The 56180-nt window shown below is 66.3% G+C and carries 60 protein-coding genes, 4 tRNA genes and 1 riboswitch (1 of these 65 running past the window's edge); of the genes, 34 read left to right on the top strand and 30 right to left on the bottom strand.

Annotated features, from left to right (window positions below):
* From EDL96_RS05100 to EDL96_RS05060, 9 genes are all read left to right on the top strand, one after another.
* Positions 1–98, top strand: the 3' portion of a protein-coding gene (locus tag EDL96_RS05100) for an FKBP-type peptidyl-prolyl cis-trans isomerase (RefSeq protein WP_123824728.1). The gene continues 1600 nt to the left of window position 1, outside the view; the window shows 98 of its 1698 coding nt (coding positions 1601–1698); its start codon lies off the left edge, out of view; the stop codon is at positions 96–98.
* A 93-nt stretch (positions 99–191) separates the two neighbouring features.
* The gene (locus EDL96_RS05095) at positions 192–587 is read left to right on the top strand and encodes an FKBP-type peptidyl-prolyl cis-trans isomerase (RefSeq protein WP_123824727.1); all 396 of its coding nucleotides are present in this window, start codon (positions 192–194) and stop codon (positions 585–587) included.
* Between the two features lie 30 nt (positions 588–617).
* Complete coding sequence (locus tag EDL96_RS05090) at positions 618–2876, top strand: WYL domain-containing transcriptional regulator (RefSeq protein WP_233568699.1); 2259 nt, start codon at positions 618–620, stop codon at positions 2874–2876.
* Between the two features lie 5 nt (positions 2877–2881).
* Positions 2882–3223, top strand: coding sequence for a hypothetical protein (locus EDL96_RS05085; RefSeq protein ID WP_123824726.1), 342 nt, complete (start codon positions 2882–2884; stop codon positions 3221–3223).
* Between the two features lie 16 nt (positions 3224–3239).
* Positions 3240–3542, top strand: coding sequence for a Sec-independent protein translocase subunit TatA (tatA, locus tag EDL96_RS05080; RefSeq protein ID WP_123824725.1), 303 nt, complete (start codon positions 3240–3242; stop codon positions 3540–3542).
* An 81-nt stretch (positions 3543–3623) separates the two neighbouring features.
* Positions 3624–4541 (top strand): twin-arginine translocase subunit TatC, encoded by a 918-nt coding sequence (gene tatC, locus EDL96_RS05075; protein ID WP_325049532.1) that lies wholly within the window; start codon positions 3624–3626, stop codon positions 4539–4541.
* A 43-nt stretch (positions 4542–4584) separates the two neighbouring features.
* Positions 4585–7548 carry a DEAD/DEAH box helicase gene (locus EDL96_RS05070; protein WP_123824724.1) on the top strand — a complete coding sequence of 988 codons (2964 nt, stop codon included), beginning with the start codon at positions 4585–4587 and terminating at the stop codon, positions 7546–7548.
* A gap of 113 nt (positions 7549–7661) precedes the next feature.
* Positions 7662–8813, top strand: coding sequence for an amidohydrolase family protein (locus EDL96_RS05065; RefSeq protein ID WP_123824723.1), 1152 nt, complete (start codon positions 7662–7664; stop codon positions 8811–8813).
* A 243-nt stretch (positions 8814–9056) separates the two neighbouring features.
* Complete coding sequence (locus EDL96_RS05060; protein WP_123824722.1) at positions 9057–9803, top strand: polyprenol monophosphomannose synthase; 747 nt, start codon at positions 9057–9059, stop codon at positions 9801–9803.
* Positions 9804–9891: 88 nt separating this feature from the next.
* Here the strand turns inward: EDL96_RS05060 and EDL96_RS05055 are convergent, their stop codons facing one another.
* The 3 genes from EDL96_RS05055 to EDL96_RS05045 form a co-directional block, all read right to left on the bottom strand.
* Complete coding sequence (locus EDL96_RS05055; RefSeq protein ID WP_123824721.1) at positions 9892–10227, bottom strand: RNA polymerase-binding protein RbpA; 336 nt, start codon at positions 10225–10227, stop codon at positions 9892–9894.
* 169 nt (positions 10228–10396) lie between these two features.
* Positions 10397–11596 (bottom strand): SPFH domain-containing protein, encoded by a 1200-nt coding sequence (locus EDL96_RS05050; protein WP_123824720.1) that lies wholly within the window; start codon positions 11594–11596, stop codon positions 10397–10399.
* A gap of 94 nt (positions 11597–11690) precedes the next feature.
* The gene (locus EDL96_RS05045; protein ID WP_123824719.1) at positions 11691–12173 is read right to left on the bottom strand and encodes an NfeD family protein; all 483 of its coding nucleotides are present in this window, start codon (positions 12171–12173) and stop codon (positions 11691–11693) included.
* Between the two features lie 236 nt (positions 12174–12409).
* Here EDL96_RS05045 and EDL96_RS05040 point away from each other — a divergent pair, with 236 nt between their 5' ends.
* Positions 12410–12835 carry a hypothetical protein gene (locus EDL96_RS05040; protein WP_123824718.1) on the top strand — a complete coding sequence of 142 codons (426 nt, stop codon included), beginning with the start codon at positions 12410–12412 and terminating at the stop codon, positions 12833–12835.
* Here EDL96_RS05040 and EDL96_RS05035 read toward each other — a convergent pair.
* Positions 12801–13025 carry a hypothetical protein gene (locus EDL96_RS05035; protein ID WP_123824717.1) on the bottom strand — a complete coding sequence of 75 codons (225 nt, stop codon included), beginning with the start codon at positions 13023–13025 and terminating at the stop codon, positions 12801–12803. The two genes, EDL96_RS05040 and EDL96_RS05035, sit on opposite strands and share 35 nt — an antisense overlap.
* 156 nt (positions 13026–13181) lie before the next feature.
* On the opposite strand from EDL96_RS05035, the gene EDL96_RS05030 reads away from it, so the two are divergent.
* The gene (locus EDL96_RS05030; protein WP_325049531.1) at positions 13182–14351 is read left to right on the top strand and encodes a tartrate dehydrogenase; all 1170 of its coding nucleotides are present in this window, start codon (positions 13182–13184) and stop codon (positions 14349–14351) included.
* Here EDL96_RS05030 and EDL96_RS05025 read toward each other — a convergent pair.
* On the bottom strand, positions 14332–14841 hold the full coding sequence (locus tag EDL96_RS05025; RefSeq protein WP_123824716.1) for a GNAT family N-acetyltransferase: 510 nt from the start codon (positions 14839–14841) through the stop codon (positions 14332–14334). The genes EDL96_RS05030 and EDL96_RS05025 overlap by 20 nt on opposite strands.
* Before the next feature lie 310 nt (positions 14842–15151).
* On the opposite strand from EDL96_RS05025, the gene EDL96_RS05015 reads away from it, so the two are divergent.
* A complete protein-coding gene (locus tag EDL96_RS05015) occupies positions 15152–15646 on the top strand; it encodes a DUF1440 domain-containing protein (RefSeq protein WP_123824715.1) in 495 nt (164 codons plus the stop codon).
* Positions 15647–15695: 49 nt separating this feature from the next.
* Here the strand turns inward: EDL96_RS05015 and EDL96_RS05010 are convergent, their stop codons facing one another.
* From EDL96_RS05010 to EDL96_RS04990, 5 genes are all read right to left on the bottom strand, one after another.
* Positions 15696–16541, bottom strand: a complete 846-nt coding sequence (locus tag EDL96_RS05010; RefSeq protein WP_123824714.1) for a sigma-70 family RNA polymerase sigma factor — start codon at positions 16539–16541, stop codon at positions 15696–15698.
* Entirely contained in the window at positions 16538–16966 is a 429-nt protein-coding gene (locus EDL96_RS05005; protein WP_123824713.1) for a carboxymuconolactone decarboxylase family protein, read from the bottom strand. The genes EDL96_RS05010 and EDL96_RS05005 overlap by 4 nt, the downstream gene beginning before the upstream one ends.
* A gap of 103 nt (positions 16967–17069) precedes the next feature.
* A complete protein-coding gene (locus EDL96_RS05000; protein ID WP_123824712.1) occupies positions 17070–17594 on the bottom strand; it encodes an O-acetyl-ADP-ribose deacetylase in 525 nt (174 codons plus the stop codon).
* Positions 17595–17637: 43 nt separating this feature from the next.
* Complete coding sequence (locus tag EDL96_RS04995) at positions 17638–18444, bottom strand: alpha/beta fold hydrolase (protein WP_123824711.1); 807 nt, start codon at positions 18442–18444, stop codon at positions 17638–17640.
* A gap of 16 nt (positions 18445–18460) precedes the next feature.
* Positions 18461–19810: a DUF3500 domain-containing protein gene (locus tag EDL96_RS04990; protein WP_233568698.1), complete on the bottom strand. Its 1350-nt coding sequence runs from the start codon at positions 19808–19810 to the stop codon at positions 18461–18463.
* Between the two features lie 91 nt (positions 19811–19901).
* Between EDL96_RS04990 and EDL96_RS04985 the strand changes: the two genes are divergently transcribed.
* The 3 genes from EDL96_RS04985 (at position 19902) to EDL96_RS04975 (ending at position 23075) form a co-directional block, all read left to right on the top strand.
* The gene (locus EDL96_RS04985) at positions 19902–20276 is read left to right on the top strand and encodes an MmcQ/YjbR family DNA-binding protein (protein ID WP_123824710.1); all 375 of its coding nucleotides are present in this window, start codon (positions 19902–19904) and stop codon (positions 20274–20276) included.
* Positions 20277–20635: 359 nt separating this feature from the next.
* Positions 20636–21472, top strand: coding sequence for a M57 family metalloprotease (locus EDL96_RS04980; RefSeq protein WP_233568697.1), 837 nt, complete (start codon positions 20636–20638; stop codon positions 21470–21472).
* A gap of 148 nt (positions 21473–21620) precedes the next feature.
* Positions 21621–23075, top strand: coding sequence for an MFS transporter (locus tag EDL96_RS04975; protein WP_233568696.1), 1455 nt, complete (start codon positions 21621–21623; stop codon positions 23073–23075).
* On the opposite strand, the gene aroD is transcribed toward EDL96_RS04975, so the two are convergent.
* Both aroD and tpx read right to left on the bottom strand, forming a co-directional pair.
* The gene (gene aroD, locus EDL96_RS04970; protein WP_199732537.1) at positions 23050–23838 is read right to left on the bottom strand and encodes a type I 3-dehydroquinate dehydratase; all 789 of its coding nucleotides are present in this window, start codon (positions 23836–23838) and stop codon (positions 23050–23052) included. The genes EDL96_RS04975 and aroD overlap by 26 nt on opposite strands.
* Positions 23839–23933: 95 nt before the next feature.
* Positions 23934–24428: a thiol peroxidase gene (gene tpx, locus EDL96_RS04965; RefSeq protein ID WP_123824708.1), complete on the bottom strand. Its 495-nt coding sequence runs from the start codon at positions 24426–24428 to the stop codon at positions 23934–23936.
* An 83-nt stretch (positions 24429–24511) separates the two neighbouring features.
* Here tpx and EDL96_RS04960 point away from each other — a divergent pair, with 83 nt between their 5' ends.
* Both EDL96_RS04960 and EDL96_RS04955 read left to right on the top strand, forming a co-directional pair.
* A complete protein-coding gene (locus EDL96_RS04960; protein WP_233568695.1) occupies positions 24512–25027 on the top strand; it encodes a DUF3054 domain-containing protein in 516 nt (171 codons plus the stop codon).
* Positions 25028–25163: 136 nt separating this feature from the next.
* Complete coding sequence (locus EDL96_RS04955) at positions 25164–25442, top strand: Lrp/AsnC family transcriptional regulator (protein WP_123824707.1); 279 nt, start codon at positions 25164–25166, stop codon at positions 25440–25442.
* 35 nt (positions 25443–25477) lie between these two features.
* On the opposite strand, the gene trpD is transcribed toward EDL96_RS04955, so the two are convergent.
* On the bottom strand, positions 25478–26497 hold the full coding sequence (gene trpD, locus EDL96_RS04950; RefSeq protein ID WP_123824834.1) for an anthranilate phosphoribosyltransferase: 1020 nt from the start codon (positions 26495–26497) through the stop codon (positions 25478–25480).
* 274 nt (positions 26498–26771) lie between these two features.
* Between trpD and ctaE the strand changes: the two genes are divergently transcribed.
* The 5 genes from ctaE to EDL96_RS04925 all read left to right on the top strand — a co-directional run bounded on the left by ctaE (position 26772) and on the right by EDL96_RS04925 (position 31904).
* On the top strand, positions 26772–27413 hold the full coding sequence (gene ctaE, locus EDL96_RS04945; RefSeq protein ID WP_123824706.1) for an aa3-type cytochrome oxidase subunit III: 642 nt from the start codon (positions 26772–26774) through the stop codon (positions 27411–27413).
* A 50-nt stretch (positions 27414–27463) separates the two neighbouring features.
* Entirely contained in the window at positions 27464–28252 is a 789-nt protein-coding gene (gene qcrC / locus EDL96_RS04940; protein ID WP_123824705.1) for a cytochrome bc1 complex diheme cytochrome c subunit, read from the top strand.
* An 84-nt stretch (positions 28253–28336) separates the two neighbouring features.
* Positions 28337–29437 (top strand): cytochrome bc1 complex Rieske iron-sulfur subunit, encoded by a 1101-nt coding sequence (gene qcrA / locus EDL96_RS04935; protein ID WP_123824704.1) that lies wholly within the window; start codon positions 28337–28339, stop codon positions 29435–29437.
* Positions 29437–31119 carry a cytochrome bc1 complex cytochrome b subunit gene (qcrB, locus tag EDL96_RS04930; protein ID WP_123824703.1) on the top strand — a complete coding sequence of 561 codons (1683 nt, stop codon included), beginning with the start codon at positions 29437–29439 and terminating at the stop codon, positions 31117–31119. Before qcrA ends, qcrB begins: the two co-directional genes overlap by 1 nt.
* A 242-nt stretch (positions 31120–31361) precedes the next feature.
* A complete protein-coding gene (locus EDL96_RS04925) occupies positions 31362–31904 on the top strand; it encodes a GNAT family N-acetyltransferase (protein WP_123824702.1) in 543 nt (180 codons plus the stop codon).
* Positions 31905–31966: 62 nt separating this feature from the next.
* On the opposite strand, the gene ribH is transcribed toward EDL96_RS04925, so the two are convergent.
* From ribH to EDL96_RS04870, 11 genes are all read right to left on the bottom strand, one after another.
* Positions 31967–32446, bottom strand: coding sequence for a 6,7-dimethyl-8-ribityllumazine synthase (gene ribH / locus EDL96_RS04920; RefSeq protein ID WP_123824701.1), 480 nt, complete (start codon positions 32444–32446; stop codon positions 31967–31969).
* Entirely contained in the window at positions 32443–33831 is a 1389-nt protein-coding gene (ribB, locus tag EDL96_RS04915; RefSeq protein WP_123824700.1) for a 3,4-dihydroxy-2-butanone-4-phosphate synthase, read from the bottom strand. Before ribB ends, ribH begins: the two co-directional genes overlap by 4 nt.
* Complete coding sequence (locus EDL96_RS04910) at positions 33828–34487, bottom strand: riboflavin synthase (protein WP_123824699.1); 660 nt, start codon at positions 34485–34487, stop codon at positions 33828–33830. Before EDL96_RS04910 ends, ribB begins: the two co-directional genes overlap by 4 nt.
* A 98-nt stretch (positions 34488–34585) precedes the next feature.
* Positions 34586–35677 carry a bifunctional diaminohydroxyphosphoribosylaminopyrimidine deaminase/5-amino-6-(5-phosphoribosylamino)uracil reductase RibD gene (ribD, locus tag EDL96_RS04905; protein WP_123824698.1) on the bottom strand — a complete coding sequence of 364 codons (1092 nt, stop codon included), beginning with the start codon at positions 35675–35677 and terminating at the stop codon, positions 34586–34588.
* Positions 35674–36468, bottom strand: coding sequence for a nicotinamide riboside transporter PnuC (gene pnuC, locus EDL96_RS04900; protein WP_123824697.1), 795 nt, complete (start codon positions 36466–36468; stop codon positions 35674–35676). The genes ribD and pnuC overlap by 4 nt, the downstream gene beginning before the upstream one ends.
* A gap of 132 nt (positions 36469–36600) precedes the next feature.
* Positions 36601–36756, bottom strand: a riboswitch (FMN riboswitch).
* A 15-nt stretch (positions 36757–36771) separates the two neighbouring features.
* A complete protein-coding gene (gene rpe, locus EDL96_RS04895) occupies positions 36772–37434 on the bottom strand; it encodes a ribulose-phosphate 3-epimerase (RefSeq protein WP_123824696.1) in 663 nt (220 codons plus the stop codon).
* 68 nt (positions 37435–37502) lie between these two features.
* Positions 37503–39128, bottom strand: coding sequence for an RsmB/NOP family class I SAM-dependent RNA methyltransferase (locus tag EDL96_RS04890; RefSeq protein ID WP_123824695.1), 1626 nt, complete (start codon positions 39126–39128; stop codon positions 37503–37505).
* Positions 39125–40057: a methionyl-tRNA formyltransferase gene (fmt, locus tag EDL96_RS04885; protein WP_123824694.1), complete on the bottom strand. Its 933-nt coding sequence runs from the start codon at positions 40055–40057 to the stop codon at positions 39125–39127. The genes EDL96_RS04890 and fmt overlap by 4 nt, the downstream gene beginning before the upstream one ends.
* Complete coding sequence (gene def / locus EDL96_RS04880; protein WP_123824693.1) at positions 40054–40665, bottom strand: peptide deformylase; 612 nt, start codon at positions 40663–40665, stop codon at positions 40054–40056. Before def ends, fmt begins: the two co-directional genes overlap by 4 nt.
* Before the next feature lie 112 nt (positions 40666–40777).
* Positions 40778–41644, bottom strand: a complete 867-nt coding sequence (locus EDL96_RS04875; protein WP_123824692.1) for a cytochrome — start codon at positions 41642–41644, stop codon at positions 40778–40780.
* 135 nt (positions 41645–41779) lie between these two features.
* Positions 41780–41851: transfer RNA gene (locus EDL96_RS04870), tRNA-Val, on the bottom strand.
* 269 nt (positions 41852–42120) lie between these two features.
* Between EDL96_RS04870 and EDL96_RS04865 the strand changes: the two genes are divergently transcribed.
* The 4 genes from EDL96_RS04865 (at position 42121) to EDL96_RS04850 (ending at position 42871) form a co-directional block, all read left to right on the top strand.
* Positions 42121–42193, top strand: a tRNA-Gly gene (locus EDL96_RS04865).
* Between the two features lie 60 nt (positions 42194–42253).
* A tRNA-Cys gene (locus tag EDL96_RS04860) sits at positions 42254–42324 on the top strand.
* Positions 42325–42369: 45 nt separating this feature from the next.
* A tRNA-Val gene (locus EDL96_RS04855) sits at positions 42370–42444 on the top strand.
* Between the two features lie 259 nt (positions 42445–42703).
* Positions 42704–42871, top strand: a complete 168-nt coding sequence (locus EDL96_RS04850; protein WP_123824691.1) for an Rv0909 family putative TA system antitoxin — start codon at positions 42704–42706, stop codon at positions 42869–42871.
* A gap of 128 nt (positions 42872–42999) precedes the next feature.
* Here the strand turns inward: EDL96_RS04850 and zapE are convergent, their stop codons facing one another.
* Positions 43000–44061, bottom strand: coding sequence for a cell division protein ZapE (gene zapE / locus EDL96_RS04845; RefSeq protein WP_123824690.1), 1062 nt, complete (start codon positions 44059–44061; stop codon positions 43000–43002).
* Positions 44062–44305: 244 nt separating this feature from the next.
* Between zapE and EDL96_RS04840 the strand changes: the two genes are divergently transcribed.
* From EDL96_RS04840 to ybaK, 3 genes are read left to right on the top strand one after another with little or no spacing between them, the layout of a single operon-like run.
* Positions 44306–45217, top strand: a complete 912-nt coding sequence (locus EDL96_RS04840; protein WP_123824689.1) for a sulfurtransferase — start codon at positions 44306–44308, stop codon at positions 45215–45217.
* Positions 45214–45693: a SufE family protein gene (locus tag EDL96_RS04835; RefSeq protein ID WP_123824688.1), complete on the top strand. Its 480-nt coding sequence runs from the start codon at positions 45214–45216 to the stop codon at positions 45691–45693. Before EDL96_RS04840 ends, EDL96_RS04835 begins: the two co-directional genes overlap by 4 nt.
* Before the next feature lie 48 nt (positions 45694–45741).
* Positions 45742–46257 (top strand): Cys-tRNA(Pro) deacylase, encoded by a 516-nt coding sequence (gene ybaK, locus EDL96_RS04830; RefSeq protein WP_123824687.1) that lies wholly within the window; start codon positions 45742–45744, stop codon positions 46255–46257.
* Positions 46258–46281: 24 nt separating this feature from the next.
* Here ybaK and EDL96_RS04825 read toward each other — a convergent pair whose 3' ends face one another.
* The gene (locus tag EDL96_RS04825) at positions 46282–47682 is read right to left on the bottom strand and encodes an alpha/beta hydrolase family protein (RefSeq protein ID WP_123824686.1); all 1401 of its coding nucleotides are present in this window, start codon (positions 47680–47682) and stop codon (positions 46282–46284) included.
* Positions 47683–47819: 137 nt separating this feature from the next.
* On the opposite strand from EDL96_RS04825, the gene msrB reads away from it, so the two are divergent.
* The 3 genes from msrB to EDL96_RS04810 all read left to right on the top strand — a co-directional run bounded on the left by msrB (position 47820) and on the right by EDL96_RS04810 (position 50459).
* Positions 47820–48248: a peptide-methionine (R)-S-oxide reductase MsrB gene (msrB, locus tag EDL96_RS04820; protein WP_123824685.1), complete on the top strand. Its 429-nt coding sequence runs from the start codon at positions 47820–47822 to the stop codon at positions 48246–48248.
* A 116-nt stretch (positions 48249–48364) separates the two neighbouring features.
* On the top strand, positions 48365–48955 hold the full coding sequence (locus EDL96_RS04815; protein ID WP_123824684.1) for a DUF3000 domain-containing protein: 591 nt from the start codon (positions 48365–48367) through the stop codon (positions 48953–48955).
* Between the two features lie 223 nt (positions 48956–49178).
* Positions 49179–50459 carry an HRDC domain-containing protein gene (locus EDL96_RS04810; protein ID WP_407656905.1) on the top strand — a complete coding sequence of 427 codons (1281 nt, stop codon included), beginning with the start codon at positions 49179–49181 and terminating at the stop codon, positions 50457–50459.
* Positions 50460–50601: 142 nt separating this feature from the next.
* Here EDL96_RS04810 and EDL96_RS04805 read toward each other — a convergent pair whose 3' ends face one another.
* Both EDL96_RS04805 and dxs read right to left on the bottom strand, forming a co-directional pair.
* Positions 50602–50940 (bottom strand): hypothetical protein, encoded by a 339-nt coding sequence (locus EDL96_RS04805; protein ID WP_123824683.1) that lies wholly within the window; start codon positions 50938–50940, stop codon positions 50602–50604.
* An 88-nt stretch (positions 50941–51028) separates the two neighbouring features.
* Complete coding sequence (gene dxs, locus EDL96_RS04800) at positions 51029–53074, bottom strand: 1-deoxy-D-xylulose-5-phosphate synthase (RefSeq protein WP_123824682.1); 2046 nt, start codon at positions 53072–53074, stop codon at positions 51029–51031.
* 322 nt (positions 53075–53396) lie between these two features.
* On the opposite strand from dxs, the gene EDL96_RS04795 reads away from it, so the two are divergent.
* Complete coding sequence (locus tag EDL96_RS04795) at positions 53397–53924, top strand: helix-turn-helix domain-containing protein (protein ID WP_123824681.1); 528 nt, start codon at positions 53397–53399, stop codon at positions 53922–53924.
* A 14-nt stretch (positions 53925–53938) separates the two neighbouring features.
* On the top strand, positions 53939–54538 hold the full coding sequence (locus EDL96_RS04790; protein WP_123824680.1) for a PIN domain-containing protein: 600 nt from the start codon (positions 53939–53941) through the stop codon (positions 54536–54538).
* An 84-nt stretch (positions 54539–54622) separates the two neighbouring features.
* Here the strand turns inward: EDL96_RS04790 and EDL96_RS04785 are convergent, their stop codons facing one another.
* Together EDL96_RS04785 and EDL96_RS04780 are read right to left on the bottom strand one after the other, a co-directional pair.
* Entirely contained in the window at positions 54623–56032 is a 1410-nt protein-coding gene (locus EDL96_RS04785; protein ID WP_325049530.1) for a type I restriction endonuclease subunit R, EcoR124 family, read from the bottom strand.
* A 16-nt stretch (positions 56033–56048) separates the two neighbouring features.
* A partial coding sequence (locus tag EDL96_RS04780; RefSeq protein WP_148079886.1) for an integrase core domain-containing protein occupies positions 56049–56180 on the bottom strand: 132 nt, incomplete at its 5' end.

Below are 56180 nucleotides of genomic sequence, written 5' to 3'. Positions count from 1 at the left end.
CACCAGAAGGCGATTTGGTCTTCGTGGTCGACATTCTGGGCGCCTCGGACACACCGGCCGCCGCCGATGCGTCCCCCAGTGCCTCGGCCACGGAATGAGCACGGCGTGGGTACCACGCCACCACCCAGCGGTGCATGAGCGCCGCAACGACGTCCCATCCGCACCACGCAGCACCACATCAGGAGGAACCCGTGTCCTTTGGACAGCGCAACCTTGACCGCACCAAGCCCGAGGTCGACTTCCCGGAAGGCGATGCCCCGACCGAACTGAAGATCGTGGACCTGATCGAAGGCAAGGGCGCCGTGGCCGAACCCGGCAAGCAGGTCTCCTGCCACTACGTGGGCGTGACCTTCTCCGGCGGTGAAGAGTTCGATTCCTCCTGGAACCGCAACCAGCCGCTGGACTTCACGGTCGGCGTGGGACAGGTCATCCAGGGCTGGGACCAGGGCCTGCTCGGCATGCGCGTCGGCGGTCGACGTCGCCTGGAGATCCCGTCGGAGATGGCCTACGGCGCACGCGGTGCGGGTGGGGTGATCGGGCCCAACGAGTCCCTGATCTTCGTCGTCGACCTGGTCGACGTGCGCTGACCCGCCTCATCGAGACCGCAGGCCCCCTAGGTGCCCGTTGACCAGCAACGACGCGCATCCGAGCGCCGTCTGAACCTGATTTTCGCCCTGCTCTACCGGGAGCGGGGTTACACCCGTGCCGAATTGCGTGCGGCCGTGCCCGACTACACCGCCATGCCGTCGGACGCCGCCTTCGAACGCGCTTTCGAACGTGACAAGCAGGAGCTGCGCGCGCTCGGTTTCCCCATCGAGGAAGTCCCGGAGGACGCGTTCTTCGAGGAGGATTCCGGATTCCGTTACCGGATCGCCAGGGGTTCCTTCGCGCTGCCCGCGTTGCGCTTCACCGCGGAGGAAACCGCGGTCCTGGCGCTGGCGGCCAATGCCTGGACGGAAACTTCCCTGGGCACCACCGCCCGGCGGGCGTTGCGGAAGCTCGAGCCCGTGTTGGAACCCGCGGCCGGGGACGACGAGGATGCTCCTCTGGTCCAGCCCACCATCAGCGTCCAGGAGCCGGCCTTCGCCCCGTTGATGGACGCCGTGCTCAAACACCGTCAGGTGCGTTTCGACTACCTGGCGGCCTCCACGGACGAACTGTCCACGCGGCGTCTGGAACCTTGGGGCGTCGGCTCCCGGTTCGGCTCTTGGTACGTGATCGGCTGGGACCTCGATCGCCAGGCCGAACGCACGTTCCGGCTCTCCCGCATCGTCTCCGACGTCCGATCCACCACCCACACGTTCGTGCCCCCCGAGAAGTTCTCCATGAACGAGCGGTTGGACGCCATGGAAGCCGCCCCGGAACTCGGTTCCATGACCGTGGACGTGGCCCCGGGCCGGGCCCAGATGCTGCGCCGCATGGCCTCCGGCGTCCTACCCGGGCGCCGCACCGCCCCGGACGGGAAGCCGTGGGATCGACTCGTCATTCCCGTGACCGAGCCGGAACGGGTGGCCGCGGAGATCGCCGCCGTCGGACCCGACGCCGTGGTCCCCGAGGACGACGACGCGCGTCCCGAGGCCCCGGTGTCGCTGCAGGCCCGGGTCCGCGGCAGTGTCCTGCGACGCCTGGAAGCGGCCGCAGCCTTCCAGCAACGGGTGGCCGGCGTGGAGGTGGACTGGACAAGGGTCTCCCGCAGGCCCCGCCGGGCCTCCAACTCGAGTGCCGAACGACTCGCCCGCATGCTCGAGATCGTCCGGTACGTCTACGCGCACCAGGGCGTGGAACTCTCGGAGGTCGCCACCCACGTGGAGGCGAGCACGGATCAGGTGGTCGAGGACCTCACCACGTTGTTCGTGTGCGGGCGCCCCGGCCACACTCCCGACCAACTCATCGAGGCCTCCTGGGACGAAGGCTCCGTGACCGTGTCCAACGCCGAGGAGATCTCCTCTCCCGTGCGGCTGACCCAGCCGGAAGCCGCGGCGCTCCTGGTGGGGTTACAGACCCTGCGTTCCTTGCCGGGCGAGCACACCCCCGCTATTGAATCCGCACTGCGGAAGGTGGCTGAAGCAGCGGGGGAGCCCGCCGCACTGGCCGATGCCGTGGGGGCCCGCCCGGATGACTCGTTCCTGGCGCTCGCCGAGGCAACGGCCCGGGCTCGTCACACCGGCGATCGCCCCGAAACGCCGGTGCAAGGCGACGCCACCGCCGAGGAGGCAACCGAGCACACGGACGCCGCCGCCGTCTCGGCAACCGTTCGCGATGCAATCGACGCCGAACAACGGCTGCGGATCAACTACATCGTCGCCTCCCGCGACGAGGTCACCGACCGTGAGATCGACCCCGTGCGGTTGGTTTCCGCCAACAACCACTGGTACGTCATGGCCTGGTGCGAACGCGCCAAGGACTTCCGGGACTTCCGCCTGGACCGGATCCGCTCCGCGGCCGTCGTCGGCCCCGCCGAGCCGCACCAGGATGTCGCAGCAGTACGCACCGACGTGGCGACCGTGACGTCGGCGGAGACAGACATCGTCTTGGTCACGGACCGCCGGGCCAGGTGGATCGCCGACCAGTACCGCGCGAGCCGCACCGCTCAGGTCCAGCTGCCCCGCGTCAACGCACTGTCCGCGGACACGGGTGCAACCGAAGAGCCGGGCCGCCGTGCCCGCCCCTCGGGGGCGGGGACACCGGTGGAGTTCGAGGCGGCCGAGATCTCCTTCACCACGGAGGAGCTTGCGTTCTCCCTGCTCACCCGCTTCGGCGGTCAGGTGGGCATCGTCCAGCCGGGCTTCCACGTGGCTCGCGGGCAACTCTGGGTGAACACTGCTCTGGCCGGATACCGGATCGGCGATGGCGCGGACACGGCGCCGCTAGACTGATGGCCATGTCCTGGTGGATGTGGGTGCTGTTGTGGACCGTCGTAGTCCTTCTCAGCGCCGCATTTCTGTCGCTGCTCGCCCTGCGCCTGTGGCGGCAGGTCTCCAGGGCACTTCACGACCTGGGCGACTTCGGTGACTCGATCAACGAACAGCTCGAAGCCGCCACGGACGGGGGAGGCGACTTGCCACCCCGGCCACGCCGTTCGGACGTGTACACGCCCTGGCCCGAAGCCCGGAGGCAGTACCGTAGTGGCAAACAAGAACGACGCACGGCCCGATCCCAACGCCGTTCGGCACGACGCCGATCGCTGGGCCAGCCGCAGAGGGTCTCTGACTTCTCTCGGTGACACCGAAAGGAACATCATGTTCGGTCGACTTTTCGACAACCCCATGGTTGTCATCATGATCCTGCTGGTCATCGTCCTGCTCTTCGGTGCGCCGAAGCTGCCGGGGATGGCGCGCAGCCTGGGTCAGTCCATGCGCATCTTCAAGTCCGAGGTCCGCGAGATGAAGGACGACGACAAGGACTCCACCGTGGTCAACGGCGAGACCGTGAACTCTGACTCCACGGGGTCCACGTCCACGAGCGCGAACTCGGCGGGCACCACCAACGCTCAGGGGACGAACTCCACGGGGGCCCCTGACACGGACGGCACGGCACGCTGACCCTTTATGCCACACTCTCGAACTCACCCGGACCGGTCCACACACCGTCCGGGTGAGTTCGCCTGACAGGACCATTCCTTGATGACTGAAAAGACCCGCACGACTCCGCCCGGCGACAACGGCGGAACGAGCGCCCAGAAGGCAGCCCGCAAGAAGCGCGGACGGCGGAACAACCCGCAGGCTCAGATGGCACTGACCGAGCATCTGCGGGAGTTCCGTAACCGACTCATCATCTCCGCCGTGGCCACGGTGATCGGGATGGTCGGGGGCTTCTTCCTGTACTTCCCGTTCATGGAGTGGCTCTCGGCACCCATCAAGGCGCTCAACGAACAGGACACCCGCGAAGCCGTCCTGAACTTCGGGGGAGTCGGCGGCCCGTTCAGCGTGATGGTGGAGGTCTCCGTCATCCTGGGACTCATCCTGGCCAGCCCGGTGTGGCTCTACCAGTTGTGGGCCTTCATCACCCCTGCACTGCACAAGAACGAGAAGCGGTACGCGTACGCCTTCGTGATTGCCGCTGTGCCGTTGTTCCTGGGCGGCTGCGCCCTGGGTATTGCCACCCTGCCGAGCGCCGTCTTCGCCCTGACCGCCTTCAACCCGGACAACACGGCCAACGTGATCGATGCCGTGCAGTACGTCCGGTTCGTCCTGCAACTTGTGCTGGCCATCGGCTTGGCCTGTGTCCTTCCGGTCCTGCTGGTGGGACTGAACATGATCGGCGTCCTGCCCGGCAAAACCCTGCTGAGGTCCTGGCGCTGGGTCGTGATCTTCGTCCTGCTCCTCGCGGCGGTCGTGGCCCCGGGCCCGGACATGATGGTGATGTTCTACATCTCTGCACCATTGATGGTCTTGTTCTTCCTTGCCGTGGGTGTCTGCCTGCTCAACGATCGTCGTCGTGCCAAGAAGCGCGCCAAGCAGGAAGCCACCTACGACCGCTCGGCCGTCAAGGCCACCAGCGAGCAGGAATTGCGCGGCATCCAGGTGGATGCCGGGGAGTGACGCCCTGGCTCGGTCTGCGGGCACCAGCGCGTAGGGTTGAGGCATGTCGTCACCCTCTGAGCGCTACTTGGCAGCCAAGCAACGCAACGCGGAGGCCAGGACGGAACGTGCCAGGTTCGCGGCCACTCTCGACTTCCAGATGGACGACTTCCAAGACCAAGGATGCCGAGCCTTGGAGTCAGGACACGGGGTTCTGGTGGCTGCACCGACCGGTGCGGGCAAGACCATCGTGGGCGAGTTCGCCGTACACCTGGCGTTGGCGCGAGGCCAGAAGGCCTTCTACACCACGCCCATCAAGGCCCTGAGCAACCAGAAGTACCACGACTTCTCCCGGCGTTTCGGCTCCGACAAGGTCGGACTCCTCACGGGCGACACCGCCGTGAATTCCGAGGCCGACGTGGTGGTGATGACCACCGAGGTGCTGCGCAACATGCTCTACGCGGGGTCCTCCACTCTGGAGAACCTCGGATTCGTGGTCATGGACGAGGTGCACTACCTGGCCGACCGGTTCCGCGGCGCGGTGTGGGAAGAAGTCATCATCCACCTCCCCGCCCACGTGCAGATGGCCTGCCTGTCGGCCACCGTGTCCAACGCCGAGGAGTTCGGTGACTGGTTGGACACCGTGCGCGGGAGCACGGAGGTGATCGTCTCCGAGCATCGTCCCGTGCCACTGTGGCAGCACGTGCAGGTGGGCACCGAACTCATGGACCTGTTCGTGGACGACTCCACGGTGGAGCACGCTGTGGACCGGCGTCGTCGTTCCCGGGACAACGGCAACGACGACGGCCCGGCGGTCAATCCGGAACTGCTCCACCTGGCGCGCAGCCAGCCCCCGGGCAGTGGCTCGCGTGGGGGGCGGTCCCGCGAGCGCTTCGCCAACGGTGGCCGGGGCCGACGCGGCGGCGGCAGGAACCGCGGTGGTCATCGCTACGAATCCCACGGGTACGAGTCCCGTGGCGGCGGTCGGTGGGGGAGCCAGGGGTCCGGGGTCGCCGGGCGGTTGGGGAACAATCATCGGATCTCGCGGCCGCAGATGATCCGCCGCCTGCAGTCCGAGGGGCTCCTACCAGCCATCACCTTCATCTTCTCCCGCGCCGGGTGCGACGACGCGGTGAAGCAGTGCCTGGCTGCGGACTTGTGGCTCACCACCGATCAGGAACGCCAAACCATCCGTGCGGTCGTGGCCGAGGCGGCCTCGGCCCTGGACGCCTCCGATCTGGACGTGCTCGGGTTCTACGAGTGGCGCAACGGGCTGGAGCACGGCATCGCCGCCCACCACGCCGGCCTGTTGCCGCTGTTCAAGGAAGTGGTCGAGCAACTGTTCGTGCAGGGCCTGGTCAAGGCCGTCTTCGCCACGGAGACCCTCGCCCTGGGTATCAACATGCCTGCCCGATCGGTGGTCCTCGAGCGGCTGGACAAGTTCAACGGTGAATCCAGGGTGGACATCACACCGGGGGAGTACACCCAGTTGACGGGACGGGCCGGTCGTCGCGGGATCGACGTGGAAGGTCACGCCGTCGTCCTGTGGCGTCCTGGGCTGGACCCTCGCATGGTGGCGGGGTTGGCCTCCAAACGGACCTACCCACTGATCTCGAGTTTCCGGCCGACCTACAACATGTCGGTCAACCTCATCGCGCGGTTCGGAGCGGATCGTTCACGGTCCATCCTGGAATCCTCCTTCGCCCAGTTCCAGGCTGACCGCTCGGTCGTGGGCCTGGCACGCAGGGTCCGCTCCAACGAGGAGGCCCTGGCCGGCTACGAACGGTCCATGACCTGCCACCTCGGCGACTTCACCGAGTACGCCCAGCTGCGCCGGGACCTGAAAGACGCGGAGAAGGCCGCGGAGAAGTCGCGTTCCGTGGCTCGCCGCAGCCAGGCGGGCCAGTCCCTGTCCGATCTGCGACCCGGGGACGTGGTGGACATCCCCCACGGACGCAACCGCGGCTACGCCGTCGTGGTGGCCACGGACCCGCGGGCCGAGGAACCCCGCCCCGTGGTGGTCACCTATGACGCCAATCTGCGTCGTCTGGGCGCCCAGGACCTCGACGGCCCGCTGACGCCCGTGTCCTTCGTCAAACTGCCGAACCGTCTGCGCACGGACGGCACGAAGGACCGCAAGTCCATCGCCGGCTGGATGCGCACGGCGCTGCAGGAAGGACGGCCGGCACGCGGCACTTCCTCCGGTGAGGGAGGGGAATCCCGTCGGCGGTCCTCCACCATCCATTTCGCCCGCGGGGATTCCGGTGCCGAGGCCCGCATCACCGACCTCCGACGGCGCCTGCGGGAGCACCCCTGCCACGGCTGCAGCGACCGGGAACACCACGCGCGATGGGCCGAGCGGTGGTCCCGGCTCCGCAAGGACACGGACGGGCTCCTCCGCCAGTTGCAGAACCGTACGAACGCGGTGGCCGTGACCTTCGACCGGATCTGCGGTGTGTTGTACGCACTCGGTTACCTGGACCGCCACGACGACGGGAGGCTGGTCCCCACGCCCGCGGGGGAGCAGCTTCGCCACATCTACGGTGACCGCGATCTGCTGCTCGCGTTGACCCTGCGTGACGGCGTCCTGGACGAACTGGACCCGGCGGCGGTCGCCGCGGCCGCAACCGTCATGGTCTACCAGGCGAAACGCGAGGACGCCGGGATCCGCCCCAAATTGCCCACTGCCGAGATCGAACGTGCCGCGAGTTCCGTGGTCGCATTGTGGTCCGAACTCACGGACCTGGAGGAGCAGCACAAGGTCAAGACCACGGCGGAGCCGGAACTGGGACTCGTGGGCCCCATGTACCGGTGGGCTCGGGGAGCTTCCCTGCACCTGACGATCGAGGATACGGAGTTGGCCGCCGGGGACTTCGTCCGCTGGGCCAAGCAGGTGATCGACCTCCTGGACCAGATCGCCTCCATCTCCTCGCTGGATCGCAATCTCCGCACGGCGTGTCAACGCGCCGTCGAACTCATCCACCGGGGCGTGGTGGTCCAGTCCGTGTTGGACGAACCCTCCGAATGACCCTGCGCATGACTCGATCGCAGGCCTGACCGTCACGGGCTTCACCACGCCGTGTGTCATGCCCCGAACTCCTGACCATCTGTCCACCCGTCCACCCGCAACGAAAGACCTTCATGAACAGCGCTGATTCCGCCGCCCGCCCTGTCCTTCTCCGCAACGGCTCCGTCTATTCGACGGCGGACCCGTTCGCTTCGGCCATGATCGTCGAAGGATCGCAGGTGGTCTGGGTGGGATCCGAACAGGCAGCGGACTCCCTGGCGGATAACCGCATGGAGGTCATCGACCTGGACGGTGACCTGGTCACCCCCGCCTTCGTGGATTCCGCGGTGACGCTCGAGGCCTCCGAGCAGGCGAGCGGTTTGGCCGGCTGGGGGATCGCGGTCGCCGTCGACGTCGCATGCGTCTCCCGCTCCGCTGCCGACCCGGCCCAGTCGAACAGCACCGATGCGAGCCCCGTCGGTACCCGCGCCGTCGACACCGGAGACCGGGAACTGACCATCCTGCGGTGGCCCACGGCCGGGCTCACCGACATCGGTGCCGGAACCGCCTCGACCGATGCCGTTCCTTCCACTGGTTCAGTGGGGTGGCGCGCCGTGACAGGGGATGCTTCCGAAGCCGACCTCGAAGGGTTCCTGACCGCCTGCATCACCGACTCACTCCGTCCAGCACTCGTGGTGGACCGTCCGGGCACGGGACCGGTCCTCCGGACGGCCTTGGAAGCGGCTCGGGAGAAGCTCGGCGTGCACGCCGTCAACGCCTCGGGGTTGCGTCTGGAGTTCGCAAAGGAACTCACGGCCGCCGAGATCCAGGCGGTGCTCGATGCTTTGGACGGGTTCGGTTTCTCGGTGTGCATGGACCCCGCGACCACGCCGCTTGCCGCCGAGTACTACCGCCGAGGGATTCCCGTGGCATTGGGCGGCGGTCACACTCCACTGGACCCGTGGGATGCCGTGAAGTCTCTGGTGAATCACCCGGAGCCCGAACAGAGGATCTCCGCCAGGGCGGCCTTCACGGCAGCCACCCGTGGAGCATGGCGCGCGCTGGGGCAGGGTGGCCCCCTGGCCGGCCAATTGGTTCCCGGGGCACCGGCGACCTACTCGCGGTGGCAGGTCGAGGCGCTCATGGTGCAGGCCGCCAGTGGCACCGGTGCCTCGTGGAGCACCGACCCAAGGGCTCGCACACCACTGCTGCCCGCCCTGGAGGACGAGTCCCTGCCCGTGTGCATGAGCACCGTGGCCGAAGGTCGCGAACTGTACGCCCGCTGAACACCCGGCCTGTCGTCACCGGAGGCCGTGCCAACTCGTGGCAAAGTGACCTCTAGTTATTTGTCTGCCTCGGGCCCGTCGATAAACTGGCAGCCTGCTGCCGGCCGGGCCGGGCGCCCCTGGAAAACTGTCCAGAGCCGTTTCGTGCGGATCTGGGCCGGGCCGAAGGCACCCGGTTCGTCCAGTGGTATCGGAAGCCTGCCCTGATCCTCCCGAGTCTGTCGGTGAAAGGAAGCAAACCGCGTGCGGTCCCTCATCATCATTCCCACCTACAACGAGCGTGAGTCCCTGCCGACTGTCATGGACCGCCTCCGTCGTTCCGTACCCCAGGGCGACGTCCTGGTGGTCGACGACAACAGCCCCGACGGTACGGGGGACCTGGCCGATGCCATGGCCGCAGCCGATCCGCAGATCCACGTCCTGCACCGCAAGGAGAAGAACGGCCTGGGCCAGGCGTACATCGCCGGATTCAAGTGGGGCATGGACAACGACTACGAGATCCTGGTCGAGATGGATGCTGACTGCTCGCACCAGCCCGAGGAACTGCCCAAGCTGCTGCAGGCCGTGGAAGACGGTGCGGACCTGGCCATCGGTTCCCGCTACGTCCCCGGCGGCTCCACCGTGAACTGGCCGTGGTACCGGCAGTTCATCTCACGCGGCGGCGGCATCTACGCACGCTTCTTCCTGGGTTCCAACATCCAGGACATCACCGCGGGCTACCGTGCGTTCCGCGCGTCGACCCTCAAGGCCATCGACCTGGATTCCGTGACCTCCCGCGGCTACTGCTTCCAGATCGACCTGGGCTGGCGGACCGAGCTGGCCGGGCTCAAGGTCGTGGAGGTTCCCATCACGTTCGTCGAACGCGCTGAAGGCGTGTCCAAGATGAGCGGCGACATCACCAAGGAAGCCGTGATCAACGTGGCCAAGTGGGGGACCACCGCCCGCGCCCGCGTGCTCCGGGACAAGTTCAACGCTCTCGTGGGTCGCTGAGACACAGCACCCACAACCGGCCACGACGACGGGGCCCGGACCACCAAGTGGTGGTCCGGGCCCCGTCGTAGTAGCCGATCTCGCACGCTCAGATGGCGTGCTGCTCCCGGTAGAACTGCAGGCGCTGTTCCAGGATCTCTTCCAGTTCCTCCGTGCTGCGCCGTTCCATCAACATGTCCCAGTGGGTGCGCTGGTGCTTCTCGTTCGGGTTCTCGGGCTTCTCGCCGTTGACGATCACCGCTTCCTTGCCCGACTTGGAGACCCAGACCGAAGGGATCTCGGCCTCGGAAGCGAAAGTCACGAAGACCTGCTCGCCGTCCTGGGTGCGGTATTCGACGCGCTGCCGCGGAGCCGGCTCGACACCGGCCTCGGACTCCATGGACTGTGAGCCCAGACGCATACCTCGCAGGCTGCGGTCACTCATCAGGTGCAACTCCTGTCAGTGGAAGACACATACGAAACTTCTTCGGCGGGCCATCCTACCGGGTGCCTGAACGCACCCACCCCACCGTCCTGGCTCAACGGATCGGTGTTCCCGTTTGTTCCCGGCCCGGTCCCGCCCATGGCTGGACGGGACCGCTGGGAACGGTCGGTCACCGCTGGCCTGCCGACCCGTCGTTGTGCTGGCCAGGGACAATGCCGTAGGACTGTTGGTGCTCGTCCGTGAACGGCGATTGCCGCTGCGCACCCGAATCGGTGCCCGGCAGAGGCGCGTCCAGATCGACCGGGGCGTTCGGGTCGATCGTCTCCGGTTCGGGAACCGTGAAGGCGTCCGGGTCCCTGAGTGCGGTGGAGGGCTTGAGGTCCTCGTCGGTGACCTTCACGGTCTCCGACCTCACGATGCCGCCCTCGGCCTTGGCGGCCGCGCGAGCTTCGTCCTCGGCCTGGTCCTCTTCCGCCATGACGTCGCCCCAGTCGCGCCCCTGGTCCGGCTTGCCCAGGAACTCTCCGACGCCGCGCAAGGCATCGCCCAGTTCCGCGGGAATCATCCAGACCTTGTTGGCCGAGCCCTCGGCCACCTTCGGCAGCGTCTGGATGTACTGGTACGCCAGCAGCTTCTGGGTGGGCTTGGCCCGGTGGATCGAATCGAAGACCTTCTGAATGGCCTGTGCTTCACCGTCGGCGCGGAGGATCGCGGCCTTCGCGTCACCTTCTGCGGAGAGCACAGCGGCCTGCCGCTCACCCTCGGCCGTGAGGATCTGGGACTGCTTCTGGCCTTCAGCGGTGAGAATGGCGGCGCGGCGATCGCGCTCGGCACGCATCTGCTTCTCCATCGAATCCTGGATCGACGGCGGGGGAGTGATCTCCTTGATGTCCACACGGGAGACCCGCAGGCCCCATCGGCCCGTGGTGTTGTCCAGGACGCCGCGCAGTTCGGCGTTGATCTTGTCGCGGGAGGTCAGCGTCTCTTCAAGGTTCAGACCACCGACGACGTTACGCAGGGTGGCCGATGTCAGTTCGTCCACCGCGTGGATGTAGTTGGTGATCTCGTAGGTCGCCGCACGCGGGTCGGTCACCTGGAAGTAGACGACCGTGTCGATCCCGACCACCAGGTTGTCCTCCGTGATGACCGACTGGGACGGGAAGGAGACCACCTGTTCGCGAAGGTCGATCAACGGCAAGAGCCGGTCGATGAACGGCACCAGGACGTGTAGCCCGGGGTTCAAGGTGGCTTGGTACTTGCCCAATCGTTCGACGATCCCGGCACGCGCCTGGGGGATGATGCGCACCGCTTTGAGCAGTGTCACCACCGCCAGGATCACCAGTACCAGGAGCAAGATCGTGATGACCATGGTCCGTCCTCATTTCGTCGGGTAGTTCACTTCGGTTCGGTCGGTCGTACGGGTCTCACCCGGCGCCCGGGTCTCGCCCCACAGGACTCGTCGGTCAGTTCTGGACACCACCGGTGGGGCGCGGATTGTTGTGGGTGACCACGACGGTCGCACCCTCGACGCGCTGCACGAACACCGCCTGGTCCACCGGATAGACGGTGCCTGACACGGAGCGCGCCGTCCAAACGTCTCCGTCCAGGCGGACCAGGCCGGTCTGCTCGCTGACCTGCTCGAGCACCACGCAAGGCTGGCCGGGAAGACGGTCGGTGTTGGAGAGCGCATCTGCACCCGGTCCACGGTGGAGTCGGCGCAGCAGGCGGGGTCGGAGGGCGAACAACAGGAGTACGGCGACCACGACAAAGGTGATCACTTCCAGGACCACGTTTCCGCCTGTGACTCCGGACTGTGCAGCTGCCGCCAGCGCTCCGCCCGAGAGCATCAGGAACGTGAGGTCCAGGGTCAGCACCTCGATCACGCCCAGCAACAGCGCGATGATCAGCCACGCAGCCCATCCATTGGTCAGAACCCAGTCCAGCACGGTGTTCCCAGCCCTCCCACCTGTCCGTCACCTTGCGATGCATACGTTTGCCATTGTAATCATTCGACTGTTCGTGTCGTCACACCGGCGCGCGCATGAGATGCCAAGTTGTGACGTGGGGATGAGATCAAACCCATCGGACACCCCCTGTTCATGGCGCGTTCACTTTCCTAGAATGATGCGACGCGCCCACAACGGGGGCGCAGGCCATGACGTGACGACCCGGAGGTGATGCCGTGCGAATCCTGACAACGATCCTGGCATCCACCCTCGGAGCGGGCGCCACGGGCCTGGCCGGCGGAGTGCTGGCCCTGTCCTCGGCCCAGGCGAAACTGCCCGCCATCATGGCGTGGCACATGAAACCCGAACCGCACCTGGACGGAAAACTGGTCCTGGTGTGCACGGGGGAGTTGCCCAGCCGGGAAAACCTGAACACCGGCACACCGGATCCCACTCAGATCATGCGCGCTGCGCTGGAAGCCGAGCACGGCGTCGCCGTCGTACTCATCGACCTACGCCTGCCGGCCAACGCCTCGGAGAAGGCCCGACGACGCGCAACTCATCTGGCTGAGCACACTCCGGCAGATTTCAGTCGGCACTTCACCGAGGCAAGCTACGAGCCCCAGGTCACTCGAGACGCTCACCAGGGGAGTCGCCCGTGATCTCGCCCAAGATGTCGACGCGTGGCGGTCGCAGAATGCTGCGCGCCACGTTCCGGTAGTCATAGCGGTCCAACAGCCGAGCCGCAGTCGCCTCGTCGATGTCGTAGGCGTGAGCCAGCATTCGGACGTTCTCGGTGTAGAAGGCATGGAGTTTGTCCACGCCCTTGATGAACTCGAGCTCCTTGCTCATGACCGCGACCTTCCTGCGCCGTTCGACCTCGGAACGGCATTCCCGTGAGTGGACGGCGGTGTCGTCGCTTCGCGCGCCGACTGTCGGTTCAACCGTAGCGCTTGATGCGGGTCGAGAGAACAGCCGGTGACCCCGTAGGATCTGGGCAGACCACCGGTGCGTGAGGCAGCGCACGTCTTTCACGCACCGGATGCCCACCGGCGAAGCACATCCCCTCATCGCGCATCGCCCGCCGAGCGAGAATCGAGACAAGGCATGACCAAGACGTACGACATCGCGGTGATTCCTGGAGACGGCATCGGCAAAGAAGTCATGCCAGAGGGAGTACGAGCCCTTGAAGCGGCATCACAACTTTTCGACTTCAACCTGAACTTGGAATATTTCGATTTCGCGTGCGCCGAGTATTACCAGCAACACGGGAAAATGCTCCCGGACGACTGGTTCGAACAGCTCGAGGGATTCGACGCCCTGTTCTTCGGCGCCGTCGGACTGCCGGATGTGGTGCCCGATCATGTGTCATTGTGGGGGAGTCTGCTCCAGTTCCGGAGGCATTTCGACCAGTACGTCAACCTCCGACCCGTGAAACTCATGCCCGGGGTCGCCAGCCCGTTGGCGGGGCGTGAACCCGGCGATGTTGATTTCCTGGTGGTGCGCGAGAACACCGAAGGGGAGTACTCGTCCATCGGTGGAAAAATGTTCGAAGGCACGGAACGTGAGACGGTCATCCAGGAAACGGTCATGACCCGCACCGGCGTGGATCGGATTCTCAAGTACGCATTCAACCTGGCGCAGGACCGACCCGAGAAACACCTGACGTCGGCAACCAAGAGCAATGGCATCTCGATCACAATGCCGTATTGGGACGAACGCGTGAAAGCCATGCAATCGTCGTACCCTGAGGTTGATGTTGACAGTTATCACATCGACATTCTCACGGCGAACTTTGTGATGCACCCGGACTGGTTCGACATCGTCGTAGCCAGCAACCTGTTCGGCGACATCCTCTCGGACCTCGGCCCGGCGTGCACGGGAACCATCGGTATTGCACCGAGCGCCAACATCAACCCGGAAGGGACGTTCCCGAGCCTGTTCGAACCCGTTCACGGCTCCGCGCCGGACATTGCCGGACAGGGGATCGCCAATCCGATCGGTCAGATCTGGAGCGCAAGCCTCATGCTCGATCACCTCGGCGAACGCGATGCAGCGGCAGCCGTTCTCGAAGCGATCGAATCCACGCTTGCAACGGGGGAGTTGACCCCTGACATGGGCGGATCCGCGACGACCGACTCGCTCGGATCCGCCGTGGTCAGAGCGCTTTCTGCATGAGTGTGACGATGAACAGCCCGTCCACGTCCTGGTCTCGAACTTCCTGGAACCCGAGGTGCCGGTAGTACGATCGCAGGCGCTTGTTCTCGGCCGCGCAGTCCAGTCGTAACCACTGGGCGCCGGCTTCCCGAGCTTCATGAGACGCGAACTCCACGAGGTGCGTGCCGAGTCCGCAGCCTGCCCATGATCGATCCACCATCAGGGCATGCAGGAATACGGAATCCGCGGGATTCTCGGGCCAGAACGAAGGGTCTTGGTCCTGAATCCGGAAGGCACCGATGATCTCGCCGTCGTCGGTTTTCGCGACGCGCCACAGGTCGCTGGCGACCTGATTCCGTATGGAGTTCTCGGACAGCTGGCCGGCGGACCATTGGTTGACGCCGCGGCTCGAGAGCCAATCTTCGAGCTGGCGGCGTAGTTGATGGATGCCGCGTACGTCCCGAGCCGACGCCGCGGTCGGCGCGGGTAGATCAACACTGGAAGCGGCCATGCGGACCAGACTAGGGCCTGAACGCCTCACTCAGAAGGTCAGTGAACACTTCGCCGATAATGTACATTATGTAAAGTGGCGCAGAGAGTGCGCCCCTTCTGGTGCCCGGTGGCCGGGAATCACGCAATCCGTTCGCCGCTCTCCGACCCAGTCCCCGGTGCCACAGTCGTCGTGGGCAAACCGGCCGCGAGCCACGCGTCGACGCCACCGATCACATCAGTGGCGCGGGACAACCCCATCTGCCGAAGGTTCCAAGCAGCCAACGACGACGAATACCCGTGTCGACAACGCAACGGACCAGGAGAAGCCCATGCATCGAAGTCCCCGTCGCTCTCGTTCCTGGGCCACAACCGTATTCGTCGGGGCTGCATCCGGGGTGGCCGGTGGCTTCGCGAGGTTGGGCTGGGAGGTCCCCTTCCCGCCGCGCACGCCGGAGCGGGAAGCCACCGATCCGCCGCAGACCTTGTTGGAACAGGTCGGCTTCTCCCCCGAGTTCACTCACCACGCTGTCACGGTGGCCGGTCACGACGTTCCGGTGGTTAGTCTGGGCGCTCATTTTGCGTTCTCCGTGGGCACTGCCGTCACGTACGACCTGGTGGCCCAACGCTGGCCCAAGATCACCTTCGGCCGCGGAACGGGCTACGGGATCTTTGTGTGGGGTGCGACCCACGTCGTCTTGATGTCATTGACGCATACCGTCCCCGCCCCGTGGAAGCGTCCGATGAGCGAACACCTCTCGGAGTTCTTCGGCCACGCCTTCTGGATGTGGACCACCGACGCGGTGCGACGTCAGCTTCGGCCTTGAGGTGGCTGCGCATCAGGGTTGATCGTCGCCCCCGACTCGTCCCCGTCGGCTACAGGGCGAATTCCAGTTTGTGCGGGTTCGAATGGATCTGCATGCCCGAAATATTCTCCCCGTCATGTTCGAGCACCACGATGCGCGTACCACCCGGCCACTTCAGGCGGAAGGCCGGAGCTCCGTTGACATTTACGGGATCGGCCGAGCTCCCTGGTACTGCGGCGGAGACGCCGATCAGGAAGCGCGCCACTTTGTCCGCGCCGATCACCGGGCGACGCGCAGCCTTGGTGGCTCCGCCGGAATCGGTCCACAGCACGCACCCTTCACTCAGAAGCTCCACCGCTGCCGCCATGTCTCCCGCCGCGAGTGCAGTGACGAGTGCGGCCATGAGTCGTTCATCGCGTTCAGGAGCATGAGTCACACGCGGGAGCCGCTGTTTTGCTCGAGAGACAACCTGTCGGCAGGCCTGAAGCGACTTCCCCACACAGTCGGCAATTTCTGCGTAAGGCACATCGAAAGCCTCCCTCAGTACAACGACGGCACGGTCCTCGGGCGAAAGCTCCTCCATCAGGCGCAACAAACCAAGGTGAAGGCTCTCGCGCTGAACGGCCGACTCCTCCGGCAGGAGTTCGGTAGCGACGGGCTCAGGAAGCCACGGCCCGATGTACTCCTCCCGGAGTGCTTTGAGCCGACGCCCCTGGTCGATGGCAAGACGGGTGGTGACCGTGGTCAGCCAAGCTGGCGCATTGGCCACGTCTGTGCGGTCAGCACTTCGCAACCACACCTGTGAGACGACATCCTCGGCGTCGTGCCAGCTCCCCAGGATTCGGTACGCCAGGGACAGCAGGCGCGGGCGCTCTGCCAACCACACGTCCTCTGACATCCTCGAACGGGAGCTCATGCTTCAAGCCTGGTTGCAATCCCGATCCGGTTCCACACGTTGATCGTCGCAATCGCCAGCACCAGGTCCCCAAGCTGCGTCGAGGAGAAGAACTCCCCCGCTCTATCCCAGACGTCATCTGACACGCCGCCTTCACCCAGGCGAGTCACCGCATCGGTCAGTGCCAGTGCAGCGCGCTCACGGGGGTCGAACAGCTCCCCGGGATCATCCTGCTCCAATGCCGCCAGGCGCTCCTGCGTCTCCCCTGCCCGCCTCAGATCCTCGGAGTGCATGGCGATACAGAACTGACAACCGTTAAGCAATGACGTCCGCAACTTGATCAGTTCATTGAGTTCACTCGGCAGGCGTGTTCGGGTGTATCCCTCCAGCCCAAGCACTGCAGCCATACCGAGTTTGTGGGTCTTCCGCATGTTCAGTCGAGGCATCTTCCGAGCTCCTTCCAGCGGCGCTCCGTGCACCGTCATCCACTTGACGCAGGCCAAAGCCCAGATGTGACAGGCAAGAGGACACCGTTGCGGGATGGTGCCGTCAGCACCCCGCCAGATGTCGCCGATACGCATCCTCTGCCGCTTCGCTGAACGCCACGAACAGGACTTCACGGACCTGCTCCCCCACCTCGTCGGTCATGTCCTGCACGGTGTCGACGGCGATCCGCGTGGCGTCTTCCAGGGGCCACCCGTAGATTCCGGCCGAGATGGTCGGGAAAGCAACGGTTTGCGCGCCGAGCTCGGCGGCCACACGCAACGATTCCCGATAGCAGGACGCCAAGAGTTCGGAACGGTCATCCGTGGTTGAGTACACAGGCCCCACGGTGTGAATGACCCAGCGCGCAGACAGATCCCCCGCCGTGGTGGCCACCGCACGGCCGGTCGGCAGTCCATGGGGCCAGGCCTCCGCCCTCAACTGCTTGCACTCGGCCAGGATCGTGTCACCACCAGCCCGATGGATGGCTCCGTCCACTCCTCCTCCACCCATGAGGGTGGAGTTGGCAGCGTTGACGACGGCGTCGACGGCCACGGTCGTGATGTCACCGAGCTGTATCCGCATGTCCATGACGTCACCCTAGGCCGCGCGCCGGAGGTGACGGAACACGCTCTCAGCTGAGGAAGTGCCGCAACAGCTCCGTGAACTCCTCCGGCTTCTGGGAGTGCACCCAGTGCCCGGCGCCCTTGACTGTGATCTTGCGGACCTGCGGAAACAGCTTCTGCATGACCGGCCGGTACTCGTCCTTGACGTACTGCGATTCACCACCGGCCACCCACATGACCGGGCGGTCGTACGTCGTCGTGAATTCGGGAAAACCCCCGATGGTGTCCAGGCTGTCGTAGAGCAGTTCCAGGTTCGGTTGCCACCCGAAGCCACCGCCCGAGTACCGGAGGTTCTGCATCAGGAATCCCCTGACGGTGGGGTGAGGGATCGGGTCCTTGAGTTTCTGCTCGACCTCCGCCCGGTTCGCCACCTGGTTGAGGTCCACGGACAGGAGACTGCCCAGCAGGTGCGGGAACTCTCCCCCGCTGTTCCAGCTCTTGACCGGTGAGATGTCCACGACCATGAGCTTGAGGATCAGCTCGGGCTGCGTGAGGGCCATGGTCATGGCCACCTTGCCCCCCATGGAGTGACCCACGAGGTAGTAGGGCTGGTTGCCCAGTTCTTCGTTGATCGCCTTGGAAACGGCCGCGGCCAGGTTCGGATAATCGACCGATTCCGTCCAGGCCGAGGCACCGTGGTTGGGAAGGTCGACCAGCAGGACGGTGCATTCCTCGGAGAGTTCCTTGGCGAAGCGCGCGAAGTTCTTCCCCCGCCCCATCAAGCCGTGGAGGAAGACGAGGTTCTTCTCGCCCTCCCCCACGCGCTGGATGTGGATGCCGCTGTCGGGGGGTGTAGAACCGGTGGTCGATGCCATGACCCCCAGGCTAGCGTCAGGACTGGGAAGTGTCCGTCTCCTCCTCGGCAGTGAGCCCCGCGTAGTCGGTCTCGGAATCGCGCCACACCGAGTGGATGTGCGGGGTCGAGGTGGCCACCCCGTTCTGCATCGCCAGCTCGATCCACACGCTGGGCCCGTCGATCCGCACGTAGTCCCCCACGCTGGCGAAGTCGCTGTTGCCCGAGAAGGAGATGTAGGTGTCGTCCAACTCCGCCTCGTACCGCTGCATGTACTCGGCCGCCTGCTCCTCCGGCAGATCGTCCACGTAGGTGGCAATGGCGTCCAGGACCAGCTGCTTCTGCTCATCCGTGAGCTCCGAGACCTTGATGCCCTCGGCCTCCTCCGGGAACTGCCAGTCCGACCCCGGGCCCAGCAGGAGGTTCGACTGGTCGATCTCCGCCTCCGCCCGTTGTTCGTCGGTCAGGGAGTCCAGCAACGCCGTGAACGCGTGCGTCTCCTGGGTCAGCGGATCGTAGGTTTCGCCGTCGTAGGTGAACTCGCCGGTGGGTTCGGTACCGCGGAACGACGGCGTCGCACTGACCAGTTCCCCGTCGGTGTAGGTGTTGGAGACCGCGAGGTGGTGTCCACCGAACTGCAACTCCCAGGTGCCGGAGTCCGTGGGCTCGCCCAGGAAGGCGATGTAGTAGTTGTCCGATCCGTACTCCGTGCTGGACGCGTTCTGCTCGGCCAGGTAGTCGTCGGCAGCAAGGATCGACATGACCTCGTCATAGCCCTCGTTGTCCTCCGAGCCCATCGCGGCCTTCATCAGCTCCTCGAGGGCAGAGCGTTGCTCCTCGTTCAGCGAACCGAGGTCCAGTCCCACACGACCACTTGAGGAACTGGACGAGGAGGTGGAGGAGGACTCCGACGACGACCCGGCGCTCGCGTCCTGTTCCCCCGGCGCGCCCATGCCGCCCATCCCGTTCTGCAGGAGTTGCTGGGGGAAGTTCGACCAGTTGGACGCATTGTCGAAGCTGTAGTCCTGGTAGAGCTGTGCTCGCTGCTCGTCATCCAGCGTGTCCGCGAACGCTTCGGCCAGGGCCTGGACCTCGGCGGCGCTCCCGGTGCCACTCTGGTCACTGCTTGTGGTCGTCTCGGTTGCTGTGCTCGAAGAGGCACTTGAGCCGGTGGAGGAGGTCTCAGAAGTGGCCTCCACGGAATTCGCGGTGCTGCACGCGGTGGTGGCCAGCATGGCGGCAAGCACCAAACCGGCTGCCCCGGTCCGTAGCCGGTTCCGAAGCGTGGGCTTCGCGGTCCCGCCCGTACGATTCGAGAGTGTGGAACCTGTGTTCTGGTCCGTGGCGGAGAAGGTGATCGGGCTGGTGTTCTGCTCGTGATTCGTCATGGTTCGAGATTCGCGGGCTTTTCCATGTCGACGACATGCGGAAGCTGTGTCCTGGATGTGAACCACAGAATCGAGTCACTACCCTGGCGGCATGGACGGTCACGCCATTCAAGATCGCGCTCGACGCACTGCGCTCGAACTACCGGGCGCGGACAAGTCGTACCCTTTTGGCCCGGAGCACGAGGTCTTCAAGGTCCGGGGGAAGGTCTTCCTGATGTGTACGGATGTCACGGGCGAGCCCATCATCACCTTTAAGTGCGAACCGGAGGATTCCTTCGCACTGCGCCAGCAGTACCCGTCGATCAGCCCCGGCTACCACATGAACAAGAAGCATTGGGTCTCCGCGGCCGGCCACGAATCCGTGACCGCCCGACTGGTGGAAGAGATGGTCGAGGACGCCTACCGGTTGGTGGTGGAGAAGCTCCCGAAGGCGCTGCGCCCCCTCATCACCGACCGCTTGCGATAAAAAACCACCGTTTTGTCCCATCTGCATCCATTGTTGTTGCATGTGCATTTTACTTCGCATCTTTACGCAACTCATGACTCAACAGAGAGATCCGCGCCCTGCCGCGGACTAAGCGGAAAACTTCCCACGAACACCGCCCCCATTTCGGATCCATTGACCCGTCACCCCTTGTGACGGGTTTATTTCATCGTTGCCAAACCGTTACGGTGAAGCTGTTTCGACTAGTCAGAACGCCCTTTATCCCAACATGGCGATACCACCCCGGGACGAATCCGAACCCCTGGATCTCCCGAAGTATTGGGCCCGCCGTGCCGAAGAATATTCGGATGAATCATTCATCCGGGCGAAAGGACTCTCCCATGAAAACCCTCCACCGATTTGGCGCCGCGGTTGCAGCCGGAGCAATGGTGTTCAGCATCGCACCGGCGGCCGTCGCACAGGAAGACGACTCCGCATCCACCGGACAGAAGCCGACCTGGGAACAGTTCCAGGCTGACACCTACCGCTCCGCCGACGGTCAGTACATCGTCGACGGTGACATCCCGGTGTCCGACACCGCCTCTCTGTTCTCCTTCTACGAATCCCTCCCGTCGGGGCCCGTGGCTGAGGAATCCTCGGGAGGCACAGGTGATCTGATCGCCAACACGGACGTGTACGGCAACCAGACCCTGTGGTCGGCATCTGAGGCACAGGACCTGACCTATTGCGTCTCGGACGACTTCGGAAGCCAGAAGTCGACCGTCGTCAACGCCATGGAAGGTGGCGCCGCCATGTGGGAGGACGCCTCGTCGGGCATCGACTTCACGTACGTGTCCTCCGAGGACGGCGACTGCAACACGTCCAACAACAACGTCGTGTTCTCGGTCGAGCCCACCTCCGAGACCGGGTACATCGCCCGTGCCTTCTTCCCGGACTCCCCCAAGTCCCAGCGCAACGTGCTCGTCGCCGACCAGTTCTACTCCTCCGGGTGGCAGCAGGACGCGATCCTGGCTCACGAACTCGGACACGTGCTGGGCTTCCGCCACGAGCACACCCGTCCGGAGGCCGGAACCTGCTTCGAGGACAACAACTGGAGCCCGTTGACCCCGTACGACTCGGTGTCGATCATGCACTACCCCCAGTGCAACGGTGGATCCCAGAGCCTGAGCTTCTCTGACCTCGACCGTCAAGGCGTGCAGAGGGCCTATGGCGCCTGACGAAGGCGTCGTCGTTCGCCCCGCTGGCCCCCGGACACCAAAGCGTCCGGGGGCCAGCGGCTTTTGCGTCTACTCACCCGACCGCAATGCCCTCCAGTTTTTGAACGTCGGTCTGTGAGCACTGACCCGTGGGCGTAGCATCGCGTGGGTGACTTCAGCCCCGGAACAGCGACCAGACCCCACCCCGGATCCACGCCGCGGTCGAATTCTGACCCTGCTGCTGGGCTCGCTGTTCATGGCGTTGATGGCTGTCAGCATTGTCAATGTCACGCTGCCCTCGATCCAGCGCGGCCTCGGCGCCTCGGACACGGGCCTGCAGTGGGTCCTCTCCGGATACGCACTGTCCTTCGGCATCGTCCTGGTGGCCGCAGGCAGGAGCGGGGATCTCCTGGGGCGGGAGCGGATCTTCGTGGGTGGCATCGCGTTGTTCACGGTGTCGTCCCTGGCCGCAGCCCTGGCTCCGGACATCTTCTGGCTGAACATCGCCCGGTTGGTCATGGGCGTGGCCTCTGGGATGGTCAATCCGCAGGTCGCCGGTTTGATCCAGCAGCACTACCAGGGGCGCGAGCGAGCCCAGGCCTTCGCCGCCTTCGGCGGCGTGGTCGGAGTGGCCGTGGCCGTGGGACCGGTCATCGGCGGCTTCCTCCTGGGAATGTTCCCGGCCGCGATCGGGTGGCGTACAACCCTGGCGATCAACGTCCCGGTCGGCGCGGCCATCACGGTCCTGGCGTTGCGCTGGATGGATCTGCGCCCGGCACCTCGGTCGACGCGGAAGCTGGACCTCGATCCCGTGGGTGCCGTCATCCTGGGCCTGGCAGTCCTCCTGATCATGTTGCCGTTCATGCTGGCCTCGGACGAGCCCTGGGCATGGTTGCTCCTGCCCCTGGGAGGGGCTTCGGTCTGGCTGTGGGTCCGGTGGGAGCGCCGCTACCAACAAGCGGGTCGGCAACCGATGGTCGACCTGCGGTTGTTCCGGATCCGCAGCTTCACGCTGGGCTCCCTGATGATCGGTATCTACTTCATGGCCTCGACCTCCATCTGGGTCATCCAGGCGCAGCTGGTTCAGCAGGGTTTCCGACAATCGGCACTCACGGCAAGCCTGCTCACCGTCCCGGCAGCCGTCTGCACGGCCATCGCGGCTCAAGTAGGGGGACGTCTGGTGGTCACCATCGGTCGTTGGACCGTCGTGATCGGACTGGTCATCATGCTCGTCGGCCTGGGTGCCACGGTGCTGATGACTCCGCTGGTGGCCGACCAAACGGCCCCGCTGTGGCTGTTGGGCGCGGTCATGACGCCGATCGGCATCGGCGGTGGCATGGTCACCAGCCCCAATCAGACCCTCACGCTTCGAGAGGTTCCGGTCTCCGACGGCGGCACGGCGGCAGCCATCACCCAGACCGGGCAGCGGATCGGAACCGCCGTCGGAACGGCGGCGATGACGGGCGTGTACTTCCACGTACTTCCGCAGGGCGCCCACAAGGCGGCTGACACCACCTACGTGTTGATCGGCGTGGTGATCATCCTGGCGCTGATCGTGTCCCTGGTGGACGCTCTCAAGCCCGGCGGTGCCCCGTCGGTCAGCTCTGACGCGAAGCGGCAGTGACCCGCTCCATGAGTTCCGTGAGGTCCGCAACCGGAATCTGGCCCGGAGCAGACGCCTGGCCCACGGTCCCGAAGCTCCCGCAGGAACCGAACAAATGACCGGCCATGCGTGAGATTGCACCGGTTCCGGCCATCGACATGGTGATGAGGGGTACGGCGGCGGACTCGGCCCGGCGGGCGGTGGCCAGGAGCAGCGTGGCGACGTCGGCCTGGTTCCGGGGCATCACCGCGACCTTGGCGATCGCTGCCCCCATGGCTTCCTGGGCCGCCAGGATCCCCTCGATTTCCTCCGCGGACGGGGTACCCGAGAAGTCGTGATAGCTGGCCACGACCGGCACTCCGTGTCGGCCCGCCAATTCGAACAGGTCGGCCGCCCCATCCCTGCGGTACTCGACGTCGACAAGATCCGCCGCGCCCGCCCTGATCACGGCTTCCAGGAGCCTGACGTACCGCTGGTCACTGGGGCCATGGCCGCCCTCTGCCGTTGTTCGCACAGTAAAGAGCAACGGCACCTCACCCAGCACCGACCGCAGTTCGTCTGCCGTGTCGACCAGCAGGTCCAGGTCCGGTTCGGCCGGCCCCCCAGTCGTTGCATCAAGGTCCTGCAAGGCGTCGACCCGCCATTCGACCACCTGGGCGCCCACGGCCACCGCCGCGGCACACTCACCGGCGACGTCGGAACGATGCTGCGGCATCACAGGGACGATGATCGCCGGATTCCGGGCACTGAGCGTCAGGTCACGGACCGCCAATGCTGCATCCACGTCATTTCCTCCACGAACAGGTCCGACCGGTGTCCGGGTGGACACCGGTCGGGCAATGGAACATACGAATTCGGGATTCATCCTGACCCAGCGGGTCACTTCAGGGCGGCCACGGCGGCGTCGTAGTCGGGCTCTTCCGTGATTTCCGGGACGAGCTGCGTGTGGACGACGTTCCCGTCGGCGTCCAGGACGACGACGGAACGCGCCAGAAGCCCTTCGAGCGGCCCGTCCGTCATCCGAACCCCCCAGTCCTGACCGAAGCTCGAGCGGAAGCTCGAAGCACTCACGACGTTCTCGATGCCCTCCGCCCCGCAGAACCGGGCGTGCGCGAACGGCAGATCTGCGGACACGCACAGTACGGTTGTGTTCTCCAGCCCGGCTGCCAGTTCGTTGAACCTGCGCACGGATGCGGCGCAGACACCGGTGTCCACGCTCGGGAAGATGTTGAGGACCAGGCGACGCCCGGCAAGGTCCTGGGAGGCGACCGGAGAGAGGTCGGAACCCACCAGGTCGAAAGACGGTGCGGAGGACCCTACGCTGGGCAGTTCGCCGACGGTGTGCACGGGATTGGCCTGAAATGCAGTCTCCATGCGTTACACCCTATCCACGAATCAGGGCCTGCCAACGGGTCACGTAAAATTGACACCAGGAGCACCACATCACGCAGGAGATCGTGACGGCCGCTTCATCCACCGACTCCTACGCCCTTGGACACCGCAGGCCGTCTGCGGCACCGGTCCGCACGGAAAGGCAGCACCACATGATCCCGGAACCGACTCCCCAAGCCACGGGCGAGGAGCTTCCCGTCAAGAACGTACGAGCCTCCGTGGTGGCGTGGATCTTGATCGATGTGCTTCTGGTCTGTGTGTTCGCCGCTGTCGGCAGGGCGTCACACGGTGAAAGCGCGTGGGGCTTCCTGGACACGGCCTGGCCGTTCCTGGCCGCAACGGCCGTCGGGTGGTTCCTGATCGCGGTGGCAGGACGCCCCGGTGTCTCGATCCTCTCGGGTCTGATGCTCTGGCTGGTCACCGTGGCCGGCGGGATGACCCTACGGGCGGTCACCGGTGAGGGCGTGGCCATGTCCTTCGTGTTCGTGGCGGCCACCGTGTTGTTGATCTTCCTGGTGGGCTGGCGCGTGATCGCCTGGCTGATCCTCCGCCGTCGACAGCCCGGGCGGCCGCAGGACTGACGACGCCCTGCCCACCGTGACCGTCAGCGATACCGCGGGCTAGAGTGGGAATCGAACCCAGCCCGGGCACGCGAACCCCTGCGTGCCCGGGACGCTCACCTGTCGGTGGCCCGACGCCCCCTCACGAAGGAGCCCCATGCTCACCGCGATCGTCATGATTCGAACGGATGCCTCCCGAATCCCGGAGGTCGCCGAGAAGATCTCAGAACTCAAGGGCATTTCCGAGGTCTATTCCGTGACCGGCGAGTGGGACCTGATCGCCATGGTCAGGGTCCGGGAACACGATGCGTTGTCGGACGTCATCGCCGATCGCCTGTCGAAGGTCGAGGGAGTGGTCGAAACGGTCACGCAGATCGCGTTCCGCACCTACAGCAAGCACGACCTGGACGATGCCTTCGCGCTGGGGATGGACTGAGGGGCGAGTACCCCAACCCCAGGCCGTCAACCGACTCAGCTCGCGGTCGATCGCGAGTGCTCGATCCACCGCCGCAGCAGCTGTTCGGCAGCACCCGAGTCGATGGCATCGGCCGCTCGTGTGACGCCGGCACGGAACCGCTCCGCAAAGGGTGCCTCTCCACTGGGGTCAAGTGCGACCAACGCGGCCGCTGCGTTCAACAGGACGGCGTTGCGCACCGGCCCCGTCTCCCCCGCCAGCACTCGGCGCGCGACCTGGGCGTTGTATTCCGCGTCTTGACCACGCAGGTCTTCCACCGTGGCCCGGGGCATGCCCAGTTCCAGCGGATCCAGAACGTGCTCCTGAATCTCGCCGTCACGGACCTCCCAGATGTCGGAGGTTCCCGTGACGGTCAATTCGTCCAAACCGTCCTCCCCCCGAAAAACCAGTGCGCGATCGCCACGCTCGGCGAAGACGCCCGCCATCATGGGCGCCAATGCGCGATCCGCAACACCGATCGCAGACGCCTCGACCTTGGCGGGATTGGTGATCGGTCCCAGGAAGTTGAACGCTGTGGCCACTCCCAGTTGCTTCCGGGCCCCCGCGGCGTACTTCATGGACGGGTGAAAGGTCTGGGCGAAGCAGAAGGTGATACCCACGTTCTCCGCGCAGGAGGCAACCATGTCCACGGGCATGTCCAGCTGGACGCCCAGGGCCTCGAGGCAGTCGGCGGAACCCGACTTCGACGACGACGCGCGGTTGCCGTGCTTGACCACCTTCGCGCCGGCCGCTGCAGCGACCAGGGCCGCCATGGTGGAGATGTTGACCGACCGCAGCCGGTCGCCTCCCGTCCCCACGATGTCCACGGCAGGGCCCTGGACGGCGATGGGACGCGCGTGCTCGACCATGGCATCGGCCAGCCCACGCAGTTCACCCACGGTTTCACCCTTGGCCCTGAGTGCCACGAGGAAACCGGCCAGGGTCACTTCCGAGACCTCGCCGGACATCACGGCGTCCATGGCCGCATATGTCTGCTCCGGTGTCAGGTCCTTGCCTGCGATCAGATCCGTGGTCATCTGGGGCCAGTCCAGGGCGCGGTGGGGCTCTGACGACGAAACGTGGTTGGAAGTCACGTGGAGCACTCTATCGTTGTCCGCGGGCCGGCCCCGAGCGCGACTTCTGAGTGGATTCACCGTTCGGATGCGCTCAGTTGCCGGAGGATTCTGAGCAAAGACTCGGGCCGGATCCCTTGTGATTTCCCGTAACGCAGTCGGATTCAGGTGGAACTGGACGGCACGTCCGGGGTGTCTAGGTTGGTCCGGGCGACAGTTTGGCGACATAATGTCGTTCGTGACGACAGCAACCCATGCCCCAGCAGCGCGGCAGCCCGCCCCGGCCATCAACCGCCCCAACCTCACCGCGGTGGGGACCATTGTGTGGCTGGCCTCGGAGCTCATGTTCTTTGCGGGCTTGTTCGCCATGTACTTCACGCTTCGCGCAACGCAGCCGGAGCTGTGGACCGAAGAAGCCGCCAAACTGAACGTGCCCATGGCATTGGCCAACACCACGGTGCTGGTCCTTTCCTCCGTGACCTGCCAGTTCGGCGTGTTCGCCGCCGAACGGCTGCAGCCGCGCCGCACCGGCGGACTGCTGCAGGTCGCCAAGTGGGGCATGGTCGAGTGGTTCATCCTCACGTTCTTCATGGGCGCGATCTTCGTCTCCGTGCAGGCCTACGAGTACGCGGAGCTCATTTCGCACGGTGTGACGATCCCCGCCCACGCCTACGGGTCGGCGTTCTACATCACCACCGGGTTCCACGCCCTCCACGTGACCGCCGGTCTGATCGCGTTCCTGATCATCATCGGCCGCGCCTTCCTGGCCAAGCGCTTCGGCCACTTCGAAGCCACGTCCGCCATCGTCGTGTCCTACTACTGGCACTTCGTGGACGTCATCTGGATCGCGCTGTTCATCATCGTGTACTTCCTGCGATAACCACCGCACCACACAGCCCCGCCCCGCCCGACCTTTAAGGAACTTCTGACGTGAAGGCTCTCTCACAGAAGCGACGCCACCCTTTGGCTCTGCTGGCACTGCTCGTGTGTGCCCTCCTCCTGACCGGTGGTCTCTACGCTGTCGCCACGACCACCAACCAGGCCAAGGCCGCTGAAAACTACACCGCGTCGGACGTTGACGAGGGCAGCAAGTTGTTCATCTCCAACTGCTCCACCTGCCACGGCATGAACGGCGAAGGCTCCGACTCGGGCCCGTCCCTGGTCGGAGTTGGCGCGGCCTCGGTCGACTTCCAGGTCAGCACCGGCCGTATGCCCATGCAGATGCAGGGCCCCCAGGCACAGGTCAAGCCGGCACAGTTCAACGAGGAACAGACCCGCCAGCTGGCCGCCTACGTCGCTTCCCTGGGTGCCGGCCCGGAGGTCCCGGACGAGGAGAGCCTTGACGTCAGCCAGGGCGACGCCGCCAACGGCGCCAAGGTGTTCCTTGCCAACTGCGCCATGTGCCACAACGCCGCCGGTGCCGGTGGCGCCCTGACCCGCGGCAAGTACGCGCCGTCGCTGATGGGCGTGGACGAGAAGCAAATCTACGAGGCCATGCAGACGGGCCCGCAGAACATGCCCGTCTTCAACGACGCCAACATCACTCCCGACGAGAAGCGGGATGTGATCACCTACCTGAAGACCATGGAGAACAACACGGATCCCGGTGGTTTTGGTCTGGGCTCCCTCGGGCCTGTTTCGGAAGGCCTGTTCATCTGGACCATCGGGTTGCTGATCATCATCGGGTTTGCCGTCTGGCTCACCTCTCGGTCGGCTTGATCCGGGCGCCCAGCTCACTCACGCAGTAATGCCGGTACCCGGCACCAAGCACCACATTTCGAACTAGAGAAGAAGAGGGACCACATGGCTGACCACCGTGACGGCCTTCCCCAGGGGAAGAAGGGAAACCTGCTCGACCGCAGCGCGGACGAACAGGCGGTTTTCCAGGACCCGGGTCTGCCCCCGCACCGTCCGCGCACCACCGACGTCGACTCCGGCGCGGCCAAGCGAGCCGAGCGCCAGGTGGCGTTGCTGTTCGCCATTTCGATCATCGGCTCGATCCTCTTCTTCGTGGGCTACTTCGGTGTCCGCGTGGACGGTGACATCTACTCGGTGACGGACAGCGCTCCGACCGCGGCGTTGCGCCTGCAGAACCTCCTGCTCGGTGGCGGCATCGCCCTCGGCATGCTCGGCATCGGCGTCGGCGTCGTGCACTGGGCTCGTACGCTCATGCCGGACCACGAGCTGGTTGAGGAGCGGCACGACGTCGTGACCGAGGACCAGCGCGCCGAGGCGGAACAGATTGTCGGCACGATCCTGGACGAGTCCGGCATCAAGCGCCGTCCGCTGATCCGCAACACCCTCATCGGTGCGGCCGTCCTGGCTCCCCTGCCGTTCGTCGGCCTGCTCAAAGACTTGGGGCCGCTGAACCTGACCCCGCTGCGTCACACCTTGTGGGACCAAGGCGTTCGCCTTGTCCGTGACCCCTCCGGCACGCCCATCAAGGCTTCGGACGTCACCCTGGGCTCCACGTTCCACGTGCTCCCGGAGAACCTCATGGACCTGGGCCACGAGGAGGGCTACCTCGATCAGAAGGCCAAGGCAGTGGTCCTGCTCATGCGTCTGGACCCGGACATCGTGACAGTGACTCCGGGACGCGAGGACTGGAACGTCGATGGAATCTTCGCCTACTCGAAGGTCTGCACCCACGTCGGCTGCCCGATTGCACTTTACGAGCAGCACACCCACCACCTCCTGTGCCCGTGCCACCAATCGACCTTCGACCTGGCCAACGAGTGCGAGGTCGTCTTCGGACCCGCCTCCCGCCCATTGCCCCAGCTGCCCATCCAGGTCGACGACGAGGGCTACCTGGTCGCCCGGAGTGACTTCACGGAGCCTGTCGGCCCGACCTACTCGCAGCGCGTGATCGCCGTCAACGAGATGGAAGAGGAGAACGGTAACTGATGTCTGCTTCCACCACGACGCAGGGCAACACTGCCGAGTACCAGGCGGACACGAACGTCGGCAAGATCGCCAACTTCGTGGACACCCGTGTGGGTCTGTCGCCGATCATCAAGGAGTTCGGGCGCAAGATCTTCCCGGACCACTGGTCCTTCATGTTCGGTGAAGTCGCCCTCTACTGCTTCATCATCCTGCTGCTCTCCGGGACCTTCCTGGCCTTCTGGTTCGACCCCACCATGGTCACCACCGAGTACACCGGTTCTTACGTGCCCATGCAGGGTGTTGAGATGTCCGCGGCCTACGCGTCCTCGCTGAACATCTCCTTCGACATCCGCGGTGGCCTGTTCCTGCGCCAGCTGCACCACTGGGCAGCCCTGCTGTTCTCCGTGGCGATCATGGTCCACATGGCCCGCATCTTCTTCACCGGTGCCTTCCGCCGCCCGCGCGAGTTGAACTGGGTCGTGGGCTGCCTGCTGTTCGTCATGGCCCTGGTCGCCGGGTTCTCCGGCTACTCCCTGCCCGACGACGTCCTCTCCGGCAACGGCCTACGCATCGTGGACGGCTTGGCCCGCTCCGTGCCCTTGGTCGGCGCGTACATCTCCATGTTGATCTTCGGTGGGGAGTTCCCAGGCCACGGGATCATCGGGCGGCTGTACATCGTGCACGTGTTCATCGTCCCGATGATCATCCTGGCCCTGGTCGTGGTCCACCTGTTCATGGTCGTGGTCCACAAGCACACCCAGTTCCCCGGCCCGGGACGCACCGAGAACAACGTGGTCGGCTTCCCCGTCGGCCCGGTCTACGCGGCCAAGGCCGGTGGCTTCTTCTTCATCGTCTTCGGCGTGCTGGCAGCCATCGCGGCGACCGTGCAGATCAACGCGATCTGGAACTACGGCCCCTACGACCCCTCACCCGTCCAGGCAGGCTCCCAGCCCGACTGGTACATGCTCTGGACCGACGGTGCCCTGCGTATCATGCCGGGCAATTGGCCGTTCACGTGGGAGTGGGACCTCTTCGGTCTGGTGACGCTGCCCATGGCGATCCTGCTGCCGATCGTGGCGCTCACGGTGTTCATCATCGGGATGTTCACCTGGCCGTGGATCGAGCGGTGGGTCACCAAGGACAACCGGGTCCACAACATCCTGGACCGCCCGCGTAACGCACCGGCCCGCACGGGTCTGGGTGTGGCCGCGATGGTCTACTACGGCGTCCTGATGATCGCCGCCACCGGTGACCTGATCGCCACGCACTTCCATCTGGCGGTCAACGATGTGATCTACCTGCTGCGGTTCCTGTTCTTCTTCGGACCGATCATCGCGTTCATCATCACCCGCCGCGTGTGCCTTGCGCTGCAGCGCAAGGACCGCGAGATCGTCCTGCACGGTCGCGAGACCGGACGGGTCCAGCAGCTGCCCCATGGTGAGTTCATCGAAGTCCACGAGCCCCTGGACGAATACCGCCGCTACAAGCTGGTGGCCTTCGAGGACAACCAGGTCCTGCCCGCCCAGCAGGACGCCAAGGGCAAGGTCACCGGATCCGAGAAGCTCCGCGGACGCCTCTCCCGCCTGTTCTTCGAAGACCGCGTGGCACCCGTGACCCCCGCCGAACTCGACGCCGCCCACCACGAGCACGCCCACGACGTGCACGAGCTGGAATCGGCTGGTAGTTCCAGCAGCGGCCACTGAGGTTTCGCTTCCGTTGAGGTGAAGGGCCCCGGCGACGACATTGTCGCCGGGGCCCTTTTCCGTTCCTCCTCCGGTGGCCCGCAGATCGAAGGCCGTGGCCGGTCCACAACGACCGTGAAACGATCTGCCACGGGCGCTGGATGCACACCACCCAGTGAGTACGCTTACAAGGAAGCAGCACCCAGCGGCCCTCATCGGACGCTCGCCTCGATTCACCGCACATCCACGCACGGAGGGCTCTCATGACCGGAACCATCATCCTGATCGCGCGCACCGCTGACGTCGTCCCGCGTGCGGACACAGCCGATCACATTTCCCGTCCGGCCTCGCCCGAGGATCGCGACGCGCTGGCTCAGCTGTTCTACTCGGCTTATGAAGCCGTGGGACTCGACAGCGCCAACGGCGGCGGCGTGGACACCCTGGACCAGGCCAAGGACATCGTCCAGGGGCTGTTCGATGGTGAGTACGGCCCGTTCCTCCCGGAGGCTTCACCGGTGGTCGAGGATGACAACGGCGAGATCGTGGCGGCGTCGTTGGTCGTCCAGCGCCGCGCGGGCGAGGGTCTGCCGGACGCGCCCTACATCTTCGAGCTGTTCACGCACAGCGCCCACCGACGGAAGGGGTTGGCGGAGCGGCTCGTGCGGCAGTCGGCCGCCGCGCTCAAGGACTCCGGTCATGACCGTGTGAGCCTGCGGATCCGTGAGGACAACTCCCCTGCGCTCGCGCTGTACCTGACCCTGGACTTCAACCGCTGGCAGCCAGAGGCCGAGGACGACGAGCTCTGAGACGCGTGCAAGGGCGGGCCACCGATCCATTCGGTGGCCCGCCCTTGCATGTCAGGACCTGATCATGCCCCCAGGGCTTTGAGGGTCAGCGCGGTTTCGATCGCTGCCGCGGTCGCTTCGTATCCCTTGTCCTCGCTGGACCCGGGCAGTCCGGCACGGTCGATGCCCTGCTCTTCCGTGTCGCACGTGAGCACGCCGAAACCGATGGGGACCCCGGAGCGTGTCGCCACGTCCGTGAGACCGAGGGTTGCCGCCTGGCAGACGTAGTCGAAATGAGGCGTTCCGCCTCGAATCACGACCCCCAGAGCCACCACTGCGTCGTACTTCTGCGCCAACCGTGCGGCGGCAACCGGCAACTCGAAGGAGCCCGGCACTCGGACGGTCACTGCGTCGTCGATCCTTGCGTCACGCAGTGCGCGGGCCGCGCCGTCCAGGAGGCCGTTCATGATCTCGTCGTGCCAGCTCGAGGCGACGACGGCCACGCTCAAGTCGTCCGTGGACAGCTGCTGGAGCTTGCTCTGGGGTGCGCCGTGTCCGCTCATGGGGTTCTCTCCGTTGGGTTCGAGGTGGATGGTGCTTTACTGCCGGGTGCGACGACCGGATGGGTTGCGTCGTCGATGTGCAGCAGTCGATGGCGCATGCGGTCACGTTTGGTGACCAGGTACGTGTGGTTCTCCGCACGGGCCGGCACTTCATTGGGAACAAGTGCGGTGACCTCGATGCCCAGGTCGGTCAACGCGGTCTGCTTGGCGGGGTTGTTGGTCAGCAGCCGCACGCGGTTCAGGCCCAGTTCGTGCAGAATCGTGGCCGCCGCGCCCCAGTCCCGGGCATCGGCGGGAAGACCCAGCAGTTCATTGGCTTCCACGGTGTCTGCTCCCCCGTCCTGGAGGCGGTAGGCCCGCAGTTTGTTGACCAGGCCGATGCCACGGCCTTCGTGCCGCCGGACGTAGACGAGCGTCCCTCCCTCGTGGGCCAGCTTGCTCAGTGCCTGGTGCAGTTGGGCACCGCAGTCACAGCGGTAGGACCCGAAGACGTCTCCCGTGAGGCACTCCGAATGCAGACGGACCAGCGGTGCGTCCTGGCCCGTCAAGGGAAGGTCCGTTGCCGGGTCGAGCGCGGTCAGACTCAGGTGCTCTCCCGCGGTGGTGCCGTCCGGGTCTTCGACCTGCCAGCCACGAACCAAGAAGCGGCCCTCCGGCATGGGGATCACCACGTCCTCCGACACGGCAAGCACCGGTCGGGCCTTGCCGCCGCGGGGAGCACTTTCCTGACCTCCCACCCAGGCCACGAGGTCCTCGATGCTCAGGAGCGGGAGACCGTGCTCCCTCGCGAACCTGTGCAATGCGGGGAGGCGCATCATGGAACCGTCGTCGTGGACGAGTTCGGCGATCACCCCAACCTTCTGCAGGCCCGCCAGGGCGCAGAGCTCCACGGCGGCCTCGGTGTGTCCTGGGCGTTGCCGGACGCCGCCGTCGACTGCGCGTAGCGGAAGCATGTGTCCGGGTCGGGTGACGCTCTCCGGCCCGCTCTGCGCGGCGGCCAGGACTCGGGCGGTCCGTGCGCGGTCGGCCGCGCTGATGCCCGTGCTGACGCCAATCCGCGCATCGCAGGTCACGGTGTACGCGGTCCCCTTGGAGTCCTCGTTCACAGCCGTCATAGGCGGTAAGCCCAGGGCGTCTGCCCGCGCTTCGGTCATGGGGACGCACAGCACACCGGAGGTGTGACGAACCGTGAACCCGGTGAGTTCAGGGGTCGCGAATTCGGCGGCGAAGACCAGGTCGCCTTCGTTCTCCCGGTCCTCGTCGTCGACGACGACGACGGCTCCCCCCGCAGCGATCGCCGCCACGGCGGTCTCGATGCTGGCCAGGACAATGGGTGTCCCGTCGTCGTTCACGGTGTTGGTCGGCGAACCGGCCGAGGTGTTCATCGGGTCTCTCCGTTCCGGGGCGCGGTCCACGGTTGGAAGGCCGCGAGGCGGGCCGCGTACTTGGCCATGACATCGGCTTCCAGGTTCACCCGTGCGCCGGTGGTCTTGGTCCCCAGCCCCGTGGTGGCCAGCGTGGCGGGGATGAGGCCGATCTCGAACCAGTGTTCGGTGGCCTCCGGGGCACTCACGGCCGTCACGGTCAGGGACACCCCGTCCACCGCAATTGCCCCCTTTTCCGCGAGCAACGGCGCCAGATCAGCGGGCACGCCGATGCGCACCACTTCCCAGTCGCTGTGGTTCGTGCGCGCCACGATCTGACCCGTGGCATCGACGTGGCCCTGGACCACGTGACCGTCCAGCCGACCGTCGGCGGGCAGACAGCGTTCCAGGTTCACAACCGCGCCGGCCGCGAGCTCCCCCAGAGTGGTGCGGGCCAAGGTCTCCCCCATCACGTCCGCTTCGAAGACGCCGTCCGCAGGCCGGTCCGTCCCGCCCGTCAGACACACGCCGTCGACGGCCAGGGAACCACCCACGGGCAGATCCTGGACGATCTCTCCCGCCTGAATGCGGATCCGAGTGGTGCCCTCGGTGGTTCCGTGTGCACTGGGCTGCACGGCGATGACGGTGCCGGTCCCGGCCACGATTCCCGTGAACATGGTGTCTCCTGCATCTTCTGTGAACTCTTCTGTGAACTCTTCTGTGAACTGACATGGGGTCTGGACGTGACGTGCCGCGTCGACGCCAGGCAGCGCGATCACGTCATGGGTGTTCTGGCCTCGGGGACGGGCTGAAGGTGCCACAGCACGTCCGAGCCGAGACGTCGAAGGCTGCCCCCGTCGGATTCGTCGGGCAGGAACTTCAGGGCCTCCGACAGGGTCTGGATGCCGAGGTCCGGGTAGGAGGGGCGCCCGGCGCCGAGGATCAACGGGGCTTGGTAGACCAGGACCTCGTCGGCCAGGTCGGCTGCCAGGAAGGCCCCGACGACGGTGGCGCCGCCCTCCACGAGAACGTGCCGCACGCCTTCCTCATACAGCTCCGTCAGGAGGACGGCCGGGTCGTGCGTGCGCAGGTGCCGGAAACGACCGTCCGCGCCGCGTACACGGGCGGCCGTGGGCACGTCACGGTGCCCCATGACCACCCGAAGGGGGGAACTGGTGTTCTGGTCACCGCGGGCCTGGTCGCCGGCCGGTGTCCTGACGGTGAGTCGCGGGTCATCGGTGAGAACCGTCGTCGTCCCCACCACGATGGCGTCCACCCGGGCGCGGACGCCGTGGGCGTGGGCGCGGGATTCCTCGTTGGTGATCCAGGTGCTGGTCCCGTCCGCGGCGGCAATCCGTGCGTCCAGGGTCTGGGCAGTCTTCACGGTCACGTACGGGCGCGACTCCCCCTGTGCCCGGGCCCACCGATGATTGAGCTGCTCGGCACGTTCCCCTCGCAGGCCGCTGTGCACCTGGACCCCGGCAGCATGCAGCCGCGCGGCTCCACCGGAGGCGTTCTCCGTGGGATCGGCCACGGCGTGGACAAGGCGAGGGATTCCGGCCTCGACGACGGCTTCCGCGCACGGCCCGGTGCGGCCCGTGTGATTGCAGGGCTCCAAGGTCACGACCATGGTGCAGCGGGTCAGGTCCGTGCCCGCGTCCAGAGCCTGATCGATCGCGTCGACCTCGGCGTGCGGGGTGCCCGCGCCACGGTGGTGACCGACGTGCAGGACTCGACCGTCCTCCCCCAGAATTGCCGCCCCCACCAGGGGGTTGGCGCCCCGGTGCCCGCGAAGTGCCGCGGCCAGGGCAAGGTCCATCGCCTCGGTCTCCGCCGCGGTGAACATCGTGTCCGAATCCGTGGTCATGGCCTTCCCCCGTCCGAGGTTCCGGCGACAGGGTCCACGGCCCCGGGCCTGGCGGGCGTCACGGAGACCGAGACATCGGGGAAGGCCGTTTCGACCGACACCACCGACCCGGTCCTCGGTGCCCCGTCCGGAGTCGCAGCCGCGCGGGCGCCGTCGACACGCTGGACCCGCCACCAGATGAAGAATCCCGTGAGCGTGAACGCCCCGTAGAACACGTACATGGCTGCCGAGGCCCAGTACCCGGCGCTGAGCAGCAGGGGAACTCCCACGATGTCCACGGCCACCCACACCAGCCAGAACTCGGTCCATTCACGCGCCATGCCCCAGGTGGCCAGGACGGAGCCGACGAAGATCCAGGCGTCCGCCCACACGGGTTCGTACGATCCAAGCGCCCGGAAGACGGGGGTCAGCGCCGCGGTTCCCAGCACGAGCAGTCCGATCAGAAGGATCCGTTCCTTGGGGGTCGCCCATCGCGGGGTGACGGCAGCACCGGCATCGCCCCGGCTCTGTCGCCAGCGCAGCCACCCGTACACGGCGACGGCGATGAACATGACCTGCCGGCCGACCTGCCCCAGGAGGTTCACGGGGTTGGGCGAGCCGAAGACGACGCCCAGGAACACGGTCAGCAACAGGAGATTGCCGATGATGCCCACCGGCCAGGCCCACAGCTTCCGCCGCATACCGCCCAGGGCGGAGAGCAACCCGAAGACGTTGCCGAGGACCTCCCGCCACAGGACGAAGCTGTCCCCGATGTGCAACTGCGCATCGAACAGCCATCGCAAGAGCTCCACGTCCGATCTCCTCACCGGTCTGCGGGGGCCACCCGTTGGTACTGGTCACCGGTGGGCCCACCGGCAGGACGACCGGCGGCGAAGAGACTCGTGGCATGGGAGAAAGAGGTGGCACGCCGAATCCGGCGTCCACCTGTGCTCCTCCCGTCCAGACTTTTCTGTCGGCACCGGAATTTCACCGGTCAGGCCGAAGCACCGTGGGCTCGGGTCAGCGAACTGATCGAACCTGGTGCTCGGTTAGCGGGCTGTCACCGCCGGCTCGGAATTTCACCGATCTCGGAGCACGTCGTGTCGTGCTGCCGATTATGACACGTGGGCGACCGCGGCGCGCAGTCCCTCGATCGCCGCCGCGGGGTCCTCCTTGCCGTACACCGCGGAGCCGACCACGAAGACGTCCGCACCGGCTTCCGCCGCGCGGACAATGGTTTCCTCGGTGATCCCACCGTCAACCTGCAGGGCCACCTGGCCCCCACCTGCTCGGATCGCTTCGGCAGCCCGCCGGATCTTGGGCAGGGTCACGTCGAGAAACTTCTGTCCACCGAACCCGGGTTCGACGGTCATCACCAGCAGCATGTCGATCTCGGGAAGCAGATCCAGGTACGGCTCGATCGGCGTGGCGGGCCGTACCGCCAGGCCGGCCTTGGCGTTCCTGGCACGCAGCTCCCGGGCCAGACGAACCGGGGCCGTCGCAGCTTCTGCGTGGAAGGTCACGGAGTCGCAGCCTGCCTCGGCAAATCCGGGAGCCCACCGGTCCGGATCCTGGATCATGAGATGCACGTCCAGGGGCACGGGTGAGATCTGCTGCAACCGTTCGACCACCGGTAGGCCCAAGGTCAGGTTGGGGACGAAGTGGTTGTCCATCACGTCCACGTGGGCGGCGTCCGCCGTGGCGATCTTGGCCAGTTCCGTCTGCAGGTTGGCGAAGTCGGCCGACAGGATGGAGGGGTTGATGCAGCAGCGGGACACGGTGCCTCCTCAGTTCGTGTTCCGTGAACCCGGGCGGGCTCGCGGTCAGATGGGTCGGGTCGGGTGACTCAGGCCTGGTCAGTCTTGGCTACGGGGCGCTTGCGGAAGTGGGCCACGAACATGGCATCCGTGCCGTGAACGTGCGGCCACAGTTGGAGGGTCGTCGCCCCGGCATCGGCACGTCCGGAGTTGGGCCCCGCGTAGGCCTTGGTCGGATCAGCTTCACCGTCCAGGGCGCCGGGCAGGGCTGCCGCGCGTGCGGCAGGTCCTGCATCGACCAGCGTGAGGTCAGTCCGGGTGCGCAACAGGTCGTCGACGGCGACGGCGGTTTCGGCGGCGTGCGGCGAACAGGTCGCGTAGACGAGCAAACCACCCGGTTTGAGGGCGTCCGCCGCGGTGGCGAGCAGCTGGGTCTGGAGGACCGTGAGCTCGGCAAGGTCCTGGGGCGTGCGCCGCCACCTGGACTCCGGACGACGGCGCAGCGCACCGAGCCCTGTGCACGGGGCATCCACCAGGATGCGGTCGAATCCGGTCTGGCCGGTCGAGTTCTGTGCGTCCTCGGCCGTGATCTCCCGACCGTCACCGACGCGGATGCTCCACGCCTGCTCGGGGACGGTCTCGAGCGCCTGCCGAACCAGGCCCGCCCGGTGTTCCGCGACTTCATTCGCGAGCAGATGGGCGCCGTGACGGGCCGCCTCCGCTGCCAGCAGTGCAGCTTTGCCGCCGGGTCCGGCGCACAGGTCGAGCCACCGTTCACCGGATTGCACAGGTTCCGCCGCGACCATGGACCGGGCCACGAGCTGGGAGCCGGAGTCCTGAACCCTGACGGTCCCGTCCTGGACGTCGGCCAGGCGGTGGAGGTCGCCGCCGCCACTGACGGCGGCTCCCGGGACCAGCGGACTGGGGATGGCACCTTGCTCGAGAGCACCCGAGAGATCCGCCAGCCCGGGGAGAGCGACCAGGTGGACCTTCGGAGCCTCGTTGTCCGCGCGCAGCAGCTCTGGCAGCTCGCTGGCGGGGCGACCGTGAATCGCGAGCGCCTGCTTGAGCGCCCGGACGATCCACGCGGGGTGCGAGGTCTCGACGGAGAGCCGATCGATCTCCCCCTGCCCCTGGGTCAGTTCCGTGAGCCAGGACTCCAGGTCCTTCGCCATGACCTTGCGCAGCACGGCGTTCACCAGGCCCGACGGCCCGGCTCCGATTTCGGCCCGGGTCAGTCCGACGGTCTGGTCGATGGCGGCGTGGTCGGGGATCCGCATGGCCAGCAGCTGGTGCGTGCCCAGGCGCAGGGCGTCCAGGACCGGCGGGTCGATCTTGGCCAGCGGACGGTCGACGCACCGTGCCAGGACGGCGTCCCAGGTGCCCTGCTGCCGCAGTGCCCCGTAGGCGAGCTCGGTGGCCAGGGCGGCGTCGCGCTTGTTCAGGCCCAGGCGTCGGATCTGTTCGGGCAGAACCAGGTTGCCGTAGGCGTCGTCGGAGGTCACTGCGCGCAGGGTTCGGAAAGCCGCCAGGCGTGCCGGGTCCGTGGCGCGGGTGCGTTGTGAGGGGGCCGAGGCGGAGAACTTCCGTTGGCCCACAGACCGGCGGTTGCGTTGGCGACCGCGCTCGTCGCGGCGGTCGCGGTCCCCGCCCCGTCGCCCGTCGGAGCCTCGGTTGCCGCCCGTCCGGCCCGGGTTGCGTCGTTCCTGACTCACGTGAACCTCACTTCTCCGACGCCGTGCTGGGCCAGGTGTCCTCGGCCCCAGTCGCCGGCCTGCATGCTCTTCTTCCCCGAGGGCTGGACCTCGGTGAGTTCCACGGGGTGTGTTCCCGTTCCCACCAGGACTGCCCGGTCGTGCAACCGGACCTGGCCGGAACTCCAGCCAGGCTGGTCCGCGCGTTCGACGACACGTCCCGTGATCTTGAACCGCTGCCCCTCCAGCTCGGTCCAGGCCCCGGGTTCCGGGGTCACCGCCCGCACCAGAGCGGAAATCCGATCGGCGGGGGCCTGCCAGTCGATGCGTCCGTCCGCCCCGGTCAGCTTCGGGGCAAGAGACGATTCGCCCGTCTGGGGGGCTGTTTGCACGCCCGCGGAGAGGTCGCGCAGGGAATCGGCCAGGACCGGTGCCCCCAGGTGGGCGAGCCGGGTCAGGACCGTGCCGGCCACGTCGTCGTCACGGACAGGGTCGGTCAGTGTGCGCAGGACGGGCCCGGTGTCCATGCCCTCGTCCAGCACGAAGGTGGTGGCGCCCGCGGTCATCTCCCCCGCCATGAGGGCGCGTTGCACGGGGGCCGCCCCGCGCCAGGCCGGCAGCAACGAGAAGTGGAGATTGACCCACCCCAGGGGTACGGCGTCAAGAGCTGCCCGCCGCAGCAGTGCGCCGTAGGCCACCACGGCCGCCGCCTCGGCACCGGTTGCACGGATCTGCTCCGTGATGGTGTCGTCCACTCGGTTGGCCTTGATCACGGGGATACCGAGTTCAGTCGCGGCGTCGGCGACCGGCGACGGGGTCAGGGTCTTCTTCCGGCCCTTGGGGGCGTCGGTACGGGTCAGGACCGCGACGACGTCCAAATCCGGCTGCTCGGTCAGGTGGCGCAGCGGTGGCACGGCAACGTCCGGGGTACCGGCGTAGAGGATCTTCATCGGACTCCCCCGGCGGGGCTCTGCGGGCCGGTGACCGTTGCGCCGAAGCTCGATCCACGTCCCGACACGATCGTCGAGGACCTCTTGCCGTGGACGTCCGAGACGACGGCGGAGTACTCACGATTGCGGATGGTCCGCATGGCTTCCTTCTTGGCCTCGCCCCGCAACCGGTCGACGTACAGCATGCCGTTCAAGTGGTCGGTTTCGTGCTGCAGGCACCGTGCCAACAGGCCGTGCCCTTCGACGGTCACGGGGGCGCCGTCGACGTCGTACCCGTGCACGGTCGCGTGCTCGGCCCGCGGCGTGGGGTGGCCCATGCCGGGCACCGACAGGCACCCCTCGGATCCGTCCTGAGGCTGCGTACCGACGTTGATCTCCGGGTTGATCACGTGCCCGGAACAGCCCTCGACGTCGTACACGAAGATCCGCAGACCGACGCCGATCTGCGGCGCCGCCAGCCCAACGCCTTCGACGTCATGCATGGTCTCGAACATGTCGTCGACCAGTTTGCGGAGCTCTGGGCGTTCGGGGGTGTCGAAGTGGCGGACGGGGTCCGCCACGGAACGTAGGACCGGGTCGCCGATGGTACGGATCGGGCGCACTGCCATGGAATCCGGGCTCTCCTGAGGGTTGTTCGGGACGTGGGAAGGTGTGCTGCGGAAGTTCCAGCCGCGCCGAGTGACATGGTCGGGATCGTTCGCACCTCGCAGGGACCAGGTCTCAGTCTAGGCCGCCGGTTTCAGCGCGTACGGGCGGCGGTGGCACCGGCCGCAGCTGGGTGGGAGTGGCGGCCAACCGCGTTTCGTGGGTCCACACCCTGTGCAGTGCACAGAACTTGTGCCAGTGCGCCTCCAACACCTCCGGCACGGCCTGTTGCGCGACGACCTCCGTGGGGCCGACGGCGACCCCCAGGAGGAGATCGGCGTCGCCGTACTTCCACGGCTCCCATTCGCCGGACTGGGCATCCACGAGCTGTTCCTCGGCCTTCAGACCGGCGACCAGCTGGGTCACCACTTTGGGGTCCAGCGCCTTCACGCGCCCGTTCCGCTCGGTCGCTTTGGTCTTGTAGTCGATCAGACAGACCTTGCCGGCGATCCGGGCCACCAGGTCCAAGGTTCCCGCGTAGCCGACGCTGTGGTTCCAGACGGTGACTTCCGCGCCGAGCGGTTCCGGGGAGTACAGGTCCCACCACTCGTCGAACCGCACCACGTAGGCCTCTTCCCGGTGCTCGACCAGGGTCTTCCGGGCACGGTCCACGTCGTGCGGCAGTCCCATGGTGCGCAAGGCGACCTGTTCGCAGTAGTCGTGGACGCGGTCCCCGCGCAGAGCGGCCTGGTCCCGGTAGCGCTCGGCCGCCCCCGCCGCTTCCCGCGCGACGGTTCGCAACCGCGACGGCGACCCGAGCGAACCGGCCAGCCGATCGTCCTCCACGACCGCCTGGGCGGCCAACCACCCGTGCCACCCACCGAGGTCAACGGCGGCGCGCCCGATCACGGTGGTGATGGAAGGAACTGTGGCCGCTGCGCCGATCGACCGCGCGTACATGCGGCCGTGATCGGTCTGTTTGGCCAATCTGGGTTGGGTCATCGCCTCTCCAACGCTGCATCCCTGCCTGTCGAGGGCAAGGCGGAACCGGGTGAACGACAAGAGCCCCGCCCCAGGTGATCTCCGGGGAGGGGCTCTTGTGCCAGTCGTTCGAGTCCGAGGTCTCGAACGTGATTGTGCGCGATACTGGGTTCGAACCAGTGACCTCTTCGGTGTGAACGAAGCGCGCTACCACTGCGCCAATCGCGCTTGCGACCTGGAAACCATAGCGCAGTTGTGCCCCACCGTGCCAATCGCCACGGGACACGGCCCGCAGGCCGTGCCTGCGCCGCACCAGGATGGCCCAGGATCGTGGACCCGACGCCGATTTGCACTGGTGTGATTCGGTCCCCTAAAGTCTCTGCCGTCGGAAAGGACAGCGCCGCAACGGCCGACCACCGGGCAACCGGGGAGGTCAAAAGCTGTGCTAGAGTTTCCGATCGAACGTTGGCCCCGGCAGCGGGATCCAGGTTCACAATGCGGTTGTAGCTCAGCTGGTAGAGCATCACCTTGCCATGGTGAGGGTCGCGGGTTCGACTCCCGTCAACCGCTCTGAGAAAACGGCACTTTGGTGTCGTTTTCTCAGGCCAAGTCCGTCAGGACACAGGTCCCGGTGGGGTGGCCGAGTGGTTAGGCAGCGGCCTGCAAAGCCGTCTACGCGGGTTCGAATCCCGTCTCCACCTCGGTGAACCCACCAAGCTCACGAGTTGCTGGTGAACTCGCGGTGAGCGCGATTGGCGCAGCGGTAGCGCGCTTCCCTGACACGGAAGAGGTCACTGGTTCGATCCCAGTATCGCGCACCACATGCAGAAGGCCCGACCGGGATATTCCAGTCGGGCCTTCTGCATGTTCATGTCTCCGCCCCTGCCCCCTCCCAGACAGAGCACTCCTCAGCAGAAAGTTGCTCACTACCACTGCTGACCAGGACGTTTACATGTATTCAGCGGCAATTTTGCCGTGAGCGTACACGGGTGCCATCTGCGAAAAATGTTCTGGACAACTGGTTCCGGGTCAAGCAGAGTGAGTCCTGTCCGAACGATTCCGACCCGAGAGGAGAGTCCCATGGGGGATCTCGGAGGATTTGCAGACAAGGCCAAGGACGCAGCTGCCGACAACCCGGAAGCTGTGGACAAGGGCGCAGACTTTGCCAACGACAAGTCCGGCGGTCAGTACGAGGATCAGATCAACCAGGCCAAGGACTCGCTGAACGGCGACTCCCAGGAGAACTGATCTTCTGACGCGTTCGGCACGGGCCATGGCCCACCGAACTCCATGAGGAAGGCCCTCACCATCTGGTGGGGGCCTTCCTCATGTCCGTCATTCCAAGCTCGCGCGCCCGGGTGGGCACGTGAGGTCGGTCAGGCTCTGTCCGACATGCCCTCCCGGGCCAGAGCCGTCAACCGGGAAACGGCCCGGTAGTACTTCTTCTGATACCCACCGGCCATCATCTCGGGAGTGAAGACCTCGTCGAAGGAGGTCCCCGACGCCACGATGGGCAGGTCGCGGTCGTACAACCGGTCCGCCAGCACCACCAGCCGCAGGGCGAGCGCCTGCTGATCGACGGTGTGGACGTTGCGCCACACGATGCCCTCCAGGTCCTTGATGAGATGGCGGTAACGGGAGGGGTGCACCACGCTGAGGTGCTCCACGAGCTCACTGAACTCGTCCATCGCAACCACCTTGCCGTCGAAGCGCTGCTCGACCGTCGCCTCGATCGCTTCGTCGGCGATGGACGCCGGCGCTTCGGGAAGGCCTCGGTGCCGGAAGTCCTCGCCGTCGATGCGAAGGACCTCGAACTGGTCCGCAAGCACCTGGATCTCCCGCTGGAAGTCCGCGGCCGCGAAACGCCCCTCCCCCAAGGAACCCGGCAACGTGTTCGAGGTCGCCGCGAGCTTGACCCCGGCGTCGGAGAGTTCGCGCATGAGCCGAGACATGAGGACCGTGTCCCCCGGGTCGTCGAGTTCGAACTCGTCGATGCACACCAGGGTGTACTGGCTCAGGGCTTGAACGGTCTTGGGGAAGGTCAGCGCACCTACGAGGTTGGTGTACTCGACGAACGTGCCGAAGGCCTTGGGGCCGGGAACCGCGTGCCACAGGGAGGCCAACAGGTGTGTCTTGCCGACGCCGAATCCGCCGTCGAGGTAGATGCCCTGCTTGGAACCCTTGGCAGCGCCGGAGGAACCCCCGAACATCCTGGAGAAGAACCCGCCGCCCTTGCCACCGGAACCTGGACCGGACACGCTCCCGGCGAACCGCTGCAGTTCTGCGACGGCCTGTGCCTGCGACGGTTGGGCGGGATCCGGGCGGTAGGTGTCGAAGGAGACTTCACCGAACCGCTCGGAGGGCCTGAAACCGTCCAGCAGCTCATCTGCGGACAGTGCCGGGCGACGGTCGACCAGACGCTGGAACTGCGGGCTCACGCGGGGTACCTCTTTCTGCCCGGGGCTCGACCGGTGCCTTCTGCACACGGGGCGACACGTTCGGAACACGTCGACGGCGGGAGTCGAGAACGGGGAACGTGACAGAGCTTACCCGCCCCACGGGTACCGCCCACGCGCACCGGGTTCGCCCCTCGCGCACAGCGCCCCGGTGGGCCCCGCCGCGGTGGCCACGGCGATAGTGTTGGCACCGTTCGGAATCGTCACAGGAAATGAGGCCAGCACCATGTCCGTGGATGTGGACACCACCGACGCCAAGTTCGCCCAGTACGCCCACCCGGAACGGCTCGTGTCGACCAGCTGGGTCGCCGAGCACGGTGCCGACCCCGGCGTCGTCGTGATCGAGTCCGATGAGGACGTACTGCTCTACGAAACCGGCCACCTGCCCGGCGCGGTGAAGGTGGACTGGCACACGGACCTGAACCTCCCGGACGTGCGCGACTACCTGGACGGCCAGCAGTTCTCCGAGCTCATGTCCCGCAAGGGCATCTCCCGCGAGGACACGATCGTGGTCTACGGCGACAAGTCCAACTGGTGGGCCGCCTACGCCCTGTGGGTCTTCACGCTCTTCGGTCACGAAGACGTCCGGCTCATGGACGGTGGCCGCGACAAGTGGGTGGCCGAAGGCCGCGAACTCACCACCGCCGTCACTCCCCGACCCGCGAGCGAGTACCCCGTGGTCGAGCGGGACGATTCCCGGATCCGCGCCTACCAGCCGGAGGTGCTCGACGCCCTGGGCTCCGTGCCCCTGATCGACGTGCGCTCCGAACCCGAGTACACGGGCCAGCGCACCCACATGGCTGAATATCCGCAGGAGGGTGTCCTGCGCGGCGGCCACATCCCGACGGCGGCCTCCGTCCCCTGGGCACGTGCCGCCGCCGAAGACTCCACGTTCAAGGCACGCCCCGACCTGGAGGCCATCTACCTGGACGAGGTGGGACTGGACCCCTCCGACCCGGTGATCGCCTACTGCCGGATCGGTGAACGCTCCGCCCACACGTGGTTCGTGCTCGAACACCTCCTCGGGTTCGACAGCGTGCGTAACTACGACGGCTCCTGGACCGAATGGGGCAACTCCGTGCGCGTCCCGATCGTGTCGGGCTCCGAACGCGGCGCAGCCCCGGAGAACCGCCGATGAACCCCGGAACGGAAGCGCAGACCGAGGGCCTGCCGGAGTCACTGGCCGAGCTGGTCGAGGACTTCCAGGCCGTCCCGGCAACGGACCGCCTGCAGCTGTTGCTCGAGTTCTCCCGGCAACTCCCCGAGTTGCCCGAACGCTACGGGGAACACCCGGAGGCTCTGGAACAAGTGGTCGAGTGCCAGTCCCCTTTGTTCCTCACGGTCGAGTGGGAGAACCAGACGGAGACGGGCACCGACGACACCCCTGTCCGGCTGTTCTTCTCCGCCCCGCCGGAGGCACCGACCACCCGAGGCTTCGCCTCCATCCTCCACGAGGGCCTGGACGGCCTCTCCGCAGCGCAGATCCGGGACCTGCCGGCGGACCTGACCGAACGTTTCGCCCTGACGGAACTGGTGTCCCCCCTGCGCATGCGCGGGATGTCCGCGATGCTCGAGCGCATCCGTCGACAGGTCGGGCAACTGCGCCGCGCCTGAGGACACACACGCAGCGGACAGCTACCGGATCGGAAAGGGCCACGGACAGTGGGCAAGAAGTCCAAGCACGGCAACGGCAGCACCGCTTCCGAGGCGACGCCGGCTCTGCGGTTCCTGCACGACCGCGGCGTCGCCTTCCAGGAGGCGGCCTACGAGCACGACGACGACGTGACGGATTACGGGGCCGAAGCCGCACAAGCTCTCGGTGTGTCCGCCGAGCGGGTGTTCAAGACGCTCTTGGTGGCCGAAGCCGACGGCAAGGCGCTGGGCGTCGTCGTGCTCCCCGTGGATCACCGGGTGGCCATGAAAGCCGCGGCGGCCGCCTTCGGCTGGAAGAAGGCCGTGCTCGCCGACCCCGCCGTCGCCCAGCGCAGGACGGGATATGTCATCGGAGGCATCTCGCCGTTCGGACAGAAGCTCCCCTCCCCCACGGTGATCGACGAGTCGGCGATGCACCACGCCACCGTCTACGTCTCCGGCGGACGCCGGGGCCTGGACGTCGAGGTCACCCCGCAGGATCTGGTGTCCGTGCTGAACGCGAAGACCGCAGCCCTGAGTGCCTGAGCGCCGCCACATTCAATGCAGCATTCACTCCGGCAAACGGCCCGGTAGCCACTTGGCGACGGCGTCCTCCCACCGGTGGGGGTCGACGTTCCACTCCTTGGTGTGGCGCGCACGCCGGAAGGCCACGAAGTCCACGAACGGGGAGATCCGCGCCAGTTCCCGGCCCGCGCTGTCGGGGACGAACTCGTCGTCCTTGGAGTGCAGGATCAACGTGGGGGTGCGGAGTTCCTTGTAGCGGGTGACCCAGTCCAGGCTCGCCAGGTCCACGGGGGTGGCAAGGCCCGTCAGGTACCGGCCCTTGTGGGAACTGATCAGACCGGAGGACAGGTTGCCGATCTGGGCGGGCAGCTTCCGGCTGGCCGTGTGATGGGTGAACAGGGTGAACCAGTCGACCACGGGTCCGGTCAGGACCATGGCGGCGATGTCGTCACGGTAGAAGGACAGGTCCGCGGTCTGCAGGCAGATCGCCCCGCCCATGGACCAGCCGAACAAGACGATGTCCGTGGCTCCGCGGGACTTGGCGTAGGAAATGGCGACCTGGACGTCCTTCCACTCCGTGAAACCCAACCCGTAGCGGTTGTCCAGGGAGGACGGGGCCTCTCGGTCGTTGCGGTAGGAGATCAGCATGGAGGTCATCCCCAGGTCACGCGCGGTCTTCAACGCACGCAGGCCCTCCATCCGCTGGGCCCCACGTCCGTGCACCATGATCGCCCACGGGCCCTCGAGCATTCTGGGTCGTTCTCCCGGCGGCGTAGGGCGCCCGTCCACGGGCACCACCCAAGCAGGCGCCGGCCCCACCTCGATGGGAATCTCGACGTCCTCGTACGGGAACCCCGCGCGCGCGGGGTCGGGGTAGACGGTCCCGGACCACCACCCCTTGGTGGCCGTCGAGAGGTCACCGCTGTAGATCTCCTCGACTTCCCGCACGACCCTGCCGGTGGCCGGTGCCCAGGAGCGGATGGCGCCGATCCGCGCGTGTCCGGCGCCGCCGTGGAAACGCAGGCTGTAGACGCCGTCCACGGTGGTTTCCACGGTCGCGGCGAGCATGACCTCACCCACCCCCGTCGTCCGCGAGGGTTCGGCCTCGTCCGGGGCGCGGGATGCGGCGTCGGACCCGCCTGATTGGTCGCCGGGCTCGTCAGTGTTTTCGGAGGTGGGCGTCTGCGGCGTGTAGTTGAAGATCGTGAGGTCCTCCGACCGGTACCGGGGAGGTACGACCACCTGACGCGCAAGGTAGGCGGCGACGGCCGAGGACAACCCGAAGGTCAAGGACGCCGCACCGGCCACGGCGGCCGCTCCGATCACGGCACCGCGCTTCCAACCCTGCGGGGCGGGTGCCGCCCCGGAGACGACGGGGTTCCTGAACACCCCCGACTGGGTGGGACCCGCGGACCATGACGACAGAGGGGATCTCGGCAAGACCATGAGCCCATACTGGCACGGGTCGCCCGTGGCCGGACGGCATAACTGGCCGCCGGGATTGGTTGTCCTCACCGGTGGCACAGGCCACCATGCATTGACCACGCCTCATGATCCGAGGCAGCTCAGGAAGGACCGATGCCATGACGGATTCAACCGATCACGAACAGCCCGGCGTCCAGCGCAGCGAGGCCGACTGGAAGCAGTTGCTGACCCCCATGGAGTTCCATGTGCTCCGGGAGGGCGGCACGGAACGCCCCTTCACGGGTGAGTACTGGGACACGGAGACCGACGGTGTGTACTCCTGCCGGGCCTGCGGCGCCGAGTTGTTCCGGTCCGAGACGAAGTTCGGCTCCCATTGCGGGTGGCCGTCCTTCTACGAGCCCTTGGCCGAGGACCGGGTGCGTTACATCGAGGACACCTCCTTGGGAATGAAGCGCGTGGAGGTCCGTTGCGCGGCCTGCGACTCCCACCTGGGCCACGTCTTCTCCGGGGAGGGTTACCAGACCCCCACCGACCTGCGCTACTGCATCAACTCCGTGTCCATGCGCCTTGCTCCCAAGCAAGGGTGAGCCCGGCGCTCCACCCGTGACCGACCGCGCCGTGTGCCACGACTCGGACAGATCGACGACGGACGCGGCGGCGTGCCCTCGTGAGCCGACGGACCGATCGCCCTACCCTGTTAGGCGTGAGCGCGGTGACTGATCTACACGGGAGGCCGAGCCGATTCCGATCGGCCACGGCGTCCTTGCGCGGTGCTCAGTGTCGGCCCGAGATCGAGCTGACCGAAATCCCCGTCCCCATGGGCCCGAGCGACGCCGTCGCCTTCTCCGCAACCGTCGCGGACGCAACGGCAGCCATCGGACGACGGGAACCCGGGGAACTCGCCACCGGCCGGTTCATCCTGAGCTACGACCCCAGCCGCAAGAACGAATGGGGCGGCTCCTTCCGCATCGTCACCTACGTCAAGGCTCAGGTCGAGCGCGACCTCGGACACGACCAACTGCTCGCTTCCGTGGCCTGGAGCTGGCTGCTCGAAGCATTGGACCGCAACGGGGCCGGATACACCCGGGAGGGCGGGACCGCTTCCCGTGTCCTGGCCGAAGGGTTCGGCCAATTGGCCGACACGGGCGAGGACATCGACGTCGAACTCCGCGCCTCCTGGACGCCGGCCGACGAGGACTTCGGCAAACACCTCGAGGCCTGGGCAGACATGGTCTGCACGTTCGGCGGCCTCCCACCCGTGACGGACGGCGTCGTGAGTCTCACCGGACGTTAGGGCGGGAGAACCGGCGCCCCCTGCCCCGTCGTCCCGGGTGCCCGAGCCCTGAGCCTGGCTGCGCAACGAGCCGGCGACACGGACCGCCACCTGCCACCACCACAATCTGCAACGAGCACGAGGAATTGACCGACCATTGAGCACCCGGAGCACTTCGCGGCACACGAAGGACGGAGATCACCCCGACCGGGGTGGCCCGTCCGAACGGGGCGGTGCGCCCGCAGTGCCGAAGGCGACCGGTGCGACGGCGATCGTGGTTCCGGGTTTCGAGGACTACACGGTTCCCACCACAGTCCACCTGGACCGCCCCTCCGACGGGCTCCCACGGGTCCTCGACTCCCGGTCGCAGGTCGAACGGGCAGCAGCGGAACTCCACGACGGCCACGGGCCCGTTGCGATCGACACCGAGCGAGCCAGCGGCTTCCGCTACGGGCAACGAGCGTTCCTCGTCCAGATTCGCCGCGAAGGTGCGGGGACGATCCTGATCGACCCGGAGGCCGTCGGGTCGCTCGCCGTCGTGGACGAAGCCCTGAGCGGGGTCGAGTGGGTGCTGCACGCGGCCACCCAGGATCTCCCGTGTCTGAGGGACCTGGAAATGCACCCCGACCGGCTCTTCGACACCGAACTCGGAGGGCGGCTCGCGGGCCTGCGCCGCGTGGGCCTGGCCGCGGAAACCGAGGAGCTGCTGGGGTTCACTCTGGCCAAAGAACACTCAGCCGTTGACTGGTCCAAGCGGCCCCTGCCCGAACCGTGGCTGACCTACGCTGCGCTGGACGTCGAGGTGCTGGTGCAGCTGCGCTGGGCCGTGGAAGACGTGTTGCGCGAGCAGGGCAAGCTGGACTGGGCCCTCGAGGAGTTCGAAGCCGTTCGCTCCGCCCCGCCCGCTGCCCCACGCAAGGATCCTTGGCGAAGGACCTCCGGCATCACCAAAGTTCGCAACCGACGTCAACTCACCGCCGTGCGCAACCTCTGGCTGGCACGGGAGGATCTGGCACGCAACCGGGACATCTCCCCCGGCCGTCTGCTGCCGGATTCGGCGCTCGTCGCTGCGGCCACCACCATGCCGCGCACCGTGCCCCAGCTGCTCAAGACGCCGGGGTTCCACGGTCGCGCCGCGTCCAGGGAGGCCCCGCGGTGGCTCACTGCGCTCCAGGAGGCCCGGAACGCCCAGGACCTCGTGCCGTACACCGTGGCCTCGGATGCCCTGCCGCCGGTCAAGGCGTGGGACACCAAACGCCCGGACGCCGCCGCCCGGCTCAAGGTGTTCAAACCAGTGGTGGCCGACCTGGCCGAACAACACGGCATGCCCACCGAAAACCTGTTGGTCCCGGAACACCTTCGGCGCTTCGCCTGGGACCCCCCGCACTCGACATCACAAGAGGCCGTGGCCCACGCCCTGGAGGAAATCGGTGCGCGCCACTGGCAGATCCAGCTATGTGCCCCCGCGCTCATCGACGCCTGGCTCCGCGTGGAACGGGACGCACCGGGTCCCGCCCACGGCTGACGACGGCGCGTCCAGGACATCCTCGGGAGCACGAAGAAGGGGCGGTGGTCCGTGGGTCCTTCCACGGACCACCGCCCCTACTCAGGCACGGAGTCGCCCGTTCATCCGTTGAAAACCAAAGGCTGAACCCGGCGAGCGGAACTCAGCTGGTGGAGCCCGGCACGGGCCGGGTCGAACCCTCCAGGTTGGCGGTCCCCTCCGAGTCGTCGGTGGTGTTCGAACGCCCACCGCTGACCTTGTCCTTGGCCTTGGCTGTGGCGGACTTGGCGGCGTCGGCGGCGCGCTCGCCCACGACGGGGGCCTGCTCCTTGACGGTCGAGGTCGCCTTGTGCGTCCCCTCCTGAACCTTGCGACGGACCTCGGGGTCCTCGACCACGCCCGTCACCTTGGCCTGGACCTTTTCGAACGGTTCGCGTCCCATGTAGGACCCGACCAGGAACCCGGCACCGAATCCCACCACGAATGCAGCCTTCTTCAACACGATGGCCTCCTCATTGCACTTGGACGGACACTCTGTCCGCAATCCTCAACTAAGCCTACTGATATGTGACGGAGCCGACAACGAGGAGCTATTCGTCGGCCGATCCGGTTGCCTCGGTCTCCTCGGTTGCAGCGGATCGACCAGCCCCTGATCGGGCAGCCACCCGAGTCGCCTCGTCGTCCACGCGGCGCGCGTACGGAACCTTGGTGCCCAGGACGGAGGACAGCGTGTCCTGTGCAATGCGCTGGGCGGTCAAACCCACACGGTCCAGAATCTGCCCGCGCGAGGCGTGGGTCAGGAACTCCGTGGGCAGGCCGACCTCGTTGAGCGCGGTGTCCACACCCGCCTCCCGCAGTCGCTGCCGGACGAGTGAGCCGATCCCCCCGGAACGCACCCCGTCCTCGACCACCACGACGATCCGGTGGCGGGCGGCCAACTGCACCAGGGACTGCGGCACGGGCAGGACCCAGCGCGGGTCCACCACGGTGGAGGTCACCCCGTGCGCCTCGAGCCGTTGGGCGGTCTCCAGACAGGTCTGGGCCATGGCACCGACCGACACCAGCAGGACGTCCCGGTCGTGATCCGGGACCTCCAGGCCGCTTCCGGTGCGCAACAGGACGTCGACGCCGTCGGAGAGTCGCTCCACGGCGGGAATCTCCGGGCCCACGTTGCCCTTGGGGTAACGGATCACCGTGGGGGCATCGTCCACGGCCACGGCTTCGCGCAGCTCCTCCTGCAGGCTCGCCTCATCCCGCGGGGCCGCCAGGTGCAGACCCGGGACGATCTGCAGCAGGGCCAGGTCCCACATGCCGTGGTGGCTGGGGCCGTCCGGTCCGGTGACACCGGACCGGTCCAGGACCAGGGTCACACCGGCCTTGTGCAGGGCCACGTCCATGAGCAGCTGGTCGAATCCACGGTTGAGGAAGGTCGCGTACAGGGCCACCACGGGGTGCAGTCCGCCGAAGGCCATACCTGCCGACATGGTCAAGGCGTGTTGTTCGGCGATCCCCACGTCCACCACACGCTCCGGATGCGCGGCCTGCATCTTCTGCAGCCCCACGGGGATCAGCATGGCCCCGGTGACGCCCACGACGTCGTCGCGCTCGTCGGCGATCGCCGCGATCTCGTCCCGGAACACCGCGGTCCAGGACCGTCCGGAGCTCGGGGTCACGGGCTGCCCGGTTTCCGGGTCGATCGTGCCGACGGCGTGGAACATGTCCGCCTCGTCGGCCAACGCCGGGGCGTAGCCGTGCCCCTTCTCCGTGATGGCGTGCACGATCACGGGGCCGCCGAAATTCTTGGCGTTGCGCAGGGCGTGCTCCATGGCCCCCTGGTCGTGGCCGTCCACCGGACCCACGTACTTCATGCCGAGGTCAGCGAACAGTCCGTGTGGGACCACGACGTCCTTGATACCCACTTTCATGCCGTGCAGGCCACGGTAGGCGGCCTGACCGATCGGGCCGGCGTTCTTCAGACCGTCCTTGACGGAAGTGAGCAGTTCCTCGTAACGGCGGTCCGTGCGCACCGCGTCCACGCCCTGTTGGACGTCGGCCTTGAGGTTGTGCAGTTGCCGGGCCAGGCCGCCGACGGTCGGCGCGTAGGAGCGCCCGTTGTCGTTGACCACGATCACGACCTTGCGGTCCGGGTCCCCGGCGATGTTGTTCGCGGCCTCCCAGGTCATGCCACCCGTCATGGCACCGTCACCCACGACGACGACGACAGTGCGATCCTCCTGACCGGTCATGGCGAAGGCCCGGGAGATGCCGTCCGCCCAGGACAGGGAGGAGGACGCGTGGGAGGACTCGACGACGTCGTGCTCGGACTCCGCGCGGTCCGGGTAACCGGCCAGGCCGCCCTGTTGGCGGAGGGTGGTGAAATCCTGACGTCCGGTCAGGAGCTTGTGCACGTAGGACTGGTGACCGGTGTCGAAGACCACGGGGTCCTTGGGCGAGTCGAAGACCCGGTGGATGGCAAGCGTCAGTTCGACCACACCCAGGTTCGGGCCAAGATGGCCTCCCGTGGCCGAGACGTTGGTGACCAGGAAATCGCGGATCTCACCGGCCAGTTCTTCCAGTTCCTGCTGTGTCAGGGCGTCGAGGTCCCTGGGACCGTTGATGCTCTCGAGCAGGCTCATGATTCTCCTTCTGGTTCCCCCGTGCGGTTCCCCCATGTCCGACGATCGTACGCTGTTGGTCCGTCGTCGTTCACTTCCCACTCTGCTGCCCAGCCCCCACAAAAGCGGTGAGTCCGCACGTCCTGGGGTGTGATCTCGCAGCCCGGTGAGAGCTAAGCGGTGGGGCAGGAGGTGCGACGGCTCCGCACAGTCGGGCGGACAGCACATCGCGGTGTGCTCCCTATGAGAGTAGGTCTGCTGCTTGTGCGCACGGAGCGTCCACGACTAGACTATTCGAAGCAACCGCAAGCCATTTGCGCCTACTGCAGTTAAGGAGTCGGCCATGTCCGCGCACAGGACCCTCGCCCCGTCGACCTACTCCGCCGGCGACGAGCAGCAGCTCGGACGCTTCTACGACGCGCTCACCGCTGAGGAAGCTCTGAACCCGCGACCCCGCCACTACCTGGTCGGTGGACTCGACGACGATCCCGTTGAACTCCCCAAAGAGGTCTACGAGGCTCTGCTTCACGTCGTGGATGCCATGCGCAAGGGCCTGTCCGTGACGGTTTCGCCGACTTCGCAGGTCCTGACCACTCAGCAAGCCGCCGATCTTCTGGGCATCAGCCGCCCCACTCTCATCAAAGCCCTCGATGAGGGACGACTGCCCTACACACGCTCCGGCACACACCGTCGGATCGCCCTGCCCGACGTGCTCGAGTACCGCGAGCAACGGCGACAAGCACAGTACGCGGCCATCAACGCGCTCTCGGTCGACGTCGATGAAACTCATGACATCGATCAGACCTTGGCCGACTTACGCCGTGCCCGCAAGGCGGTGGCCGCCAAGCGCCGAGCGTCGAACGCTGATTGAAATAGGCTGGTGGCGTGTTCTCCGCCGTGCTTGATACGAGCGTGCTCTGGCCCAGCCTGCAGCGGGACTTCCTGCTGTCGCTGGCTGCCGAGAGAACGTACTCTCCCAAGTGGAGCACCGCGATCCTCGGTGAGCTCGAATACCATGAGGCCGCGAAGCTCGTCGAGCGAGGTGTGGCCGTCGACGACGCGGAGCGATCGGCTCAGCGCCTCATCAACCAGATGTCAAGTGCCTTCGACGACGCCCTGGTCACCGAGTGGGAGCCATTGGAAGGCAGCTATGGTCTGCCGGACCCTGATGATGAGCATGTGCTGGCGACCGCAGTGATGTGCGGCGCCGAGGTGATCGTCACCGAGAACCTCAAGGACTTCCCCAGGTCGCTGTTGCCCACCCCCATCCGAGCGATCCCCCCGCGTGACTTCGCCTATGACACCGTCCGTGCGCATCTCATGCAGTCCTGTAGGGCGGTAGTCGCGATCTGCGAACGCAGTGGAAGGAATGGCCCAAAGCTATCTGCGGCCAACCTCCTGACCATCCTGGACGAGCGTTACAAGATGGCCGAGACCGTGGAGCTGCTGGCCGCAGCGCCGGGGCTGCGCGAGCACCTGGGCTGAGCTGCCCCCCCAACGCAGAGCAGGCAGGCAACCCTCCAAGCAGAGATCTTCCGCCCCGCCCCGGAACGGGACGCACAGATCGGCTCAACGACCTCCGAGCCCGAAGTAGCGTTCGAAGAACGTGGTCAGTGCCTCGACCACGCGCTTCTTCTTCTCGCCGTGACCGGCCGCGCGGTTGAACCGTGACGTGGGCGGCAGGATGCGAGTGATCTCGGTGCCCGCAGCTCGCAGTTGACCGTCGCGGAACGCCGCATCCACGAAGTCGCGGGCCTCGTCCGGCTTGAGACCCTCGGCGTCGATGATCGCTGTGAGCTCCGCGTCGCGTCTGGCCGCGACGAACGCCTCCCATTGGTCGTCAACCCCGCGGTCCAGCGAGACAGACGCGACGAAGTCTTCGACCAGGTCGCGTTTGCTGCGCAGGCTCGGGCTGGCGTCGACCGACCGAGAGATCTCGGCACGGATCTCCTTGTCGTCGCCGTCGCCCTTTTCCGTGCGTAGCTTGTCAACGAGCATCAGGATGTAGTCGACGTTGATCTCGACCTGCTTGACCAGCTCGATCTCGAAGACGACGTCGTCATTGATGCGTTCCTTGTCACCGTCACGATCGCGGGTGAACTCGTCCCGCAGTCGCAGGTAGATGCTCGTGTAGTCCTGCCGCTGTCGCTCGGTGAGCGGGTCATTGTCGGCGAACTCATCGAACGAGGTCAGGATGTTGCGCAGGCGCAGGATCTGACCGAAGAGCTGGATGAAGTCCTTTTGTGCCTGCTCACCCACGATCTGGGCACCCAATGGGAATGCAGTCAGCAGCTGCGTCACCTTGTCGGCGTAGTCCCCGTAGTAATCGCCGTACGGCTTGAGCAGCACCACACCTTTGGCGTCCTTGTTTCCGAACAGCTCCAAAGCGTGGTTGGTCTCCGCCTCGAGGTGCCGGAAGGCGACGATGTTGCCGTAGGTCTTGACCGAGTTGAGAATGCGGTTCGTCCGCGAGTAGGCCTGGATCAGACCGTGTGCACGCAGATTCTTGTCCACGAACAGGGTGTTGAGCGTCGTGGCGTCGAAGCCGGTCAGGAACATGTTCACAACGATGACCAGGTCAATCTCGCGGTTCTTCATCCGCTGCGACAGGTCCTTGTAGTAGTTCTGGAACCGGTCCGCGCTCGTGTCGTAGGTGGTACCGAACATGTCGTTGTAGTCCTGGATTGCGTCTTCCAGGAACGAGCGGGAGTCGCTTGTGAGCGAGTCGGTGTCGAAGGCCTCGTCGTCCAGGATGCCGTCGGCCTCCGCCTCGTTCGCGCCGTAACTGAAGATCAGCCCGATCTTCAGGCGCTTCTCGGGCGGCAGCTGCTGCATCTGCAGCTGGAAGTGGTTGTAGTAGATTCGCGCCGCTTCGATCGACTCCGTCGCGAACAGCGCATTAAAACCACGAACACGCTTCTGTTGCCTGACCGCCTCCGCCTGACGTCGACTGCGTACCGAGTCGGCGACGTTCGTCACGACGCTGTGCTCATAGCTAGCTGTACTTCCCCGTGACGTTGTGAACGCGTTGTGAGGGTGTTTGGCCGCCGATGCCGGTGTGGGGTCTGTGGTGATTGTAGTGATGGAGCCACCGCGTGTAGGCGGCTTCTCGTTCGGCCTCACTGGT

Source organism: Kocuria soli (assembly GCF_003797835.1).
GTDB lineage: Bacteria > Actinomycetota > Actinomycetes > Actinomycetales > Micrococcaceae > Kocuria > Kocuria soli.
The sequence above is the reverse complement of the archived record's forward strand: the minus strand, read 5'-3'. Positions and strand labels throughout refer to the sequence as shown.

Coding starts and splice junctions, on each gene's coding strand:
- EDL96_RS05085 (WP_123824726.1), top strand. CDS start 2,882: ATGTCCTGGTGGATGTGGGTGCTGTTGTGGACCGTCGTAGTCCTTCTC.
- tatA (WP_123824725.1), top strand. CDS start 3,240: ATGTTCGGTCGACTTTTCGACAACCCCATGGTTGTCATCATGATCCTG.
- tatC (WP_325049532.1), top strand. CDS start 3,624: ATGACTGAAAAGACCCGCACGACTCCGCCCGGCGACAACGGCGGAACG.
- EDL96_RS05070 (WP_123824724.1), top strand. CDS start 4,585: ATGTCGTCACCCTCTGAGCGCTACTTGGCAGCCAAGCAACGCAACGCG.
- EDL96_RS05065 (WP_123824723.1), top strand. CDS start 7,662: ATGAACAGCGCTGATTCCGCCGCCCGCCCTGTCCTTCTCCGCAACGGC.
- EDL96_RS05055 (WP_123824721.1), bottom strand. CDS start 10,227: ATGAGTGACCGCAGCCTGCGAGGTATGCGTCTGGGCTCACAGTCCATG.
- EDL96_RS05050 (WP_123824720.1), bottom strand. CDS start 11,596: ATGGTCATCACGATCTTGCTCCTGGTACTGGTGATCCTGGCGGTGGTG.
- EDL96_RS05035 (WP_123824717.1), bottom strand. CDS start 13,025: ATGAGCAAGGAGCTCGAGTTCATCAAGGGCGTGGACAAACTCCATGCC.
- EDL96_RS05025 (WP_123824716.1), bottom strand. CDS start 14,841: ATGGCCGCTTCCAGTGTTGATCTACCCGCGCCGACCGCGGCGTCGGCT.
- EDL96_RS05015 (WP_123824715.1), top strand. CDS start 15,152: ATGCATCGAAGTCCCCGTCGCTCTCGTTCCTGGGCCACAACCGTATTC.
- EDL96_RS05010 (WP_123824714.1), bottom strand. CDS start 16,541: ATGAGCTCCCGTTCGAGGATGTCAGAGGACGTGTGGTTGGCAGAGCGC.
- EDL96_RS05005 (WP_123824713.1), bottom strand. CDS start 16,966: ATGCCTCGACTGAACATGCGGAAGACCCACAAACTCGGTATGGCTGCA.
- EDL96_RS05000 (WP_123824712.1), bottom strand. CDS start 17,594: ATGGACATGCGGATACAGCTCGGTGACATCACGACCGTGGCCGTCGAC.
- EDL96_RS04995 (WP_123824711.1), bottom strand. CDS start 18,444: ATGGCATCGACCACCGGTTCTACACCCCCCGACAGCGGCATCCACATC.
- EDL96_RS04990 (WP_233568698.1), bottom strand. CDS start 19,810: ATGACGAATCACGAGCAGAACACCAGCCCGATCACCTTCTCCGCCACG.
- EDL96_RS04985 (WP_123824710.1), top strand. CDS start 19,902: ATGGACGGTCACGCCATTCAAGATCGCGCTCGACGCACTGCGCTCGAA.
- EDL96_RS04980 (WP_233568697.1), top strand. CDS start 20,636: ATGAAAACCCTCCACCGATTTGGCGCCGCGGTTGCAGCCGGAGCAATG.
- tpx (WP_123824708.1), bottom strand. CDS start 24,428: ATGGAGACTGCATTTCAGGCCAATCCCGTGCACACCGTCGGCGAACTG.
- EDL96_RS04955 (WP_123824707.1), top strand. CDS start 25,164: ATGCTCACCGCGATCGTCATGATTCGAACGGATGCCTCCCGAATCCCG.
- trpD (WP_123824834.1), bottom strand. CDS start 26,497: ATGACCACGGATCTGATCGCAGGCAAGGACCTGACACCGGAGCAGACA.
- qcrA (WP_123824704.1), top strand. CDS start 28,337: ATGGCTGACCACCGTGACGGCCTTCCCCAGGGGAAGAAGGGAAACCTG.
- qcrB (WP_123824703.1), top strand. CDS start 29,437: ATGTCTGCTTCCACCACGACGCAGGGCAACACTGCCGAGTACCAGGCG.
- EDL96_RS04925 (WP_123824702.1), top strand. CDS start 31,362: ATGACCGGAACCATCATCCTGATCGCGCGCACCGCTGACGTCGTCCCG.
- ribH (WP_123824701.1), bottom strand. CDS start 32,446: ATGAGCGGACACGGCGCACCCCAGAGCAAGCTCCAGCAGCTGTCCACG.
- ribB (WP_123824700.1), bottom strand. CDS start 33,831: ATGAACACCTCGGCCGGTTCGCCGACCAACACCGTGAACGACGACGGG.
- EDL96_RS04910 (WP_123824699.1), bottom strand. CDS start 34,487: ATGTTCACGGGAATCGTGGCCGGGACCGGCACCGTCATCGCCGTGCAG.
- ribD (WP_123824698.1), bottom strand. CDS start 35,677: ATGACCACGGATTCGGACACGATGTTCACCGCGGCGGAGACCGAGGCG.
- fmt (WP_123824694.1), bottom strand. CDS start 40,057: ATGAAGATCCTCTACGCCGGTACCCCGGACGTTGCCGTGCCACCGCTG.
- def (WP_123824693.1), bottom strand. CDS start 40,665: ATGGCAGTGCGCCCGATCCGTACCATCGGCGACCCGGTCCTACGTTCC.
- EDL96_RS04875 (WP_123824692.1), bottom strand. CDS start 41,644: ATGACCCAACCCAGATTGGCCAAACAGACCGATCACGGCCGCATGTAC.
- EDL96_RS04850 (WP_123824691.1), top strand. CDS start 42,704: ATGGGGGATCTCGGAGGATTTGCAGACAAGGCCAAGGACGCAGCTGCC.
- EDL96_RS04840 (WP_123824689.1), top strand. CDS start 44,306: ATGTCCGTGGATGTGGACACCACCGACGCCAAGTTCGCCCAGTACGCC.
- EDL96_RS04835 (WP_123824688.1), top strand. CDS start 45,214: ATGAACCCCGGAACGGAAGCGCAGACCGAGGGCCTGCCGGAGTCACTG.
- EDL96_RS04825 (WP_123824686.1), bottom strand. CDS start 47,682: ATGGTCTTGCCGAGATCCCCTCTGTCGTCATGGTCCGCGGGTCCCACC.
- msrB (WP_123824685.1), top strand. CDS start 47,820: ATGACGGATTCAACCGATCACGAACAGCCCGGCGTCCAGCGCAGCGAG.
- dxs (WP_123824682.1), bottom strand. CDS start 53,074: ATGAGCCTGCTCGAGAGCATCAACGGTCCCAGGGACCTCGACGCCCTG.
- EDL96_RS04795 (WP_123824681.1), top strand. CDS start 53,397: ATGTCCGCGCACAGGACCCTCGCCCCGTCGACCTACTCCGCCGGCGAC.